45 protein-coding genes, 1 other RNA gene, 1 pseudogene and 1 riboswitch (1 of these 48 running past the window's edge) are annotated in these 57,671 nt (G+C 39.5%); of the genes and pseudogenes, 11 read left to right on the top strand and 36 right to left on the bottom strand.

Features of this window, described 5'->3' with window-relative positions:
* The 16 genes and pseudogenes from QM877_RS06460 to QM877_RS06535 all read right to left on the bottom strand — a co-directional run.
* Positions 1-5,638: Rib/alpha-like domain-containing protein (locus QM877_RS06460; RefSeq protein WP_414317915.1), on the bottom strand; the 5,638-nt coding region annotated here is incomplete at its 3' end.
* 1,072 nt (positions 5,639-6,710) lie between these two features.
* Positions 6,711-7,376: pseudogene (locus QM877_RS06465) on the bottom strand (DNA alkylation repair protein).
* A complete protein-coding gene (locus QM877_RS06470) occupies positions 7,377-8,009 on the bottom strand; it encodes a response regulator (protein WP_414317916.1) in 633 nt (210 codons plus the stop codon). It lies immediately after the preceding pseudogene.
* A gap of 11 nt (positions 8,010-8,020) precedes the next feature.
* A complete protein-coding gene (locus tag QM877_RS06475) occupies positions 8,021-9,019 on the bottom strand; it encodes a sensor histidine kinase (RefSeq protein WP_414317917.1) in 999 nt (332 codons plus the stop codon).
* Positions 9,016-9,714: a cell wall-active antibiotics response protein LiaF gene (liaF, locus tag QM877_RS06480; RefSeq protein ID WP_414317918.1), complete on the bottom strand. Its 699-nt coding sequence runs from the start codon at positions 9,712-9,714 to the stop codon at positions 9,016-9,018. The genes QM877_RS06475 and liaF overlap by 4 nt, the downstream gene beginning before the upstream one ends.
* Positions 9,715-9,808: 94 nt before the next feature.
* On the bottom strand, positions 9,809-10,810 hold the full coding sequence (fni, locus tag QM877_RS06485) for a type 2 isopentenyl-diphosphate Delta-isomerase (protein WP_414317919.1): 1,002 nt from the start codon (positions 10,808-10,810) through the stop codon (positions 9,809-9,811).
* On the bottom strand, positions 10,788-11,801 hold the full coding sequence (locus QM877_RS06490; protein WP_414317920.1) for a phosphomevalonate kinase: 1,014 nt from the start codon (positions 11,799-11,801) through the stop codon (positions 10,788-10,790). The genes fni and QM877_RS06490 overlap by 23 nt, the downstream gene beginning before the upstream one ends.
* Positions 11,788-12,741: a diphosphomevalonate decarboxylase gene (mvaD, locus tag QM877_RS06495; RefSeq protein ID WP_414317921.1), complete on the bottom strand. Its 954-nt coding sequence runs from the start codon at positions 12,739-12,741 to the stop codon at positions 11,788-11,790. Before mvaD ends, QM877_RS06490 begins: the two co-directional genes overlap by 14 nt.
* A complete protein-coding gene (gene mvk, locus QM877_RS06500; protein WP_414276719.1) occupies positions 12,723-13,601 on the bottom strand; it encodes a mevalonate kinase in 879 nt (292 codons plus the stop codon). The genes mvaD and mvk overlap by 19 nt, the downstream gene beginning before the upstream one ends.
* A 209-nt stretch (positions 13,602-13,810) precedes the next feature.
* Entirely contained in the window at positions 13,811-14,500 is a 690-nt protein-coding gene (locus tag QM877_RS06505; protein ID WP_414317922.1) for a response regulator transcription factor, read from the bottom strand.
* Between the two features lie 11 nt (positions 14,501-14,511).
* Positions 14,512-15,936: an NADP-dependent phosphogluconate dehydrogenase gene (gene gndA / locus QM877_RS06510; protein WP_414315370.1), complete on the bottom strand. Its 1,425-nt coding sequence runs from the start codon at positions 15,934-15,936 to the stop codon at positions 14,512-14,514.
* Between the two features lie 76 nt (positions 15,937-16,012).
* Entirely contained in the window at positions 16,013-17,476 is a 1,464-nt protein-coding gene (mapZ, locus tag QM877_RS06515; protein WP_414317923.1) for a cell division site-positioning protein MapZ, read from the bottom strand.
* Positions 17,477-17,488: 12 nt separating this feature from the next.
* A complete protein-coding gene (locus tag QM877_RS06520) occupies positions 17,489-18,646 on the bottom strand; it encodes a THUMP domain-containing class I SAM-dependent RNA methyltransferase (protein ID WP_414317924.1) in 1,158 nt (385 codons plus the stop codon).
* An 81-nt stretch (positions 18,647-18,727) separates the two neighbouring features.
* An RNA gene (gene rnpB / locus QM877_RS06525) (RNase P RNA component class B) lies at positions 18,728-19,108 on the bottom strand.
* Positions 19,109-19,126: 18 nt separating this feature from the next.
* The gene (gpsB, locus tag QM877_RS06530) at positions 19,127-19,456 is read right to left on the bottom strand and encodes a cell division regulator GpsB (protein WP_311522587.1); all 330 of its coding nucleotides are present in this window, start codon (positions 19,454-19,456) and stop codon (positions 19,127-19,129) included.
* Positions 19,457-19,525: 69 nt separating this feature from the next.
* Positions 19,526-20,053 carry an SLOG family protein gene (locus QM877_RS06535; protein ID WP_414317961.1) on the bottom strand — a complete coding sequence of 176 codons (528 nt, stop codon included), beginning with the start codon at positions 20,051-20,053 and terminating at the stop codon, positions 19,526-19,528.
* A 67-nt stretch (positions 20,054-20,120) separates the two neighbouring features.
* Here QM877_RS06535 and recU point away from each other — a divergent pair, with 67 nt between their 5' ends.
* Both recU and pbp1a read left to right on the top strand, forming a co-directional pair.
* Positions 20,121-20,717 carry a Holliday junction resolvase RecU gene (gene recU, locus QM877_RS06540; RefSeq protein WP_414317925.1) on the top strand — a complete coding sequence of 199 codons (597 nt, stop codon included), beginning with the start codon at positions 20,121-20,123 and terminating at the stop codon, positions 20,715-20,717.
* On the top strand, positions 20,714-22,876 hold the full coding sequence (gene pbp1a / locus QM877_RS06545; RefSeq protein ID WP_414317926.1) for a penicillin-binding protein PBP1A: 2,163 nt from the start codon (positions 20,714-20,716) through the stop codon (positions 22,874-22,876). Before recU ends, pbp1a begins: the two co-directional genes overlap by 4 nt.
* Before the next feature lie 350 nt (positions 22,877-23,226).
* Here pbp1a and QM877_RS06550 read toward each other — a convergent pair whose 3' ends face one another.
* Positions 23,227-25,209, bottom strand: coding sequence for a peptide ABC transporter substrate-binding protein (locus tag QM877_RS06550; protein ID WP_414317927.1), 1,983 nt, complete (start codon positions 25,207-25,209; stop codon positions 23,227-23,229).
* A gap of 202 nt (positions 25,210-25,411) precedes the next feature.
* Here QM877_RS06550 and QM877_RS06555 point away from each other — a divergent pair, with 202 nt between their 5' ends.
* Complete coding sequence (locus QM877_RS06555) at positions 25,412-25,894, top strand: S-ribosylhomocysteine lyase (protein WP_000032544.1); 483 nt, start codon at positions 25,412-25,414, stop codon at positions 25,892-25,894.
* A 55-nt stretch (positions 25,895-25,949) separates the two neighbouring features.
* Here QM877_RS06555 and QM877_RS06560 read toward each other — a convergent pair whose 3' ends face one another.
* The 3 genes from QM877_RS06560 to pflB all read right to left on the bottom strand — a co-directional run bounded on the left by QM877_RS06560 (position 25,950) and on the right by pflB (position 32,340).
* Positions 25,950-28,052: an AAA family ATPase gene (locus QM877_RS06560; RefSeq protein ID WP_414317928.1), complete on the bottom strand. Its 2,103-nt coding sequence runs from the start codon at positions 28,050-28,052 to the stop codon at positions 25,950-25,952.
* Positions 28,053-28,499: 447 nt separating this feature from the next.
* Positions 28,500-29,885, bottom strand: a complete 1,386-nt coding sequence (locus QM877_RS06565; protein ID WP_414317929.1) for an IS1182 family transposase — start codon at positions 29,883-29,885, stop codon at positions 28,500-28,502.
* Positions 29,886-30,024: 139 nt separating this feature from the next.
* Positions 30,025-32,340 carry a formate C-acetyltransferase gene (pflB, locus tag QM877_RS06570; RefSeq protein ID WP_315640860.1) on the bottom strand — a complete coding sequence of 772 codons (2,316 nt, stop codon included), beginning with the start codon at positions 32,338-32,340 and terminating at the stop codon, positions 30,025-30,027.
* A gap of 236 nt (positions 32,341-32,576) precedes the next feature.
* On the opposite strand from pflB, the gene dinB reads away from it, so the two are divergent.
* Entirely contained in the window at positions 32,577-33,638 is a 1,062-nt protein-coding gene (gene dinB, locus QM877_RS06575) for a DNA polymerase IV (RefSeq protein ID WP_414317930.1), read from the top strand.
* A 34-nt stretch (positions 33,639-33,672) separates the two neighbouring features.
* On the opposite strand, the gene QM877_RS06580 is transcribed toward dinB, so the two are convergent.
* On the bottom strand, positions 33,673-34,518 hold the full coding sequence (locus QM877_RS06580; RefSeq protein ID WP_414317931.1) for an undecaprenyl-diphosphate phosphatase: 846 nt from the start codon (positions 34,516-34,518) through the stop codon (positions 33,673-33,675).
* Positions 34,519-34,579: 61 nt separating this feature from the next.
* The gene (locus tag QM877_RS06585) at positions 34,580-36,472 is read right to left on the bottom strand and encodes a DUF2207 family protein (protein ID WP_414317932.1); all 1,893 of its coding nucleotides are present in this window, start codon (positions 36,470-36,472) and stop codon (positions 34,580-34,582) included.
* Positions 36,473-36,602: 130 nt separating this feature from the next.
* On the opposite strand from QM877_RS06585, the gene QM877_RS06590 reads away from it, so the two are divergent.
* Together QM877_RS06590 and QM877_RS06595 are read left to right on the top strand one after the other, a co-directional pair.
* Positions 36,603-38,168 (top strand): ABC transporter substrate-binding protein/permease, encoded by a 1,566-nt coding sequence (locus tag QM877_RS06590; protein WP_045763619.1) that lies wholly within the window; start codon positions 36,603-36,605, stop codon positions 38,166-38,168.
* Positions 38,168-38,908: an amino acid ABC transporter ATP-binding protein gene (locus QM877_RS06595; protein WP_000081949.1), complete on the top strand. Its 741-nt coding sequence runs from the start codon at positions 38,168-38,170 to the stop codon at positions 38,906-38,908. Before QM877_RS06590 ends, QM877_RS06595 begins: the two co-directional genes overlap by 1 nt.
* Positions 38,909-39,366: 458 nt before the next feature.
* Here the strand turns inward: QM877_RS06595 and QM877_RS06600 are convergent, their stop codons facing one another.
* The 14 genes from QM877_RS06600 to QM877_RS06665 all read right to left on the bottom strand — a co-directional run bounded on the left by QM877_RS06600 (position 39,367) and on the right by QM877_RS06665 (position 50,816).
* Positions 39,367-39,582, bottom strand: coding sequence for a hypothetical protein (locus QM877_RS06600; RefSeq protein WP_001140700.1), 216 nt, complete (start codon positions 39,580-39,582; stop codon positions 39,367-39,369).
* Positions 39,583-39,687: 105 nt separating this feature from the next.
* A complete protein-coding gene (locus QM877_RS06605) occupies positions 39,688-40,584 on the bottom strand; it encodes an SPFH domain-containing protein (protein WP_414317933.1) in 897 nt (298 codons plus the stop codon).
* Positions 40,585-40,666: 82 nt separating this feature from the next.
* Positions 40,667-41,917, bottom strand: coding sequence for a threonine ammonia-lyase IlvA (ilvA, locus tag QM877_RS06610; RefSeq protein ID WP_414317934.1), 1,251 nt, complete (start codon positions 41,915-41,917; stop codon positions 40,667-40,669).
* A gap of 80 nt (positions 41,918-41,997) precedes the next feature.
* On the bottom strand, positions 41,998-43,020 hold the full coding sequence (gene ilvC / locus QM877_RS06615) for a ketol-acid reductoisomerase (RefSeq protein WP_045763621.1): 1,023 nt from the start codon (positions 43,018-43,020) through the stop codon (positions 41,998-42,000).
* Positions 43,021-43,238: 218 nt separating this feature from the next.
* Entirely contained in the window at positions 43,239-43,715 is a 477-nt protein-coding gene (ilvN, locus tag QM877_RS06620) for an acetolactate synthase small subunit (protein WP_075232057.1), read from the bottom strand.
* Positions 43,708-45,408, bottom strand: coding sequence for an acetolactate synthase large subunit (locus QM877_RS06625; RefSeq protein WP_414317935.1), 1,701 nt, complete (start codon positions 45,406-45,408; stop codon positions 43,708-43,710). The genes ilvN and QM877_RS06625 overlap by 8 nt, the downstream gene beginning before the upstream one ends.
* Before the next feature lie 298 nt (positions 45,409-45,706).
* Positions 45,707-46,171: an IS200/IS605 family transposase gene (tnpA, locus tag QM877_RS06630; protein ID WP_414317936.1), complete on the bottom strand. Its 465-nt coding sequence runs from the start codon at positions 46,169-46,171 to the stop codon at positions 45,707-45,709.
* A 205-nt stretch (positions 46,172-46,376) separates the two neighbouring features.
* The gene (gene rplA, locus QM877_RS06635; protein WP_001085672.1) at positions 46,377-47,066 is read right to left on the bottom strand and encodes a 50S ribosomal protein L1; all 690 of its coding nucleotides are present in this window, start codon (positions 47,064-47,066) and stop codon (positions 46,377-46,379) included.
* A gap of 96 nt (positions 47,067-47,162) precedes the next feature.
* Entirely contained in the window at positions 47,163-47,588 is a 426-nt protein-coding gene (gene rplK / locus QM877_RS06640) for a 50S ribosomal protein L11 (protein WP_001085808.1), read from the bottom strand.
* A 193-nt stretch (positions 47,589-47,781) separates the two neighbouring features.
* A complete protein-coding gene (locus QM877_RS06645; RefSeq protein ID WP_414317937.1) occupies positions 47,782-48,264 on the bottom strand; it encodes a GNAT family N-acetyltransferase in 483 nt (160 codons plus the stop codon).
* A complete protein-coding gene (locus QM877_RS06650) occupies positions 48,239-48,658 on the bottom strand; it encodes a ParB N-terminal domain-containing protein (protein WP_049508946.1) in 420 nt (139 codons plus the stop codon). Before QM877_RS06650 ends, QM877_RS06645 begins: the two co-directional genes overlap by 26 nt.
* Positions 48,659-48,685: 27 nt before the next feature.
* Entirely contained in the window at positions 48,686-49,336 is a 651-nt protein-coding gene (locus QM877_RS06655; protein WP_049508945.1) for a phosphatase PAP2 family protein, read from the bottom strand.
* Entirely contained in the window at positions 49,326-49,889 is a 564-nt protein-coding gene (locus tag QM877_RS06660; protein ID WP_000185852.1) for an ECF transporter S component, read from the bottom strand. Before QM877_RS06660 ends, QM877_RS06655 begins: the two co-directional genes overlap by 11 nt.
* Before the next feature lie 156 nt (positions 49,890-50,045).
* Positions 50,046-50,264, bottom strand: a riboswitch (FMN riboswitch).
* A 48-nt stretch (positions 50,265-50,312) separates the two neighbouring features.
* A complete protein-coding gene (locus QM877_RS06665) occupies positions 50,313-50,816 on the bottom strand; it encodes a tRNA (cytidine(34)-2'-O)-methyltransferase (protein WP_000181353.1) in 504 nt (167 codons plus the stop codon).
* Between the two features lie 393 nt (positions 50,817-51,209).
* On the opposite strand from QM877_RS06665, the gene trkA reads away from it, so the two are divergent.
* From trkA to argF, 5 genes are all read left to right on the top strand, one after another.
* Positions 51,210-52,559, top strand: coding sequence for a Trk system potassium transporter TrkA (gene trkA / locus QM877_RS06670; RefSeq protein WP_414317938.1), 1,350 nt, complete (start codon positions 51,210-51,212; stop codon positions 52,557-52,559).
* A 3-nt stretch (positions 52,560-52,562) separates the two neighbouring features.
* Positions 52,563-54,002, top strand: coding sequence for a TrkH family potassium uptake protein (locus QM877_RS06675; protein WP_414317939.1), 1,440 nt, complete (start codon positions 52,563-52,565; stop codon positions 54,000-54,002).
* Positions 54,003-54,845: 843 nt separating this feature from the next.
* Positions 54,846-55,538: a lysostaphin resistance A-like protein gene (locus QM877_RS06680; RefSeq protein ID WP_414317940.1), complete on the top strand. Its 693-nt coding sequence runs from the start codon at positions 54,846-54,848 to the stop codon at positions 55,536-55,538.
* 359 nt (positions 55,539-55,897) lie between these two features.
* Positions 55,898-57,127 (top strand): arginine deiminase, encoded by a 1,230-nt coding sequence (gene arcA, locus QM877_RS06685; protein WP_049549003.1) that lies wholly within the window; start codon positions 55,898-55,900, stop codon positions 57,125-57,127.
* Between the two features lie 67 nt (positions 57,128-57,194).
* On the top strand, positions 57,195-57,671 hold the beginning of the coding sequence (gene argF / locus QM877_RS06690; RefSeq protein WP_248034733.1) for an ornithine carbamoyltransferase. It continues 537 nt past the right edge of the window; 477 of the gene's 1,014 nt are visible here — the first part of the coding sequence; it begins with the start codon at positions 57,195-57,197; its stop codon lies beyond the right edge, outside the window.

A 57,671-nucleotide genomic window follows, 5' to 3' on the forward strand; every position in this document is an offset into this window, starting at 1 on the left:
GATCTTTCGCTACTGGAGTGTTCTTATCTGCATCTGTAGCTGGTGCACTTGGATCTTTTACAGTTACTTTAACTGGAACTTCTTCCTTAGAACCATCTGGGTATGTTACAACTGCTGTCGCAGGTTTTTCACCTGGTGTAGTTGTATCTACTGGTGTCTTGAACTCTACTGTTGTACCCTTAGGAAGATCCTTGAGGTTGTCAATTGAATCTTCTGCTTTTGGTTTTTCACCTGGTTTAACAGTTTGATCTTTCGCTACTGGAGTGTTCTTATCTGCATCTGTAGCTGGTGCACTTGGTGTTTGAGTTACAAATTCTGACAATGGTTTTGTATCTGTTGAACCATCTGTATATGTTACGACAAGATTTCCTTTGTCATCTTTTGTGACTGATTTAATCTTAGTCTCAGCATCTTTAGCATCTACAGTTTTACCTTTTTTGTCTGCGAAGTTAGCATCATCATTAGTTTGAGCATACTCAATTTGTAGTTTTTCTTTGATTTTAGCTAAGTCGTCGTTTGTTACGTTAGTTGGATCTGCTACTTCAACTTTGTCAGTTGGAGTTGCTATATCGTATTTAGATGTTTGATTTTTGACGATGAATTGAACATATCCTGGTGTCTGAGTTGCATTTGGATTTTTATCTAATGCTCTAAAATCAGTAGTTGATGCTGCATCATTGTTGTCATTAGAAACAACAAAACTTGTCCATTTCTGACCAGCTGGTAGATTTGTAACACCAGTCATCTTGATAGTAGCTGTTTTCTTATCATCAGAGACTGATCCTTCGCCAGTTACCGCACCATTCTCAACTTTACCTGTTGTAAATCCATATTTATTCGCGTTATTCCATGAAACATCTCCAGGTCCACGTAGGTAAAGATCTTTAACTTCTTTTTCATCAGAACCTTTGAATGTTAAATCAGTGTTTTCACCTGTATAAACATAGATTTGTTTCTTATCTTGATTTGAGTATGGAAGTTCTACTGTTGGAGCTACGTTTACAAATTCTGACAATGATTTCTTATCTTGAGAACCATCTGCATAGGTTACTACAAGATTTCCATCAGCATCTTTGTCGATTGATTTAATCTTAGCATCTTTATCAGCTACAGCTGTACCTTTTTTGTCTGCTAAGTTAGCATCATCATTCGTTTTAGAATACTCAAGTTGTACTTTTTCTTTGATTTTAGCTAACTCAGCGTCTGTTACGTTAGCTGGGTCTGCTACAGTAACTTTTTCGCTTGGAGTAGCAATGTCATATTTTTGCGTTTGTGCCTTAAGCATGACACGGAATGCACCTGGGTCAGTTGCAGTTGAGCTACCCACAGCTTTATTCTCAATCAGTGCACCATCTGTATCCGTTGCAGTTGCATAACGCCAGCCTAGAACCATACCTTTTGGATTTTCACCTTTAGTCGCTGCTTCTAAGTCTCCTGGTTTCAAACCATCTGTCGCTGCTGGAGTACCTGAGTATGTAATAACTGCTGGTGCATCTGCTGTTGCTGGAGTTTCAGCATTGATAACATTTGCTTTAAATCCATATTGAGTGTTGATGGTATTCTCTTCACCTGCAACAGAATCAAACGCTTTGTTACCACCTTGTTTTACAGTAGCACTTGCAATTTTTCCGCTATCATCTTTGAATTTGATATCGAATGAGTTTGCTTCTCCACCATATACATAAACTTCTTTAGTATCTTTATTAGAGTAAGGGATCTCTACTGTTGGTGCTACATTTACAAATTTTGATAATGGTTCCTTATCTTGAGAACCATCTTTATAGGTTACAACAAGATTCCCATCTGCATCTTTTTCGATTGATTTAATCTTAGCATCTTTATCAGCTACAGCTGTACCTTTTTTGTCTGCTAAGTTCGCATCATCGTTGTTTTGAGAGTACTCAAGTTGGACTTTTTCTTTGATTTTAGCTAGCTCAGCTTCGGTCACGTTAGCTGGATCTGCTACAGTAACTTTTTCGGTCGGAGTTGCAATGTCATATTTTTGAGTTTGTGCCTTAAGCATGACACGGAATGCACCTGGGTCAGTTGCAGTTGAGCTACCCACAGCTTTATTCTCAATCAGTGCACCATCTGTATCCGTTGCAGTTGCATAACGCCAGCCTAGAACCATACCTTTTGGATTTTCACCTTTAGTCGCTGCTTCTAAGTCTCCTGGTTTCAAACCATCTGTCGCTGCTGGAGTACCTGAGTATGTAATAACTGCTGGTGCATCTGCTGTTGCTGGAGTTTCAGCATTGATAACATTTGCTTTAAATCCATATTGAGTATTGATGGTATTCTCTTCACCTGCAACAGAATCAAACGCTTTGTTACCACCTTGTTTTACAGTAGCACTTGCAATTTTTCCGCTATCATCTTTGAATTTGATATCGAATGAGTTTGCTTCTCCACCATATACATAAACTTCTTTAGTATCTTTATTAGAGTAAGGGATCTCTACTGTTGGTGCTACGTTGTCACGTGCAGGATTTGTTGGGTGAACGAGGTAGGCTGCTGCAATCTTATCTGTTGACTTATCAGGATAAGTGATGGTAAGGTTCCCTTTGTCATCTACACTGTATGTCGCATTTGCTGGAAGACTTGGATTAGCAGTTTTAACTGAGTCGATGATCTTGGTCTTTTCATCTTCACTAACCTTGTTAGGATCTGCAACATCTACTTGTGTACCTGCAACTGGTTCATATTTCTTAGCTGACTCAAGAACAGTAACTTTAAGAGAGCGTGTTACAGTGACGTTTTTCTTACTCTTAACAGCGAAAGTAACAACTGTATCACCTGCTTTTTGTGTCTCAGCAACAGTACCCTTATATGCAGCATCACGTTGTGTATAGGTTTTGCCACCAGCTGTCGTCAAGAAAGCACCTACTGGAAGTACTCCTTCAACAGCAGTTGGATTTTCAGGAACCCAGAATTTTTCGATAGCTGTAGAGGCAGCCGTAACACCAACGTTAACTGGATCTCCTGGGTAGACTGTGATGTGTGAATTGTTAACGCGAAGTTGAGTGTTATCACTACCTCTTGAAACACCACCACCTTCATTAGTCAATGGTGATTTTGTAACTGTAATCGGTGCACTCTTAGCTGACTCTGTTCCACCTGCTGGTGTTGTAGTAGCTGTAATCTCACCTTCTGGAAGGCTGTTTGTAGGGTGAACAGTTGCTACACCTTGGTCGTTAGCTACAGCTTCACCGATCACAACGTCATCTTTGTAAAGTTTAACAGTTGAACCTGCTGGTGCTTTAACTGTTACATCAGCTGGAGTACTTGCTTTACCTGCCAAATCGTTGACAATTTCTGGACCACTAGTTGTTGGTGTTTCTGGTTGTGGTTGTGGTTCTGGTTGTGGTTGTGGTGTTTCTGGTGTTTTGTTTTCGACAACTACAGTAACTTCAACCTCGTTTGACTCTTTACCTTGGCTATCAACAGCTTTATACTTAACTGTATAAGTGCCTGGCGTATTTGTATCAACTGTCTTAGTTGTTGCATTACCATTTACTGAAACAACTTCAGCATGGACCTTATTACCTAGGGTTGCTTGGGCATCATCTTCTTTATCTGCTACGGTCACAAGAGATGCAAGGTTAAGTTGAGCACCTTGAGCAACAGTTTTTTTGTTTCCTTCAACTGCTGATGCAATAGTTGGAGCTTGGTTTTCTACTCCACGAGGTTCCCAACCAGCAACACTTGAGAATCCACCCTCTACCACGTTTGAAATAGCTGATACTTCTGTACCTGCAATCTTATCAGCCATGGTAAGGATGATTGTATCTTGGAACTTACCGTTCTCAACTCTTTTAACAGTTGCTGCTTCTGGTTTTTTTGATGTCCATGCAGATGAGGCATTGTCACGTTTGACTGGAATCTCAACAGTCTCTCCAGCAGTATTTGTATAGCGCATGTAGGCAATTCCTGCATCATGAGGAACCTTAAGAGTAACCTCTTTTTGTCCTGCTACAACTGCAGCTTGGTTAGTCGTCAAGCTTGAAGGTTCAACAGTTGTTACACCAACAGATACTGGTACAGTACGGCGGCTACTTTCTTCACCGTTAACTACTTGGCTTACCTCTACTGTTTGACGTGGTTTGATAGTTGTACCATCACCTTGGTTGTTGTTAAGAGCTGTTGGAAGCTCACCTGTTGTCCAGTTACCACTATTATCAACAGTGACATTGCCGATGTTTTGCTCTTTACCATCGATATAAAGCTTGATAGTTGCACCTGGAACCCCTGTTCCTGAAAGAGTGCTTGAAGTTGAAGCTACTGTCGGAACAAGAACATTGACAGAGGTGTTGGTCAAGTTTGGAGTCACCTTTGGTGCATCAACCTGACTAACCAGTTGCTTGTCATACTGACCTGAAATCGCATACCAGTTGTTTCGTGGTAAGCCTGTTTTAGATTCAACTCCAGCAATATAAGAAATGGTCTGTGATGGGTCTTCAACTACAGTACGGTACTTAATAGTAACCATGCGCGCCTTAGTGCTGTTAGCATAACTAAGGACATAAACCTTTTTAGTGTTGTCCATGACACCGCTAAGACCATTTACGTTGTTGTAGTCTCTCCCAACGGTATTCTTGACACGCCATTCAAGCTTATTTCCAGCATCGATAAACTGCTGACCTTCTGCAGACGACGAACCACCTGGTGTAATATTTCCATCCACCCAGCCATCGCGGGGGCCGTAAGCGCCGTTGTTATATTCTGTCACAACTTTATAAGGATCAGATACATTTTTAGGGATTGTAAAGTAGTAGTATCCTCCCATCAGATCGTACTGAGCCTCGTTAAAGGTTACCGTCCACTCCAAGACTGGACGACCTTGACCAGATGGGTCTGTAGCCACTGTTTTTCCATCGACTACCTCATAGTCTCCCAGCTGTCTGTACTCGATCTTAGCACGTTGAGTTGGAACACCATCGTTTACTGTAGGAGTTCTGTCTTTATAAACGTACTTGATGTCTTTCGCTTCCGAAGAGCGATCTTGAGCACGTTCTTGTCCTGCAGCTCGACGGCTTCTTGACTTAGGTTGAGTGGCTGAAGTTTCTGCTTCCGTTGCTTCAGCTTTAGCCTCTGTTGCTTCAGCTTTAGCCTCTGTTGCTACTGTTGCTGCTTTTTCTTCTTTGGCAGCAAGCTGAGCTACTGCATCTTTGAGACTAGCGACCGCTACATCCACTTGGTCTTGGCTAGCTTCTGCATTTGCCAAAACATTTTGTGCTTGTTCAAGGGCTGTGTTCAAGCGAGAAAGAGAGTCTTCTGTCTTGCCTGCTTTGTCCAAGCCTTTTACTTCTTCGACCAATTGGGTCAAAGCTTCTTTGTTAGCTGTTTTTGCTGAAGTGGCTTCTGAACTTGTAGGATTTTCAGCAACCACTGGTGAAGTTGTTGATACCTCCACTGCTGGTGCCTTATACGTTCCTACTTCGTCACTAGAGCTTGCTTCAGCAGCTGAGTTGGCAGTTTTAGTCTCTACCTCCCCAGTATCAGCTGTGTCGGCCTTAACCGTTGGAGCTACCAAGGCTGCACCAACTGCAAAGACAAGCGAACAACCAAATAAGAAATGTTTTCCTTTTTTGATCATTCGCCAGTTCTTCTGCTCTGCATTTTTACGATTAAAATACATTACATTATCTCCTTTTTTTAAAATAACTGCATGTCTTTTACATACAGTTCAATTATACATCTCTTTTAGAAAATAGTCAATTAAAACAGCTTTTGAACTTTCAAGTATTTTATAAACCAAAAACTACATATATAATGTCTTTTATCACTTAATATAGTTATCTAAAAATTCAGTAAAATAAGATTCTACACACATAGTTTTCTTCACTGGACCTTTTAAGACACAAAATTTCAAAAAAACAGAAAATTTACACTAAGTTTTCAGAATGAAAGAAAAAATATATGAATGGAGTTTTTATCAAAGAACATGAGTAACCCTAAATTTTCTTGAATCTTTTACTACTCAAAAAATCAACCTACACTTTTGATTGACAGACCACTTAAGAAAGATGCTAGTCCAAGTATATATTTTTAATTTACCAGTCAATCAATGAATCTTCTTATGTTCTAAGAAGCTAAGGAAAGAGTTTTTAATAAATCCTATACTATAGGTGATCGCACACTGAAAATTTCTGCTCTTTTTGATTTTATAGGCTCAAAATGGTGTTTTCTTGTAAAAACAATCGATGGCACCGAAGGATGCCATCGATTACACCTGCGAGAGTCAAATATAGTAGATTGAACCTAGAATAGTACGCTACGGATTCTAGAACACTTCTAGAAATATTTTTTAGCAGTCGTAGTGTACTGTTCTAGATTCAATTCACTATAAAAGGACTTATACTCTTCAAAAATCTCTTCAAACCACGTCAGCTTCACCTTGCCGTATATATGTTACTGACTTCGTCAGTTCTATCCACAACCTCAAAACAGTGTTTTGAGCTGACTTCGTCAGTTCTATCTGCAACCTCAAAGCAGTGCTTTGAGCAACCTGCGGCTAGCTTCCTAGTTTGCTCTTTGATTTTCATTGAGTATTAGTCCTCTAACTTACTGGTCTAAATCATTTGTCTCTTGTTGCAGTCTGAAGAACAGCGCTAGGTTTATTTGACAGACATCTTTCTCGAGATGATACTCTCTTAACAAGTTCTACTAGCTACCGCCTATTATGGTTCTTTCTGGTCAGACATGAGTTTTTAGGAATGCTTGAGATACTTGCTTGCTTCTTTGATACTAAGTTCAGCCATTCTTTCCTTGTTTTTTTCGATGAAACTTGCTACCCATTCTGGATTGGTCTTAGAGTAGTCTCTTAGAGCCCAGCCGATGGCTTTATTGATAAAAAATTCTGTCTGGTCCAGATTGTTTAGTAGGATTTTTTCCATCAGTCGGACATTCGTTTTTTCTTTTCTTAACAACTGGTGATCAATAGCGACTCGTCTCAGCCAGATATTGTCTGATAGGCTCCATTGGAGGATGATTTCTCCCAATTCCGACTTGTCATATACCAAACTCCCTACTACTCGATCTAGAATATCTATCGTGTCCCACCAGGATTTTGTCACGATTAACTACTCTAGCTTAGGCAAATCGGTGTCCTTTAGATAAGACTGCATGTTTTTCAAATAATTGGCAGCCACATACTGGTATTCTCTTGGCTCCTTTTTCCAGCAAGTGTCCACAAAATCCCAATCGATGATCTTTGTTTTTTTCTCACTTGGAAAGTATTTTCTATAGAGCGCATTTCTTTCAGGTGCCGCAATACCTAGAAAGGAAAATTGCTGGCGCATATAGGCTTCCATAGGCCCTGCCTTTTTCGGATCTTTTGCCGCTTCTAGCTCCACAAGTAAATCTGCTAAACTCATCTAAAAATCCTCCTGCCCTACCAAGTGATGCTGAAAGGCATAGACTGCTGCCTGAGTGCGGTCACTAACCTGAAGCTTTGATAAAATGTTGGAGACGTGGGTTTTAACTGTCTTAAGGGAAATGAACAATTCATCGGCGATACGCTGATTTTCATAGCCCTTGGCAATCAGTTGAAGGACATCCCGTTCACGCGCAGTCAAATCCTCATGAAGTTCCATATGATTACGGTGGTATTCTACCTTCTGACTCACCTCTTGTTCGATAGCTAGCTCTCCAACTGCCACCTTTTGAACAGCATGGAACAATTCATCTGCACTTGATGTCTTGAGCATATAACCCCTAGCCCCAGCATTTAAGACTGGCATGATTTTTTCATTGTCTAGATAAGAAGACACAATCAAAATTTTAGCCTCTGGCCATTCTTTGAGAATAGCAAGTGTTGCATCAATCCCATTGACTTCAGGCATGACAATATCCATGACAATCACATCTGGACGAAGCTCCAAGGCCATGGAAATTCCTTCTGCACCATTGGTTGCTTCTCCTACAACCTCTACATCATCTTGTAATTCAAAATAGCTTTTCAAACCAAGACGCACCATTTGGTGGTCATCTACCAATAATAGTTTCATCTTACTTCCTCTTATCTATCCAAATCAAGCAAGGGAATGCGGATATCCACTGCCAAACCTTGCTTGGGAGCTGTTAATAATTGTATAGTCCCAGCCATATCTTCCACTCGTTCTTTGATATTTCGCAGACCATAGCTCAGTTCATCAACATCATCCAGCTGAAAACCACGACCATTGTCTGCAACCTTCAACTGTAATTCCGTTTCCGTTTGATAAAGGTAAACATCTAGACAGGAAGCTTGTGCATGACGAAGTGTATTACTAATCAATTCTTGTACAATTCGGAAGACATGCTCCTCAATCTTTTTAGGTAATGCAGTTACCTGATATTTAAAGCTTACCTTCAGCTCACTTTTTTCTTCTAGCTCTTTGAGGAGTAGCTGAATACCCTCCACCAAGCTTTTTTGTTCCAGTTCAATTGGTCGTAGATGCAAAAGAAGAATGCGCAAGTCTCTTTGAGCTGTCTCCAAAATGGCAGTCACACTTTGGAGTTGTGTTTGCATCTTCTCTCTGTCTAATTTGGAAGCTTGTTGACTGAGTCCCGATAAAATCATATGGGCGGCAAAAATTTCTTGGCTGACCGTATCATGCAAGTCACGCGCGATTCGCTTGCGCTCCTTTTCAACAATTTCTTCTTCTTTGACCAAGGCCTGATTGTCTGCTTTTTGAATAGCTTCTGTCAACAAACCGAGCTTTCCTGACAAATTTCTAAAACTTGCGTCTAGGTCAGCATCTCCCAGACTTTCAATATCTTTGCCTGCTAGGAGACGTTTGAGATTTGCTTGGATTCTTCTCTTTGAAATTTCGTCAACCATTGTCCAGAATAGGACTAATAAAAAGGCTAGGGCAAGACTAAACATCAGGGCTAGAAAAAGGACTTTTTCTGTCTTTTCTAGATCCTGAAAAAGAGAAGTCCAATCCAAATCCAAGATCTTAAAAATGCTTCGAAATAGAAAAGCAACAAAGAGAAATGAGGTGAGACCAATTAAAATATAGGGTTGTTTTTTCATCCTCTCACCACCTCAACATCTCCAACCATGGTTGTCAAAAGTACCTTAACACTCTTAGGACTCTTGAGATAATCTCTGGTTTCTTGATGAAATTGCTCATTACGTAAAGCACGTTTAGGTTGGTCAAAAAAGGTTAAGTCTCCATACAGAGAATTGACACTAAGGCTGACTTCTACATCCACTGGTACAATGATTCTAGTCGTACCGACCAGTTTTCTCAAGATGATGACATTATCATGATTGCTCAAAATCACGTGCTCTAGATGAATGGTGTCTTTCCCCATGAGGCGAAAGAGATTGATATCATCAAAACGACAAGTCTGGTAACTCGAAAAATGGTGGAGATTCCCAAACCAGCGATTTTTCTCCCTCTTCACCGTCACTACTTCTTCAAAAAACAGATTGGTGTCTTCTCTTTCCTGATTCATCATAGGGTAAAGTAGGAACAGACTGTATATCAAGGCCACAAAGATGGCTAAAATGACAAAGGGATTGAGCATGATGATAAAGAAAAATAAGATGCTCACCGCCACTAAAATAAAGTTATTTCCCTGTTTTCCAGTATAATATCGAATCAGAAGTAAAAACAAGAGCAAAATAAGTAGAAAACGGGAAAAATGCTCTGATACCATCATAATCAGAGCTCCTGTTAATAAACAAGCTTCAATAAATAGAAAAATTTGAAATTTTCGCATGTAACCGTCCTCTCTATTTTATTGTATCACAAAACCAAAAAGTCACATCAGTCTGAGGAATGATAAAAAGACCGGGACCAAAATCCCGACCTCCTTATAGTTGATCTTTTGCTTCTTTTAATTTTCCATACAGGAGATAGTCGACCTCTTGCAAATCCTCAATTTTTGAACAATTAAGGGCACACATAATCAAGCGTAGGTCTTCCTTCCAACTTTCAACAATAGCGATAACGACATCCACTGGGTAGTTTTCAACTAATTCTAACATGGTACGTGATAGACCAACTGCCTTGGCTCCAAAGACCAGGCATTTGATGATGTCTAGTGGATTGCGCACCCCTCCACTTACCAAAAGCTCCATCTTATCTTTCCAGTCTTGGGCATTGATAAGAGCCTGCATGGTTGATTGACCCCAATCATTGAGGTAGTCCCGTTGACCGCTACGACGATTTTCGATATAGGCAAAGCTAGTTCCCCCGCGGCCAGACAAATCAACTGTACGTATTCCTATCTCGTATGCCTTAGCAATGGTCTTCACATCCATGCCAAAGCCGACTTCTTTTAAAACAAGAGGAACTGAGATTTGATCAGCATAATCTTTCAAATTGTTTTGCCACAATCTAAATTGACGTTCACCTTCTGGCATGAGCAATTCCTGCATAACATTAACATGGACTTGCAATAGAAGGGGATTCATCTCTTGGACCGTTTGTAATCCTAGTTCTACAGGTTTGTCCAAGCCAATATTGGTTCCAAGAAGTAGGTCAGGATGATTTGACTTCACAGCAAAAGAATCATCTGATGGATCCTTAAGTGCCGCACTGTAGGAACCCGTCACAAATAAAATTCCACAGGCCTCTGCCACCTGAGCCAATTTTTGATTGATTTCTCTGCCCTTATCACTACCGCCTGTCATGGCATTTATATAAAAAGGAAAGTCCCATTTGCGCCCTGCAAATTCTGTCGAAAGATCAATCTCATCTATGTCGTATAAGGGTAGTGAGGAGTGGATTAACTCCACCTCATCAAAACTATTATAAGAACTTTTTTGTTCAAGGGCATAGCGGATGTGCTCATCCTTCCGATTCGTCGTCATGTCCTATCCTTTCTTGATACAAGAGCTCAATCCCTAGATCAGCCCAGCGTTTTTTCAGTAATGTGGTCGAATCTTGGTCAAAACTGAGGGCTATCCCACAGTCTCCACCACCAGCACCACTACTTTTTGCAACAGCTTTTAAGTCTCGGCTGGCATCTTTTAATTGTCTGAGCGAAGGTGTGTAAATATCTGAACTCAAGCCTTCTAAAAGTTGGCTGGCTTGTTCTAGCAAGTCAATAATGGTTTCTTCTTGATCTGTCTCCAAAGCCTTTACCAAGTTAGCTACAGTTTCTTTTGAAGCCAGCAAGAAGCTCGCGTTCATATTATTCTTGATTTGCTTGACCATGTGACTAGATACAGCTACTTCCTTGGTCCAACCCACCAAAAAATCAAATTTCAAGGCTGGTTCAACACTAGAAATAGAAAAGCCCCAATCACGTGCCAATACAGTTGGCAAGTCTTCCTTTTCTAGCCATTGTGCCACTTTCTCACGGTCAAACGACTGATAGAGAACTAGATCTTCTGAAACGATACAAGCAATGTCACCCATGGAGCCATTGTCCCCACGTTTGAGAAGGACTGCACTAGCCAGTTTAAACAAGAGTTCTCTGTCGGCTGTCCTTTCATAAAAAGCAAGTATGGCCTTGATAACCAAAACAACCACACTACCACTAGATCCCAGACCAAACTTCTTGCCCTCACGCTCCATTTTCCCACGAATGTCTAGGGAAAAAGGACGCAAGTCAACTCCTTGGGCAGTCAAATACTCCTCCACCAAAGCTACTGTTTCTTGAATCAAGGCATAAGAAGAATCCGGTCGTATGTCCACACTATAGGTAAACATATCTGAGTAGAGTCGATAAACTCCCGAAAACTCAATCTCAGCCGTCATATAGATGGGAATAGCCTTTATTAGCGCCAACTGCCCTGGTTCTAAAATGGCATACTCCCCAGCCCAATAGAGCTTCCCACAAGTCTTAACAATCGTCATCTTGGCTCAAATCCTTTGTTTTTGAAACGATTAAGCGATAACGTTGACCTAATATTTCTGATAGATGTTCCAAGTCTTTTTCTAAACAAAGAACCTTTACATTGGGCCCCGCATCCATAGTAAAGTAGCAGGATTCTCCTTGTTCTCTAAGCTGACGAACGAAATCCATAGCCTCATAACTAGCATCTGTCAGATATGAGAAGGATGGAGTTGCTGTCTTTGTCGTCGCATGCATAGCGAGAGCATTTTTCTCTGTTAATTCCCCAACTTTCTTAAAGTCATTTTCCTTGAGGTAGACCAGCATATCCTTGTAGTCTTGTTCAGACTGACGAATCCACTCATCAAAAGTCGTAGAAGTTTCGACACAGAGTTTCATACCATCCCGACTAGAGATTGGTTTTTTCTGGTCTTCTAAAACCAACATAATCATAGCTAGCTTCAAGTCAGTTTCGACAGGATAGATTTCTCCACTATCCTTGTCCCAAGCTGCTAAGGGGCCATAAAAACTACGAGATGAAGAACCCGATGCAAATTTAGCTTCTAAGGCCAACTCTTTACGATCTAATCCTAATTGGAAATAGGCATTACAGGCTTTGACCAGGGCAGATAAGCCACTGGAACTTGAAGAAAGACCTGCCGCTGTTGGCATATTGTTCTTGGTATCGATACGAACAAAACCTGCTCCTTCAGGACGGTAGCGGTCAATGATTTTACTCATTTTGACATGCTCAGCTTCGTTTTGCAACTGACCATTGATGTAGAAAGCATCCGAGCTTGCATCTGCTGGTAAAGGTGAAAGTGTCGTCTCCGTATACATATTTTCTAAGGTTAGAGAGATACTGCTAGTCGCAGGAACCATCTCTTTTTCTGCTTTCTTACCCCAATATTTGATAATAGCAATATTGGCATAGGAACGTACTGTTACAGGCTTTCGATCCATGTCTGAACAGCTCCTTTCTCTTCTAATCTTTCTGCTAGTTCTTGCGCTTGGCTGACATTAGCAACCAAGGCGATAATGCAGCCTCCTAGACCACCACCACTCATCTTGGCACCTAGAGCACCATGTTCAAGGGCAGTTTCAACCAAGGCATCTGCCTCAGGGCTACTAACTCCGATTTCTTTTAGATTTCCATGAGCTTTGGTTAGAATTTCTCCCAACTTCACGGCATCTTTTGTTTTTATTGCTTCTTCTGCTTCTTGGGTCAACTCTCCTAGCGCATGCAAGAAAGGTAAGGCATCCTTGCCCTTACTCTGCACGACCTGGATAGCTTCACGAGTATGTCCATAAACTCCAGTATCTGCAATGACCAGATAAGCTGACAAATCCATGACTAATTCTTCAAAACCAACATTCTTGATAAAACGGATAGGTTGGTCACTAAGACAGGTCTTAGCATCCAATCCGCTAGGATTCATATGGGCAATCATCTCCGCCCGATTGACCAAAATTTCTAATACATCATGCGGAAGTTCCGCTTGGTAATAATCAAATATCGCTCGAATGGCTGCAATGCTAATGGCTGCTGAAGACCCCATTCCCCGCTTTTCCGGAATAGCCGAGGCAATTTGACAACGGATGCAAGCATCTTTGATATTTAGATACTCGAGAGAAGCATACACAGCCATAGACAAGGTGTCCTCTTCAAAAAGACGCCATGGTGTTGCTGCTGGGACTACCCGACAAGTCACCTCTACCTCTAGAAGAGGCAAAGAGATGGCTGGATAGCCATAAACCACTGCATGCTCTCCTATTAAAATAATTTTACTATGTGCCTGACCGACACCAACTTCTTTTGTCATTTAATCCTACTATCAGATGAAAATCATCTGTTTCTAGATAAAATTTTAGAACTTTATTCCTTTCTATTTTATTATATTTTCACAAAAAAAGCGATTGTTTCCTTTCAGTTTCACAAAGCGAGGGATATATTTATGATTTTAATTAAGAAAAATGATTGTCCTTGTTTAGATAGATATTAAAAAAGCAGTTACAAGACTGCAACTGCTTTTTATTCCTGCATGGTATAACCAACACCACGCACGGTTTTAATGTAGCTCTTTTGACCTTTTACATCAAGTTTGCTACGTAAATAACGGATATAAACATCCACAATATTGGTTTCGGTCGCACTTTCATACTTCCAAACACTTTCCAGCAACTGCTCACGAGTTAAGACCTTCTTGCTTCCCATAAGGGTTGCTAAAAGGTCATATTCACGACGTGTCAGAGCAATCATCTCCTCGCCACGATAGACGGTATGATGTTCTACATCCATACGCAGATTTCGATAGGATGTAGGAACCTTCATTTGACTACAGTGTTGGTCTATAAAATCCCGACCTCGGAAAATTGCTGCAATACGAGCCACCAAATCATCAATAATGACTGGCTTGTAGATGTATGAAACAGCGAAACGCTGGATTGTTTCAAGTTGGTCTTGCAATTCTTCTCGATGGTCCAAGACCATGATTACCGAAGCTGGCTTGGTCCGACTCAAGTTATCCGCAAAATCCTGGGCTGTCATATCCCCTAGATGAGCATTCAGTAAAATCAAGTCATAGTCAGTCTGAAGAGCCATGGAGAGGGCTTTTTGTCCCTCTTCTACCTGATCAACTCGGTATTGCTCTTTTTGGAGTTCCAGACTTAAAAAATGAGCTAGATTTCTTTCTTTCTCAAGTAATAAAATCCGTTTCCCCATGGCTGACCTACTTATTTTTCGTCATACCAAGAGTAGTGGAATGTTCCTTCTTTGTCTTTACGTTGGTAAGTGTGGGCACCAAAGTAGTCACGTTGCGCTTGGATCAAATTAGCTGGAAGGTCAGCTGAACGGTAGCTATCATAGTAAGTAATAGCTGCTGAGAAGGTTGGCACTGGTACACCAGCTTGAACAGCAAGAGCTACGATATCACGAACTGATTGTTGGTACTTAGCTGTTACATCCAAGAAGTACTCATCCAAAAGAAGGTTAGCAAGATCTGCATCACGGTTGTAAGCATCAGTAATCTTTTGCAAGAAACGAGAACGGATGATACATCCATCGCGCCAGATAGATGCGATATCTGCAAATGGCAAGTTCCAGTTATTTTCTTTAGAAGCTACACGCAATTGCGCAAAACCTTGTGCGTAAGAGATGATTTTTGAGAAGTAAAGGGCTTGACGGATTTTTTCAATCAACTCAGCCTTGTCGCCTTCAAATTTGAAAGCAGCTGGTTTTGGAAGAACCTTGCTAGCATGTACACGTTCTTCTTTGTAAGTTGAGATGTAACGGGCAAATACTGACTCAGTGATGAGTGACAATGGCACACCAAGATCAAGAGCTGATTGGCTAGTCCATTTACCAGTTCCCTTGTTTCCTGCAGCATCCAAGATATAGTCTACGATTGGTCCATCTTGACCTTCATCGTCTTTGCGTCCAAGGATGTCAGCAGTGATTTCGATCAAGTAGCTGTCCAATTCACCCTTGTTCCACTCAGTAAAGATTTCAGCCATGTCTTCTGCAGAAAGACCAAGCAAGTGTTGCATAAGATCGTAGCTTTCTGCGATCAATTGCATGTCACCGTACTCAATCCCATTGTGGACCATTTTTACATAGTGACCAGCTCCATCAGGACCGATGTAAGTTACACATGGTTTTCCATCTTCTGGTGCTTTAGCAGAGATTTCTTCAAGAACATCTGCTACCAAGTCATAAGCTTCTTTTTGTCCACCAGGCATGATAGATGGTCCTTCAAGGGCACCTTTTTCACCACCAGAAACACCTGTACCGATAAAGTTGATACCTGAGTTCGCCAATTCTTCATTACGACGGATAGTATCTTTGTAGAAAGTATTCCCTCCATCAATCAAGATATCACCTTTATCCAAGTGTGGAAGAAGGGCTTGGATGGTCGCATCTGTACCAGGTCCTGCTTGAACCATAAGCATGATACGACGTGGTTTTTCAATTGAGTTTACGAAGCTTTCGATATCATAGCTTGGCACGAAGTTTTTATCAGGATGGCAAGCAATTACATCTTCAGTTTTTTCTTTACTACGGTTATAAATAGCAACTGTATAACCACGAGATTCAATATTAAGGGCAAGGTTACGACCCATTACGGCCATACCAACAACACCAAAGTTAGCTTTTGTCATGTGACACTCCTCTTGTTTAATATGTTTTATTTTATCATGTTTATCTGTGAAAAGAAAGAATTTTGTAACAATTTGACTAGTAGTCTAAATCATCCGCATGTCCAGAACCATTCCCTACAAAGTAACCTGTCTTACAATTTAGGGTAAAGAGATAGGTACCATCTGGTTTATAAAGATTATAGTAGCCATTACCATTAACAATATTCACAGGTTCCAAAATATATTGGTTGCCTGTAATGTAGCCACGCGCACGCGAAGTCTCAAGAATGCGTTCAAGGACACCATCTGCAAAAGTCCAAGCAGGATCACTACTATCACTTACAGCTGCTTGATTGTACGGTACTCGACTGACACTTCTTTGTAGGTTCACACCATTGCTTGTTAGTCCACTATTTAGGATATTACTTGCTGAGGCTGTTTCACCTGCTGAAGTTGATGCATTAGCAGAGCTGCTAGCATTGCTTTCAGTTGCAGAACTTGACTCTGCTTGGCTTGATGAACTTGACTGACTACTGCTTGAGCTTGTAGAACTTGAAAGTTGACTTTTACCGAGACTAATAGCCTTAGCTAGCAGTTTATCAATTTCAGTATTCCCAGTCTTAACTTCGGTAAATTTAGCATCTGCCTTTACTTTAGCATTTGTATTTAGAACACCATCTGTAATAGCTGGTGTTTCAAATTGAGCATTAACATCTTGTACCGCTTTGATTTGTGTTTCAAGACTATCGTATTTTGATTTGGCAAGAGTATGCTCACTAGCTCCCTCAAGTTTATCTAAAAGCTCTTTGAGCTGACTCAGCTGACTAAACTGACTATTTTTTAGGGCAGTTTTATTCTCATCAGTATAAAAAGTATCATAAAGACTGTTAAATTGATTGAGAATTGCTTGATTACTTACCAAACCTGCATCAGATGACTGAGACTGAATTTCTTGGGAAGAACGCGTAATCTGACGATAAACATAGTAGCTACCCCCAATAATCAAGACAATAATCGCTAAAAGAGCTGACAAGATGAACCACAGTTTTTTGCGTCGTGGCTCATCTTCTGCTTGAGCAGAACGAGATAAGGATTGATGTTCCTCTTGCAAAGCTTCATCATCCTCTGCAACAAGGGGCTCAGTTTCAGATTCCACTAGGTTTTTATCCATAAGCAAGGTTTCTTCAAGGGGTGGAAGGAAAAATTCTTCCGTTGCTACCCCCTCTTCTTCAGCAGCAATCTCTAAGTCAGGGACTTCTTCTACTGGTTCAACCTCTTCATCAATTGTTTCTTTGGCGTCTTGAAGCAAATCATCTAGACTTCGAAGTTCCTCTTTCTTCGCCTGAATGTTAGTAAATTTATCAGCTTCGATTTCTTCACGGTGTTGTTTAATGTATTTGTCCAAAATCGTATCATCAGGAGTTACTCCTGCTTCGATTTCTTCATTTTTTCGAATAACTTGTCCAACTGTCAGATCCTTAGCTTCTTCAAAATCAAACTGAGGTTCCTGAAAGGTTTTCTCAGGTTCTAACAACTCTTCTTTTTTATCCTTTGGATCCATGGCAACTCCTTTCTAATCTGTCAAATTTCTTTTGACACGTTGACCAAAATATTGATATAAATCAACTTTTAAAGTACCATTGTAGAGTTTTCGTTTTTTGTCCGCCTGACTACCATATTTGCTTTCAAAGGCTTCGTCACTAGTCAGGATAAATTTACTCCACGTCTTGAGAGGCTCAAAAACCTCACCCATTTCAGCATAAAGTTTAGTTACTCCTGCATCAGATGACAGACGTTCCCCATATGGTGGGTTAGAGATAATCACCCCATTGATCTTATCCGTACGCAAATCCTGTACGCGCATCTGTTTAAAGAGAATATCTCCAGATACTCCTGCTGCCTGGGCATTGGCCTTGGCAATTTCTACCATACGACCATCGATATCACAGCCCATAATATCCAGTTCAATCTCTCGATCTATCTGCTTACTTGCCTCAGTTCTGACTTCTTGAATCAAGCGATCACTGACCCAGTTCCATTCTTCAAAGGCAAAGGAACGACGTAAACCAGGCGCCATCTTGCGCGCAATCATAGCCGCCTCAATACAGAAAGTTCCCGAACCACAAGTTGGATCAATCAAAGGCTTATCAGGGTACCAGTTTGACAGTTGCAAAATCGCAGCTGCCATATTTTCTTTGATCGGAGCTCCACCTTTTTCAGTACGGTAACCACGTTTAAAGAGACTTGACCCAGTTGTATCAATCATAACAGTCGCTACATCTTTCAAAATGGAAACTTCAATCTTGAACTCTGGACCATTTTCCATGAGAGGAACGCCCTCTGGTCGTGCATAATGTTTTTGTAATTTCTTAACAACTGCCTTCTTAGAAATCGCCTGCACACTTGGCTCATTGTGTAATTTTGATTTGACACACTTAGCCTTTGCAATTGGGAAACGTGCTCCAAGCGGGAGATAGTTCTCCCAATCTAGAGCAAAAACACCTTGGAAGAGTTCTTCAAATGTTTTTGCAGGAAAAGTTCCCACGACGATTTTGATTCTATCCGCAGCTCTTAGCCACAAGTTTGTTTGGATGATTGCTTTCACATCACCTTGAAAACGGACACGACCGTTTTCAACCTGACAATCGTAACCCAAATCTCTTACTTCACGCCCAACTACAGCTTCCAAACCCGCCGCAGCAGTCGCAATTAAATTAAATGTTGTTTTCATTTCAGTCTTTTATAGACCTTTCTTTATTCACTTTAAAAAATGAGGTTGAGAATATATCTCAGCCCCAACCTATATGCAATTTTCTATAAGCCATGTTTTGTTCCAGAAGTGACTAGGACCACTTCCTTCGATAATCATCTGTCTACCACTAGCAGCTCTAGCTGATAGTAGTCAGAGTACTACGTTCGTTTCCGCGCACTCCATGCCCCGACCAAAATTTGGGTTGCTAGCTTGAGGGGTTTACCGCGTTCCACTCTCTCCGTTTCCAGAGAGACTCCGTCACTGTGGCACTTTCAAGCCTACTCTGACCTATCAAAAGACTTAGCCATTTCAACTGCCGTAACGATTTCTCGTCCCTAGGCTTATGGTTTCGCCTAGCACAAACACTACAGGCATCACAGCCTGTGCTAGCATGGACTTTCCTCATGAAAAGAAATTCTCTTCACGCGATTATCCAAAAATTGCACAACAAAATCATTCTTAGAAATCAGAATTATCCAAGATTTGTTTGCCAAATACTTCTTTTTCAAGACGATTTAAACGTTTCAAAATATCAAAGTTTGTCATAGAAGTCGTACTTCCATGATCTGCTGATTCAGAAGTTGCTGGTGCCACTTGAGGTTTTTTCGCCAATTCTTCTTTGAGCTCCGCGATTTCTGAACGCAATGATTTTACTAATGCTGCATAAGTTTCATAATCCTTGATGACATCATCCAAGAATTCATCAACCTCTGCTTTACTATATCCACGTACTTCTCTCCCAAAATCCTGTTCAAAAATATCTTTTGCTGTAAAAATAATACTTGCCATATCTCTCTCCATTCTCAGTTGCTAGTATTATTATATAAAAAAAGGCAAACAAAAAGCAAGGTCAAAGGCTCAATTTTCGGAAAAATTTTCAGCTACTTCGTTTAATTCCTCAAATGTTAATCTTTTTGTAATATAGTTGTCTTTCTTTTTCATCAGTTCGTAAAAATACCTCAGTTTTGTTTCATTTTCTTCATCATAAAAAAGATAGGCTCCATCTGTATTTTCAAGTAAGAAAAGTTGATAATCTCGTAATTGACCCTTGTGTTCATAGTTTGGATAGGCGTATTTAATAAAATCAACTTGTTTAAATTCACTAAGTTTGACCTGATTCCCCTCATTCCAGTTTTCCCCATGAGTTTCAAAATCAAAGATAGTTGCAAGTTGGAAACCAAAGTCATCTTTCATATCTCTGGCTATCTCTAAAACCCAGTGTTCAAATCCCAGAGTTCCCGTAAATACCAACCATTTCAACCCTTCGTCTGCCATTTTTTCCAAATCTCTACGAATGGCTTTTTTAATAATTTTTAAACGAATATCTTTGTCATTAAACAATCCTAAATCAAAGCTAGAATAGCCTAAAACCAAGGCTGTATGCATTTTTTCACCCTTTCTGTTCACTTTTATGGTATAATAGAGTGATGTTATTGTACCAATAAGGAGAATTATGGTCAACTATCCTCATAAACTTTCATCGAAAAAAAAACAAGAAGTCACCTCACAAACTAAAAATTTCGCAAATCGCGGGATGACCTTTGAAAAGATGATCAATGCTACAAACGATTATTATCTGACACACAGTTTAGCTGTTATCCATAAGAAACCAACTCCTGTTCAGATTGTCCGCGTAGACTATCCGCAGCGTAGTCGGGCTAAGATTGTTGAAGCTTATTTTAGACAGGCATCGACTACCGATTATTCTGGAGTTTATGAAGGGTTTTACATCGATTTCGAAGCTAAGGAAACTAAGCAAAAACATGCCATTCCGATGAAGAACTTCCATCCTCATCAGATTCGGCATATGGAACAAGTCCTTGAACAAAAAGGGATTTGCTTTGTCCTTCTTCATTTTTCTTCTTATCAAGAAACGTATTTATTGCCGGCACTTGACCTCATCCGTTTTTATCATCAGGATATGGGGAAAAAGTCAATGCCGCTTGACTATATCAAAGAATTCGGTTATGTGATTGAGCAGTCTGCTTTTCCACAAATTCCTTACCTTGATACAGTCAAACAACATTTACTAGGTGGTAAAACAATATGAACAAACAAACTATCTTGCGCATCGTTAAATACCTCAGCATTGTTACGATTAGCTTATTTATCGTAGCTTTCCTACTTGGCGGTGGTGTATTTCTTCACTATGCAAACAAGGCTCCTGAACTCTCTGAAAGCAAACTTGTTGCAACTACATCAAGTAAAATTTATGATAGCAAAAATGAACTCATCGCAGATTTAGGTGCTGAACGTCGTGTCAATGCTCAAAGTAGTGACATTCCTACTGATCTTGTCAATGCGATTGTCTCTATCGAGGATCATCGCTTCTTTAACCACAGAGGAATTGATAGCATTCGAATAGCAGGAGCTTTCCTACGTAACCTCAGTAGTAATGGTGGTCTTCAAGGGGGATCAACCTTGACCCAGCAGTTGATTAAGCTGACTTATTTCTCAACATCAACAGCTGATCAAACCCTATCCCGTAAAGTTCAAGAGGCTTGGTTGGCTATCCAGCTAGAGCGAACTGCAACTAAGCAAGAAATATTGACCTATTACGTCAATAAGGTCTACATGTCAAATGGTAACTATGGTATGCAGACAGCTGCGGAAAACTATTATGGTAAGGACCTCAAAGACTTGTCCATCCCACAACTTGCACTCTTAGCAGGTATGCCACAGGCTCCAAACCAATACGATCCCTATTCTCATCCTGAAGCAGCCCTTGAAAGACGAAACCTCGTTTTGTCAGAAATGCAAAAGCTAGGCTACCTTACAGCCGAGCAATATGAAACAGCAATCAATACCCCGATCACAGATGGACTTCAAAGTCTAAAATCTGTTAATAGCTATCCACAGTACATGGATAACTATCTTAAAGAAGTTATTGACCAAGTAGAACAAGAGACAGGTTATAATCTATTAACAACAGGTATGGAAGTCTATACAAACGTTGACCAAGAGGTACAAAAACGCCTTTGGGATGTTTACAATACAGACGAATACGTTAACTATCCAGATGATGAACTTCAAGCTGCTTCTACTATCGTTGATGTTACAAATGGTAAAGTCATCGCTCAACTTGGTTCTAGACACCAATCAAGTAATGTTTCATTCGGTATCAACCAAGCCGTCGAAACAAACCGTGACTGGGGTTCTACTATGAAACCTATCACAGACTACGCTCCTGCACTTGAGTACGGAATCTTCGATTCTACTGCAGCAACGATTAATGATGCTCCTTATAACTATCCTGGAACAGACATTCCTGTCTATAACTGGGATAAGGCCTACTTTGGAAATATCACTCTCCAGTACGCAATTCAACAATCTCGTAACGTACCAGCCGTTAAAACACTTGAAAAAGTTGGATTAGACCATGCTAAGACCTTCTTGAATGGTTTAGGAATTGATTACCCATCAATGGTATACGCAAATGCTATCTCAAGTAATACAGTTGAATCTCATAAACAGTACGGAGCAAGTAGTGAAAAAATGGCTGCTGCCTATGCCGCCTTTGCTAACGGCGGTATTTATCACAAACCAATGTATATCAATAAAGTTGTCTTTAGCGATGGCAGTTCAAAAGAGTTTTCAGATCAAGGTACTCGCGCCATGAAGGAAACAACCGCCTACATGATGACAGAAATGATGAAAACCGTATTAACATACGGAACTGGTCGTGGAGCCTACATGTCATGGCTTCCACAAGCTGGTAAAACTGGTACTTCAAACTATACAGACGATGAAATTGAGAACTACATTAAGAACACTGGCTATGTTGCTCCAGATGAAATGTTCGTAGGATATACCCGTAAGTATTCAATGGCCGTTTGGACTGGTTACTCAAACCGTCTTACTCCAATCGTAGGAGATGGATTTAGAGTCGCTGCAAATATCTACCGCTCAATGATGGGATATCTGTCAGAGGATGATCATCCTGGTGATTGGACAATACCTGAAGGTTTGTATCGTAACGGAGAATACGTCTTTAAGAACGGTGCTCGTAACAGCTGGATTCCACAGTCAACTCAAGCAAGTTCGACAACAGAGAGCTCAAGTTCAAGTACAACTTCAACAACTGAAAGTCCAAGCTCTTCGAATGATAATACGAATGGCACTACCAATCCAAATGCCTCAGTACCAAACACAACTACAAATAGTCAACAACAAAATCCAGCCCCACAAAATACACAAGGGCAGCAATAAAATATAAAAAACTGAGGATTTATTCTCAGTTTTTTGTATGCAGTTTTTTATGGTGGAATCTTAATTTCTACCAGGTCAAACTTTTTAAAAATATGTAGAGAAACAACTGAACAGGTTAAATATCTCAATCGCAACCTTATCCCCAACACAAATCAAATAGTCGGGAAAACTGTTTAAAATTATAGATAAAAGATACCTTATATTTATGTAGTTTATCTATGAACTGGGGCGTGACTTAGAATGTCTGTTCTACTACTTCAATGCAGTGCTTGAACTAATAACCAAAATGTCAAACTGATGTCTCAGGAATGATATCAAAAAGGCCAGACTTTTTGTCCGACCTCTTTTTCTTATTTTACATGTTTTGCAAGATCTTCTTGCGCTTTTTTATTAGATTCTTCTTTTTCTTTCTTCCATTTATCTTGAGCTTTTTGATATTCATCAGCAGTTACTGGCTTATCTTGAAGGTCAAGGTATTTGTACAAGAGGGCTTCACTTGTTCCCTTGTTACCTGAGTAAGCAAATGGAAGTGTGAATGGCACCATCTTAGACAACATTGGACGTCCAGTTTTAGAAGTTGTTGGAATAATCAATGCACTATCTGTCAACCAAGCTTGGGCAGCAGCATATTTATCATAACGTTTTGAGACGTCAGTGTCTTCATTTCCAGCTTCAACAACCATCTTTTCGTAATCTTCCAAACCAACTTGTTTGGCAGCAGCGTTATTTGTGCCTGAATCAAATCCTAGGTAAGTCTTAGTATTTTCACCTACTGATGGTTTGATGATATCAAGGTAAGTAGATGGGTCGATATAGTCCGGAGACCAACCAACGTTATCTGAAAGGTCCCAATCTTCACCGGCAGCCGTTTCAGCAAAGTAAGTAACATTGAGGACTTCATCTTTTTGAAGTTGTTGAATGTCAATGACAACATTGTCAGTTCCTAACGTTGCTTCAAGTGATTGTTTCAATGATTGAACACGTTGAACTTTTGTAGTATTGGTTTGGTCAACTGGCATATCCAAATGAATTGGGAATTGAACACCCTCCGCTTGGAGAGCTGTCTTAGCCTTAGCAAACTCTGCTTTTGCTTTTTCAGGATTGTAAAGACCGTCTTGAGCGTCTTCTAGATTAACATCTTTCCACTCATCACCATAGGTCACTAATTTTTCCTTAACTAAGTCACCAAAGTTTTTACCATCTGCTTGAACAAATGTTGGTGGTACGAACAAGTTACGAAGGAGTTTGCTTGCTCCACTTTCTCCATTAACTTGAGAAGCATAAGCTGTTCTATCAAAACCAAAGGCGATGGCTTGACGGAAGTCTTTGTTAAGAAGAGCTTTCTTAGTTGAAGTCTTTTGCTCGTCTGTAGTCTTAGAAGTATATTTGTAAGACTGACGGTCAATATTCGTACCGACTAAGAAAGTTGTAGAATCTTGTGTTGTATAAACGATGTTATCCTTAAACTCTTTTTCAAGTTCAGAGTAGCTTCCACTTGTTGGGAAGAGAAGGGCCATTGAGAAACCACCATCTTTAAAGGTTTCTGCAAGTTTGTTATTGTCTTGACCATCCCAGAATGAAAGTTTTACTTTATCAATATGAACATTGTCCTTATCCCAGTAGTTTGGATTCTTTTCAAATTCTACTGAAGATTTTGCTACCAATGATTTCAACAAGAAAGGACCATTATAAAGGATACTGCTTGGATCTGTTGCTTTAGCAAAGTCACTTCCTTTAGAAGTAAGGAATTCTTCATTGACTGGTGCAAGAATTCCCATGGTTGTCTTAGAGTTCCAGAAGCTTTCTGGTTTGTTCAAAGTGTATTGAACTGTTTGATCATCTACAGCCTTGATTCCAACATCTGAGAAGTCTTTGACTTCACCTTTTACATAAGCATCCAAACCTTTAATAGATTCTTGAACAAGATAAAGGGCTTCTGACTTATTGTCAGCCGCATACTTAAGACCTGTTACAAAGTCTTGCGCTTTCACTGGTGCATACTCTTCGCCTTCAGAAGTGTACCACTTAGCATCCTTACGGATTGTGTAAGTGTAAGTCAATCCGTCTTTAGACACTGACCAATCTTCTGCCAAAGATGGCACGAAGTTACCGTAGCGGTCATTCTCCATCAAACCGTCAACGACATTACTTGTGATATTAGCAACCGCAGCCTTACCAGTTGTCAGATAGTTAAGACTATCTGGATCTGTTTCATAAACATAAGAAAAAGTTTTCTCACCCTTTGCACTAGAGCCTGAACCTGAACAAGCTGCCAAAACACCAGACGCTAACAGAGTCACCCCTGCTAGGGCCATTACTTTTGAAAATTTCATAATAAACTCCTTTATGACTTTTTATACATTATAATCCCTTTTCAGCCAAGTGTCAATACAATTTTCAGAATTTTTTAAATTGATTTAAAAATATTGTTATGAGAAATTTTTCTAAAAACCAGCTGAGAAAAAGTTCTTTTATTGACAGTTCTCAAACAAATCTTTATGATATAATGAAAGAAGAAAAACGAAAGGAAATACCATGTCAAAAGAAGTTATTGTTGAAAGTTTTGAACTTGATCACACCATTGTCAAAGCACCTTATGTCCGTTTAATTGGGGAAGAAACAGGTCCTAAGGGAGATATCATTTCTAACTTTGATATCCGCTTGGTTCAACCAAATGAAGACTCTATCCCGACTGCTGGCCTTCATACTATTGAGCACCTCTTGGCTAAGCTCATCCGTACTCGCATTGATGGTATGATTGATTGTTCACCATTTGGGTGTCGTACAGGTTTCCATATGATTATGTGGGGACGTCATACTAGCGCAGAAATCGCTGCTGTCATCAAGGATTCACTAAAGGAAATCGCTGAAACCACAACTTGGGAGGATGTCCCAGGAACAACCATTGAGTCTTGTGGTAACTACAAGGATCACAGTCTATTTTCAGCTAAGGAATGGGCAAAATTGATTCTTGAACAAGGAATCTCAGATGATGCCTTTGAACGCCATGTAATTTAACAAAAAAAGAACCAGTTTTTTCAACTGGTTCCTTTTTTATTCTCAAAATCTTGATTTAAGCTTTTTCACGAATGACCAAGACACCATCTTCCATGTCGGCTTCAAGGTGTTTAGCATCAAGATTATCTAAGTGGAAGTCTGTTACTTTGTCACGAATTTGTTGTTCAACTACTCGACGGAGTGGACGAACACCCATGACTTCATCATAACCTTCTTCAGTCATGTATTCTTTGGCTGCATCGCTCACTGCCAAGTCGATTTCTTTCTTAGCAAGTGTCTTATTGACATCAATCAACATCAAATCCACAATCTTAGAAAGATCTTCCTTGCTCAAGTGTGAGAATTCGATCACAGCGTTAAAGCGGTTGAGGAATTCTGGACGGAAGTATGGTTTCAAACGATCCATGAGCTCTGGTTTGTCCGCATCTTCTGTCAAGTTGGCTTCATAACCAAAGCCTGCATTTGAAGTTGCGATAATCACCGTATTCTTGAAGTTTACCGTGTTACCTTGACCGTCTGTTAAACGACCATCATCCAATACTTGAAGAAGAAGAGTAATCACTTGAGGGTCTGCCTTTTCAATCTCGTCAAGAAGGACGATTGAGTATGGATTACGACGAACTCGCTCAGTCAAGGTATTGTTGTTGTCATCGTAACCAACATAACCTGCAGTGGTACCAATTAATTTAGAAACGGCTGTACGATCGCTGTATTCTGACATGTCCAAACGAATGATGGCATCTTTAGTTCCGAACATATCAAGTGCTAATTGTTTAGCCAACTCAGTTTTACCAACACCAGTAGGACCTACAAAGAGGAAGCTACCGATTGGGCGATTTCCTTCGTCAAAGCCTGCACGGTTCCGACGAATCGCTTTGGCAACGGCTTCAACAGCTTTATCTTGACCGATAACCTTAGTTTGCAAACGGTGGCCCATATCTTTCAAACGTTCAATATCAGTTGCACCCATTTGTGAAACAGGAATACCTGTCATACGTTCTACAGACTCAGCTACGTCATTAACAGTCGCTGTCACCTTGTGATCTTCAGTATGGTTGGCAATTTGTTTTTCAAGTTCTTCGATACGAATTTTTGCATTAAGGGCTGCTTCGTAATCTTCTTTAGCAGCTGCAGCTTCTTGTTTAGCTTTTTCTTCTTCAATTTCATGTTCCACAGCATGTACATCTGTCACTGGGTGTTGTGCTGCCAAGTGAGCAGCTGTCACATCGACCAAGTCGATAGCCTTATCTGGCAAGCTACGTTGTGGAATGTATTGAACAGAGTAATCAACGGCCGCTTTCAAAACTTCATCTGGCAAAATAACATTGTGGTGTTGTTGATAAAGATCACGGATCCCTTGGAGAATCTTGAAAGTATCTTCAGCAGATGGTGCATTAACTTTTACTTCGTTGAAACGACGAGCAAGAGCAGCATTTTTCAAAATAGTGTTGCGATATTCATCTTGAGTTGTTGCCCCAATCACTGTCAATTCACCACGTGAAAGAGCTGGTTTCAAAATATCAGCAAGCCCCTTAGATCCTTGACCATCCCCTGTGCTACCTGCACCAAGGATTTGATGAATTTCGTCGAAGAAAAGGATAATATTTCCAGCTTCTTTAACTTCTTTTACCAAGTTCTGAATATTTTCTTCAAAGCTACCACGGTATTGAGTACCAGCTTCAAGTCCAGAAATATCAATAGAAATGATTTCTTTGTTCTTGATTGCTGCTGGAACGTCACCATTCACAATAGCTTGAGCCAATCCTTCAACTACTGCCGTTTTACCAACACCAGCATCCCCAACAAGAACTGGGTTATTCTTTGTACGACGAGAAAGGATTTCAGATGTTTCTTGAATTTCCTTGTTACGTCCAATAACCGGATCTAACTTACCTTCACGAGCTTCTGCTGTTAAGTTACGTCCAAGTTTCGCAAGAATACCATCTTGTTTCATACCTTTCCCTTGAACGTACTGAGTTTGAGCACTCCCTTCGCTAGGAAGTTGACCTGTTTGACGGTAAATCGCGAATTCTTCAGGTGTTACTTCACGACCGTTAATCAAGTAACGACGGTTTTCTGAACTATATCCACGCATACCACCCATCAATTGGTTAAATAAATCATCCATGTTGTTAAAGTTATTAAAGTTGTTATTCATATTTCATACCTCGTTTGTTTTCAAATTTACTTAGTCAAAACGATTTGACTTTCTCTGACTTTTGTTTTAAAAAATTTAGACTAGCTACTTGCTACTCTACGTATAATTTCTGGTTTTTCTTTATCCAATGTAGATTTTGTAATTGGAATTCTAAAAATACTAATGTTAAACATAGGTTGCACCTCTTTTCTAGGTTTTACCCATACTTTGATCTCAAGATAACATAGACAATCACCTTAAAATCAAGGTTTTCTAAGGATTTTCTTATCCTTATGTTCTTAGTATATCACTTTAGTCAGTAATAGTCAATATGTTTGACCAATTTTAACCAACTTTTTTAAATATTTTTTTATACCAAAAAACCAGTCAAAATGACTGGTTTCAGAACGAAGACAAACGTCATTTTTGGCGTTTGTCTTTTTCTCTTTTCAAAAATAGTTTGTCTCATCATCTGATATTCCATTCAAAAATCTGTATTTGAGAAAAATAAAAAGGGATATTTCCTATCCATTTCACTAATTTTTTGATATTTAAACACGCCAAAGTAAGCCCAACCTGATCCTGCATTTTGGACTTTCCTTTCTCTCTAGTGTATCTCAAATTATGGTATTCCTTAGCCGTCCCAAAGAGTCGTTCAATTGTTTCTTTGCGCTTCTTATAGAGCTCTTTCATTTCTCTTTGGTGACGAATCTCCTCACAAAATTCAAGGGCATCTTTCCAGACATGTCTCGTTACTACTTTTTGAAAATTCTTGCTTTGGGTACAAACGGATAAGAGGGGGCAGGAAACACATACTTTAGGATTACTCTTATACTCACGGTAGCCTTCTCGAGTGGTCGTGCGATAGTTTAGTACTTGATTTTCTGGACAGACATAACAATCATGGCTTGCATCATAAACAAAATTACTAGGTCTTAAGTTTCCCTTTACTCCCTTTGGACGAGTATAAGGAAAGACAGGGATGATGTTACGTTCTAATAAATAATGGGCAATAACTGGTGTCTTGTAACCTGAATCCGCAATAATATAGTGTGGGGAGAAAGGCTCTAACTTTGAAAATAGGGCAGGGAAGGCCTGACTATCATGAACATTTCCTGCTTCAACCGTATAAGCTAAGGCCCAACCATGCTTATCACAAGCAACTTGAGCAGAATAGGCAAATACTTCCTTGTATTCGCCCTTGTGAAACCAACCACACTCGGGATCTGTTGTTGAGATCTTCTTTTCCTTGGCCTCACTTTCTTTTGCGGGCTTTAAGGACTTTTTTTCGTGTTTTTTCCTATCTAAATCAATCTCAACTGCCAATTGTTCACTCATAAATTTAGCTTGTTGGTCTACCATTTCCTTACGATACTTGTGACTATTAGCCGCCGCTTTGATATGGGTACCATCCACAAATATTTCAGAAGGATCAATTAAGCCAGCATACAAAGCTTGGCTGAGAACTTGGGAAAAAATCTCAGAAATGAGTTCTTTATCTTGAAAACGACGGCTGTAATTCTTTCCATAGGTAGTAAAATGAGGGACCTTATCATCTAAAGTTAGTCCAAGAAACCAACGATAGGCCACATTTACTTCAATATCTTTCATGGTTTGGCGCATGGAACGAATGCCATAAAAACATTTAATCAAAGGAATTTTGACTAGCATGACGGGATCAAGACTAGGACGACCATTATCTGGGCTATAGGTATTTTCTACCAAATCATAAATAAAGTCAAAATCAACCTTTGAATCTACTTGTCGAAGAAAGTTATCTTCTGGGACCAATTCGTCTATTGTATAGAAACCATATTGCTTACGGTTATAATCAGGTTTTTCTTTGTGAAACATAGGGAACACCTCACAACTTTTCTTACCTCTATTATACGACTTTACACAAAGAAAAGCCCTTAGAAACTGGACTTCCAAGGACTTTGTCTTCAATCTGAACCAGTCAAAATGACTGGTTTTTATTTACTATTTATGAATCTTAGCTCAATGCATCATCCATTGAAAGAACTTCGTGGAAGACACGTTGTGTCAATTCAGTTTTTTGTTCTGGAGTGAGGTACTTAGTATTTACACAGTATCCTGAGATACGTACGATTACGTCTTCACCTGACATGATCTTTTCGTAAACATCGTTCAAGTCCATAACGTTCAAGTTAACGTGTTGTCCACCGTTTTCGAAGTAACCATCAAGGATTGTTACCAAGTTATCAACTTGTTCGTCACGAGTTTTACCAAGAGCACGTGGTGATACTTGAGTTGTCAATGAGATACCATCAGCTGCGTAACCAAAGTCAAGGCTAGCAAGTGAGTTCAAGTTTTGCAACCATCCACCTTTAGCTTTGTTAGATGGGTTAGCACCTGGTGAGAAGAATTCAAGTTTAGACAAGTTCACTGAACCATCTTCGTTGAGGTATACACCTTTGTGGACTGGAGAGTTACCAGTTTGTTTAGAGTAAGCAACGTTAGATGTGATTGTCAAAAGTGATACTGTAGCTTCTGCGTCTTTGTAAAGTTTGTGGCTACGTAGACGAGTTGTGTAAGCTTCGATCAACCATTCTGCCAATTCGTTTGAACGTGGGTCATCTTCACCCCAACGTGGGTATTCACCGATTGTTTCGTAATCGTAGATGTAGCCATTTTCGTCACGGATTGGTTTAACTGTAGCGTACTTGATAGCTGACAATGTGTCAACAGTATTAGCGAATCCACAGATACCAAATCCCATGTTAGCACGTTGTTTAGTTGGCAAGAAGGCCATTTGAACAGCTTCGTAGTTGTACTTGTCAGTCATGTAGTGGATGATGTTCAAAGCATCTACGTAAGTGTCAGTCAACCAGTCAAGAGATTTTTCAAAGTTAGCTTTAACTGATTCGAATTCAAGAACTTCATCACGGATTGGTTCGATGTCAAATACTTTGTAGTCTTTATGAACATCATCGTAACCACCGTTCAAACCAGTAAGAAGAGCTTTAAGAACGTTAACGCGAGCACCGAAGTACTGGATGTTGTGACGTTGTTCTTCATTTTCTGGGTCAAGTGGAGACACACAGCATGAGATACAGCTCATTTCACCATATCCGTCTTTAGCCATTGTTGTTACACCTTCATATTGGATAGAAGAGTGTTTGTGGCTCATGTGCATACAGTAGCGACGGAAGTTGTATGGCAATTTATCAGTCCAAAGAACTGTCAAGTTTGGTTCTGGAGAGTTACCGATGTTGTCAAGAGTGTTCAAGAAACGGTAGTCCATCTTAGTAACACGGTGACGACCGTCGTTACCCATACCAGCCATTGAAGTTGTGATGAAGGTTGGGTCACCTGAGTACAATTGGTCGTAAGCTTTTGTACGAGCAAATTTAACTGTACGAAGTTTCATAACGAAATCATCAACAAATTCTTGGATTTCTGATTCAGTAAATGTACCACGAGCAAGGTCACGTTCTGCAAAGATGTCCAATACGATTGGCACACGTCCAAGAGATGTAGCCGCACCGTTGATAACACGGCAGACAGCCATGAAGGCAATGTTTACCCATTGGATAGCTTCTTTAACGTTCATCGCTGGTTTACGAACATCAACTCCGTAAAGGTCACCTAAGCGTACAACTTGTTGCAATGCTTGATATTGAAGGTTGATTTCTTCACGAAGACGGATTGTTTCTTCATCGATTTCTTCGATTGCGTTCCAGTCGTTAACTTTTTCTTGCATCAAGTAGTCTGCACCGTAAAGAGCAAGACGTGCATAAACACCGATGATACGTCCACGTGAGTATGCATCTGGAAGACCAGTTACAGTGTGAGCGTGACGAGCACGACGGATGTTTGAAGTGTAAGCACGGAAGATACCATCGTTAACAGTTGTTACGTATTTAGTGAAAATTTCGTGAACAGCTGGATCTGGTTCGTATCCATTTTCTTTCAAAGTAGTTTCAGCCATACGGATACCACCTTTTGGCATGAAGTTCAATTTGAAGAGTTCATCGTTTTGGATACCATAAATCAATTCGTTTTCTTTGTCGATAAATCCAGCAGGAATATCAGCAATAGAAGTTGGACGAGTGTCCATTGGGAAACGAGTTTCTTCGTAGTGTGCTTTAGTTTCTTCTACGATTTTTTTGATGTGAAGTGAACGCTCTGTTGGTCCTGCAAGGAAGCTTTCATCTCCATCATAAGGTGTGTAGTTAGCTTGTACAAAGCGTGATACACTTGCTTTTTCTTTCCAGTCAACACCTTTAAAGCCTTCCCAGGCTTTGTCAAAAATGTCCTGTGCTTCAACAACTGTCTTAACAACCATGTTAATTCCTCTTTTTTCTTTCTAGTAACAGTCATCTGTTACATTCATGTATTCAGTATAACACACAGTAAACGATTTCAACAACTAAAAACTCACTTTTTTAACACTTTCTTTTCTAATACAGTTCAAAATATACCACAAACTGTATTATATTTTTGAAAGAGATTATTTGATTTTCATTTTTTCAGAAAAAGAGTATAATAAAATTAAACAAACTAGCACTGAGAGGTTTCTTCATGTTGATTTTTCCACTAATGAATGATTTATCTCGTAAAATCATCCATATTGACATGGATGCCTTTTTTGCTGCTGTTGAAATTCGAGACAATCCCAAACTTAAAGGGAAGCCAGTTGTGATTGGTAGTGACCCTAGAAAAACTGGTGGTCGCGGTGTTGTTTCTACCTGTAGCTATGAAGCACGAGCATTTGGCATCCACTCAGCCATGAGTTCTAAAGAAGCCTATGAACGTTGCCCCCAAGCAGTTTTCATATCTGGAAACTACGAAAAATATATAGTTGTTGGTCAACAGATTCGAGCTATTTTCAAACGTTATACGGATAAGATTGAACCTATGAGTATCGATGAAGCTTTTCTAGACGTGACTGAAAACAAACTCGGTATCAAGTCCGCTGTTAAAATCGCTCGACTAATTCAACAAGATATTTGGAATGAACTTCATTTGACCGCTTCTGCTGGTGTGTCTTATAATAAATTCTTAGCTAAAATAGCCAGCGATTACCAAAAACCTCGAGGTCTGACAGTTATTCTCCCTGATGAAGCTGAAGATTTTCTCAAACAAATGGATATCGCTAAATTCCACGGTGTAGGTAAGAAAACAGTTGAGAAATTGCATCAAATGGGCGTATTCACAGGAGCTGACCTTTTAAAAATTTCTGAAATTAGTCTCATTGACCGTTTTGGTAGACTCGGTTTTGACCTGTATCGCAAGGCTCGTGGCATTGATAATTCTCCCGTCAAATCCAATCGCATTCGTAAGTCTATCGGAAAAGAAAAAACTTATAGTAAAATTCTCAATCTAGAAGAGGATATCAAAAAAGAGCTAACCCTCCTTTCGGAAAGAGTTGCCCTTAGTCTTCAAAAACATGAAAAATCTGGAAAGATTGTTATTTTAAAAATCCGCTATGCTGACTTTTCTACAATGACTAAGCGAAAAAGCTTATCTCAAAAGATCCAAGATGCTGAAACTATTTCACAAATAGCTATCCAACTTTACGAATCTCTGGCAGATAAAGATAAAGACGTTCGCTTATTGGGTGTCACTGTGACTGGATTTTAAAACCTTGAAGGAAGCTTCCCTCAAGGTTTTTTTCTTATACAAATAATCGAATAAAGCTATAAAGTAGCAAGACACTACCAAGAACAATACGGTATTTACCAAACATCGTAAAGTCGTGTTTTTTAACATAGCTGGTCAAGAAACGAATGGCAACCATGCTGACTGCAAAAGCGACTACCATAGCAACTAGAAGTAAGAAAAATTGACCAAAGCTCAATACTTCTCCTGCTTTAATGAATTTAAAAATCTTCAAAGCACTGGCTCCAAACATAACTGGAATTCCTAGGTAGAAGGTAAACTCAGTTACTACTGAACGACTAGTTCCATTTAACAAACCACCAACGATAGTCGCACCGGAACGGCTAGTCCCTGGTAAAAGGGCCAAGACTTGGAAAAGTCCGATATAGAGGGCCGTTTTATAAGGCAACTTGTCTAGCTCTGTGACTGTTGGCTCAATTGCTTGCGCTTTGTTGCGTTTTTCAAGATAAATAAAGGCAACCCCATAAACAATCAACATAATGGCTACTGAAACCATATTATGGAAGTGAGTATCAAACCAATCATCAAACTTAAAGACTAAAAGAAGAGGAAGAGTCGCTACAAAAACTTTGGACCATAACTGCCAAGTTCTACGGATTTCCACTTTATCCTTACCTGGTTTGAAAGGATTAAGTTTGTTAAAGTAGATAACCATTACGGCTAGGATCGCACCCAGTTGAATGACTACGTTAAACATAGACATGAAGGCTTCACTCTGGTCTTTATACTGGACAAATTCTTCTGCTAGGATCAAGTGACCTGTACTTGAAATCGGCAACCATTCCGTAATTCCTTCAACAATACCAAAAAAGATAGATTTTAAAATTTCAATAAGATACATAGATAACTCCTTTTTCTATCCTCCATTATATCATACTTTTATAAGCTGTGTTTAGTTTTCTTTAAAAGGCACCGATACTACCGCCACCGCCACCGCCTGAGAAGCCGCCTCCAGAACTTCCATTACTAGAAGATACTGAGTAAGTACTTGCCGTATTTGCGACACTGGCATAATGGCTCATTTGCGCTGTTGAATGGTAAAACATGCTATGCCAGCCATAGGCTACATAGAGATTGATATCTGGATTTTCAACTTGGATCTGGTGAACCTTCATCAAATGGCTAACCTTGTCAGCATATCCAAACAAAGTTGCATACACCAGTAGGCGATTCCAGACTACAATACTTTCCAACTCTGCCTGATCCAGTCGTGCAATCTCACGCAACATATTTTCAAAGCTCGTCCAAAGATAATAGACTTCAGCTCCTACTTCATTTAGAACACCATCACGATTATCTAGTCGAAGCTTCCAATAATAGAAAACAGTCAAAATTAAACCCAATGAGCCAAGTATTGGCAAGGGGAGGTAAAGATAGCCATGAACGTCCAAACTGTACAAGAACAAACCAAATCCGATGATTAGCGGCAAAATAGTAGAAACACCCATACTCACTTGCAAGATCTTTTCCCCGCTAGTCAAGGGACGATAATAAGCTGGTAGCCCCAAGAAAGAGACTCGGTCCTCCACCCCTTCTTGCATCTCTTTCAATGCTCTTTCAAAAGAATATTTGAGCTTACGGCCTTTTGTTTGAATCCGTTTTTCATCAGTAGCTTTCGCTCCACGGTAAAGGCTCTCAGAGACCTTATAATCTGCAAACAAATCGGAAACAGCAACTTCTTTTTTACCTGAAAAGGCCAGATTTAGGCAGGTCCTCTCAAAGCTTGCCAAGCCATCTTCTTTTACTAACCTTAAAGCAACTACATCTCCTTCTGAAATAATAGAGACATTACCACGGTCGATTACATCTAGTAAGGTAGCCTGAATAAGCTGGTTGAAGGTGAATTTGCCTGCTCCTTTGATTAGAGGGCTTACTTCCTCCAAGGAGGTCGAGTAAACAGCTTCAGATAAAACCATAGGCTCTAATTCCATCGGCGGTTCATAGAGACGATGATTTTTGGCATATTTGACTGAAGGAGTGGTTTTTCTTCTATAAATAAAATAGAAGCAGATACTCAATAACAAGGAGATGGAAAGTATTGAAGGAAACACCCAAGTAACGAGTTGTTTACTCTGCTCTTTATCTCTAACAATCGAGTCTTCTATCTTGTTAAACTCTTCTAAACGATTTCCTTTTAAGCCCTGATCCATAGCGCTAGCAAAATCGGTTCGAGGCCAGTAGGCATGCAACTCGACTCCACGCTGAGACGGAAGATTATCGAAACGAATAGTATAGTCAGGACCAATCTGCTCAATCCTTCCCTCTCTAAAAAGTTGCCCTGTGTGGAAAAAGAGTTTTTCAGCCCCATTATCTCCCCTTACATGAAACTCAAACTTTTCAATAGATTCTGAACTGTCGGTTAAGGGTTGCCAATTTAATTCAGCGATATCATTATATAAGAAAAGAAGATTTTTCAAATGCCAGGTAAGTTCCACTTCAACCCTGTCCCCTTCCTGACCTGGATTATAAACTTTAACAGTATAACCATTCGTTTCTTCTGTCACTTCGCTAGTAAAATTTTCGATTTTATGACCATTTTTAAAGGCCTCAACCTTTGGATCAGGATCAATTTCAAATCCGCTAGGCATCTTGCCTGCACGACCAAGACCCACGATTTGCCCATTAAAATCATCCTCGAACTGGTAAACTATCTTCTGCCTAAATTCCGCTGTATTATCTGCATGAATATACAGTTCTCCATTATAGAATGGAATGCTAAACTCCACGGCAAAAACCAGTTTGGGAACAATTATCAGACAAGTAAATATAAGTACTATTAACCATCTTTTTTTCATAATATAGCCTCTTTTGACCTTTTTCTCATTATATCATTTTTTTCCAAGTAAGGGTTTACTAGGATTGAAAAACTTGATAATTTTCGATACAATAGAGAGAAGCAATTTTAGACTAGAAATAGGAGAAAACATGAAAAAATTATGCTTAACTATCCTTGCTAGCCTGGCCCTTACTTTAGGACTAGTTAGCCAGGTCCAAGCCGATGAATATTTACGCATCGGTATGGAGGCAGCCTACGCACCCTTTAACTGGACTCAAGATGACGACAGTAACGGCGCTGTCAAAATCGATGGAACCAACCAATATGCTAATGGTTACGACGTCCAAATAGCTAAAAAGATTGCTAAGGACCTAGGCAAAGAGCCCTTGGTTGTTAAAACCAAGTGGGAAGGACTTGTTCCAGCCCTTACTTCTGGTAAGATTGATATGATCATTGCAGGTATGAGCCCAACTGCTGAACGCAAACAAGAAATTGCATTTTCAAGCAGCTACTATACTAGCGAACCAGTACTTTTGGTTAAAAAGGATTCTGCCTATGCAAATGCCAAATCACTAGAGGACTTTAGCGGAGCAAAAATCACTTCTCAACAAGGTGTTTACCTTTATGACTTAATTTCACAAATCTCAGGCGCTCAGAAGGAAACTGCCATGGGAGATTTCGCCCAAATGCGTCAAGCTCTTGAAGCTGGTGTCATTGATGCCTACGTTTCTGAACGTCCTGAAGCCCTAACTGCCGAATCAGCAAACGCTAAGTTCAAAATGATTCAGCCTGAACCTGGTTTTAAAACTGGTGAAGAAGATACATCTATCGCAATTGGACTTCGTAAAGATGATGACCGTATCAGCCAAATCAACGCCAGTATTGAAACCATTTCTAAAGATGAACAAGTTGCGCTCATGGATCGTATGATTAAAGAGCAACCAGCAGAATCTACAACGACAGAAGAAAGCAACAGTAATTTCTTTGGTCAAGTCGCTAAAATTCTGACTGAAAACTGGCAACAACTCTTGCGTGGTGCTGGTATTACCCTTCTCATTTCAATTATCGGTACCATCGTTGGTCTCGCTATCGGTCTTGCTATCGGTGTCTTCCGCACGGCACCTCTATCTGAAAACCAATTTATCTTTGGCATCCAAAAACTAATCGGTTGGATTCTCAATATCTATATCGAAATTTTCCGTGGAACACCTATGATTGTACAATCTATGGTTATCTACTATGGAACTGCTCAAGCTTTCGGGATCAACCTAGACCGTACGCTAGCTGCCATCTTTATCGTTTCGATCAACACTGGTGCTTACATGACTGAAATTGTTCGTGGTGGTATCCTAGCTGTTGATAAGGGACAATTTGAAGCAGCAACTGCACTTGGTATGACTCATAACCAGACCATGCGTAAGATTGTTTTGCCTCAAGTTGTTCGAAATATTCTACCAGCAACTGGTAATGAGTTCGTCATCAACATCAAGGATACTTCTGTATTGAACGTTATCTCTGTTGTAGAACTTTACTTCTCAGGAAATACAGTAGCAACACAAACCTACCAGTACTTCCAAACCTTTACCATCATCGCAGTTATCTACTTTGTCCTCACCTTCACAGTAACGCGTATCCTACGCTTCATCGAAAAACGTATGGATATGGATACCTACACGACAGGTGCTAACCAAATGCAAACGGAGGATTTGAAATAATGAGTCAACCAATCCTTGAAATCAAACACCTCAAAAAATCCTACGGGCAAAACGAGGTCCTAAAAGACATCTCTCTCACTATTCACAAAGGTGAAGTGATTTCTATCATCGGTAGTTCCGGTAGTGGTAAATCAACCTTCCTACGTTCTATCAACCTTCTCGAAACACCAACTGAAGGTGAGATCCTTTATCACGGTGAAAACGTCCTTGAAAAAGGGTATAACCTCACTCACTATCGTGAAAAACTAGGCATGGTTTTCCAATCCTTTAACCTCTTTGAAAATCTCAACGTTCTTGAAAATACGATTGTTGCACAGACAACTGTCCTCAAACGTGAACGATCAGAAGCAGAGAAAATTGCTAAAGAAAACCTTGAAAAAGTTGGAATGGGAGAGCGCTACTGGCAAGCTAAACCAAAACAACTTTCTGGTGGTCAAAAGCAACGTGTAGCCATTGCTCGCGCGCTTTCTATGAATCCTGATGCCATTCTCTTTGACGAGCCTACTTCAGCCCTTGACCCTGAAATGGTCGGTGAAGTTCTAAAAATCATGCAAGAATTAGCTCAAGAAGGCTTGACAATGATCGTTGTAACCCACGAAATGGAATTTGCTCGTGACGTATCACACCGTGTCATCTTTATGGACAAAGGTGTGATTGCAGAAGAAGGCAAACCTGAAGATTTATTTACAAATCCTAAAGAGGAACGTACAAGAGAATTTTTACAACGCTATTTAGGATAAGACAAAAGCGGTTAGATAAACCTCTTAAACCAAGAGTTGTTTTCCTATCCAATCCCCAATCAACATTGAGTCAAAGGCTCATGAACATAAAAATCAAGGTCGGAGTTTTTTATCCCGACCTCTTTTTATATACTTTAAAAATCAGCTTTATCCCTTCTTCTGTTTCCTGAGCAAGTATTGCTTGTAGCTATATTCCTAATCTTTTATTTGATTTTCATGAGTGATACTCAATGAAAATCAAAGAGCAAACTAGGAAGCGAGCCGCAGGCTGTACTTGAGTACGGCAAGGCGAAGCTGACGTGGTTTGAATTTGATTTTCGAAGAGTATGAGATCACTCAGCTCACTGTCAACCTAGCTCATCCTAACAAATAGATTTGTTGATTAGGTCATAGCATGGCTATTTCTCCATTCCATAAATAAAAGCAGACCCTAATTAGAGTCTGCTTGTATCCAAAGATTAATCTTCAAATTTTTCATGATTTTTTTCATAGAAATCAATTAATCCAAGGGCTGTTTCAAAGGAAATATTTTTAACTTTTGCACGTCCTTGAGCTAGAGCAATGATAGACATTTCACGTGCATTCGTTTCTTTAGAAATACGATAACCAGTGATCTTCTTATCACGAACCCAGCTAACAACTGATTCTACTTTTTCAAAGTTAGTCTTAGCCATGTTTTTCTCCTATTTTATTCTTTACGATATTTAATTGTATACGTTTTTATGGCATTTGTCAATAAAAAAACATATATCCAATCAAATAAGACGTTAAGATTTAGTTTACTTGGCTTTTAAAGCCGATAATATATGGGTTCGTATATCTTCAACTCCGTTAGGATTTGCTGGTAAGAAAATTGTATTATTACCTTGTTTTTCTGCAAAATTATTCAATGTATCTAAATACTGGTTAGTTAACAAGATTGACATGATTTGCTCTTCAGTTAATTCAACATTGGCTCCTTTTAACTCTTTAATAGAATCAGCAAGTCCATCAACAATTGCTTTTCGTTGCTCTGCGATCCCCACACCATGTAGGCGATCCTTTTCTGCCTCTGCTTCGGCCGCTGTTACGATCTTAATTTTATCTGCTTCGGCCAATTCTTGTGCTGCTACTCTCTTACGTTGAGCAGCATTGATTTCATTCATCGATTGCTTGACTTCCGCATCCGGCTCTACTTTGGTAATGAGCGTTTTGACGATAATGTACCCATACGTTGACATTTCTTCCGCTACTTGTTTTTGAACTTCTAATGCAATTTCATCCTTTTTCTCAAACAATTCATCCAAAGTTAACTTAGGAACTGATGAGCGCAATGCGTCTTCAATATAAGATTTGATTTGAGCCTCAGGTCTCATTAGTTTATAGTAAGCATCTGTAACATTTTGTTCATTTACTCGGTACTGTGTCGCAACATTCATCGTCACAAATACGTTATCTTGAGTCTTGGTTTCCACAACGATTTCACTTTGCAAGAGACGCAGTTGTACACGAGCTGCAATTTTATCAATCCCAAATGGTGCTCTTAGGTGAATACCACTATTGCTCAATTTTTGATACTTACCAAATCGTTCAACGATAGCTACTGATTGTTGTCGAACAACATAGATTGAGCTCATTAATATAGCTCCTACAATAAGCATTAGAATAATTAGAACAAGTATAACTTTTAAAACCATGGGAATCTCCCCCTTTCTTCACTTACATTATAGCACTAGCAAATAGGTTAGGCAAATAATATGATAAAAATTTTATAGCATATTAAACAAGCATATTATATAGGGTCTCATTCCCATTCAAGTTAATATAAGATGGGTCAAATTTTTCCATTCGATGAATCAATCCCGCATAATCATGTTTATCAGCAAGTGCAATCCCTATTAGTACTGGACCAGTTCCCTTGCTAGCTCGTTTGATATATTCAAAACGAGTAATATCATCATGAGGTCCTAAGATATCATTTACAAACTCTCGAAGTGCTCCCGGACGTTGTGGGAAATTCACTACAAAGTAATGCTTGATACCATCATAAATCAAGGCACGTTCTTCCATCTCTGGCATACGGTTGATGTCATTATTCCCTCCAGAAATGATACAACAAATGGTCTTGCCCTTAATATAATCGGATAATACTTCTAGAGCTGCAACACTAGCAGCACCCGCAGGTTCTGCTACGATACCTTGTTTAGAATAAAGATCAATTAAGGTCTCAGAAATCAAACCTTCATCCACTCCGATAAGAGTTTCTACATGTTTGCGTGTTGCTTCATAGGTCAACTGTCCTACCTTTTGCACAGCAATTCCATCCGCAAACTTGTCAATTTCTTTAAGTTTAACCGGTCCTCCAGCTTCAAAGGCAGCCTTCATAGAACGAGCACCTTCAGCCTCTACTCCAATGACCTCAATCTGAGGATTTGTCTCTTTAATATAAGTAGAAACACCTGAAATGAGACCTCCGCCTCCAACAGGTACCAAGACAGTATCAAATTCAATAGATTCTTTACGAGCTTCTTCTAAAATTTCATAGGCTACCGTACCCTGACCAGCTTGAACATAGGGATCATCAAAGGGGTCAATAAAAGTACGATTTTCAGCTACGGTAAAGTTTTGAGCAGCCTTGGCTGAAGCATCAAAAGTATCCCCTACTAATTTGATAGTAACAAAATCTCCTCCAAAGAAACGAACCTGACCAATTTTCTGTTGAGGTGTCGTAATTGGCATAAAGATTGTTGCAGGAATCTTCATCTCATTACATGTGTAGGCAACTCCTTGAGCGTGATTTCCCGCTGAAGCACACACTACACCACGTTCACGTTCCTCTTTTGTCAATTGGGAAATTGCGTAATAAGCCCCACGAATTTTAAAAGAACGGACACGTTGAGCATTTTCCTTTTTAAGATAAATTTTCGCTCCGTATTTTTCGGATAAATAATGATCGTAGTCAAGTGGCGTATTGGCTACTACACCACTCAAAACCTTGTGGGCTTTCACCACATCTTTTGCACTTAGCATAATCTCCTCCTAGATGAGTTTTCAAGATAAAAAACGAGTTAGGTTCCCCCCAACTCGCCTTCTGTTTATATTCTTAAAAATTAGTTGTAGATCTTGAATGCATCATCGTCGTTTTTACCGACAAATGGCATTGCTTTACGCAATTCTGCACCAACTTTTTCAATTTCAAGGTTAGCTGCTTGTTCACGGTAGGCAGTCAATTTTGGACGTCCAGCTTTGTAGTCATTTACAAAGTCGTTGGCGAATTTACCATTTTGAATGTCCGCAAGAACTGCTTTCATGTTTTCTTTGACTTGTTCAGTGATTACACGTGGTCCTGAAACATAGTCACCATATTCAGCAGTGTTTGAAATTGATTGACGCATTTTCTTGAATCCACCTTCATAGATCAAGTCAACGATCAATTTCATTTCGTGAAGAACTTCAAAGTAAGCCAATTCTGGAGCATAACCAGCTTCAGTCAAGACTTCAAAACCAGCTTCGATAAGAGCAGTCAAACCACCACAAAGAACTGCTTGTTCACCAAACAAATCTTCTTCAGTTTCTTCTTTGTATGTTGTTTCAAGAAGACCTACACGCGCTGCACCAACACCTTTACACCAGTCCATAGCGATGTCTTTAGCATTTCCTGTTGCATCTTGGTATACAGCGTAAAGTGCTGGAACACCAAATCCTTCTTCGTAAGTACGACGTACCAAGTGTCCTGGTCCTTTAGGAGCACACATAAAGACATCAACATCTGCAGGAACTTTGATGAATTCGAAGTGAATGTTAAAACCATGTGCAAATCCAACAGCATTTCCAGCTTCCAAGTTTGGAGCAATTTCTGCTTCGTACAATTCTTGTTGGATTTCATCTGGTGCCAAGATCATGATAACATCAGCCAATTTAGTTGCTTCTGCTACTGTGTAAGTGTCAAAACCATCTTCTTTTGCTTTATCGAAAGATTTACCTGGACGTACACCGATGATCACATCGCGACCTGAATCACGCAAGTTTTGAGCGTGCGCATGTCCTTGTGAACCATAACCAATAACGGCGATTTTTTTACCGTCAAGTGCTGCTACTTTTACATCTTTTTCGTATTCCATTTGAACTGCCATAGTTTTTTCTCTCTTTTCTATTTTTATTGCCTGTTAGGCTAGTTTAACAAATTTAAGTTGGATTCTTTTACTCAATGAAAATCAAAGAGCAAACTAGGAAGCTAGCTGCAGGTTGCTCAAAGCACTGCTTTGAGGTTGTAAATAAGACTGACGAAGTCAGTAACATATACCTACGGCAAAGCGACGCTAACGTAGTTTGAAGAGATTTACGAAGAGTATTAGTCGCGGGTAAATCCAGTTGCACCCGTACGAGCGATATTCTTGATACCGTAAGGTCGAATGACTCGAATCAAGGCTTCACTCTTCTCTGCATTCCCAGTCATCTGAATGGTAATGGACCCTGGAGCTACATCGACTACCGTTGCACGGAAAGGTTGGATAATAGCCAAAATTTCTGCACGCTTTTCAGCAGGCGCTGAAACCTTTATAAGAATTACTTCTCGTTCTAAGTGGGGCTGATCCGTGATATCACGAATGCGAATCACATCAATCTGACGATTCAGTTGTTTGATGATTTGCTCAACTTCATCATGTGATGCAACATCGATGATAATGGTAATTCGTGATACATTAGGATTTTCCGTTGCCCCCACAGAAATGCTTTCAATATTGACTTGACGTCTCGATAAGACTCCTGTGAAGCGATTGAGAACACCTGAACGGTTTTGAAGTTTGGCTGTTAACATTCTACGCATTAAACTTCACCCCCAACATCTCATGATTACTCTTACCAGCTGGTACCATCGGTAAAACATGTTCTTTCCGAGAAATGTCTACTTCAATAAACATTGGTTCATCTTCCATGATGACTTCCAAATCCTTCTCAAGAGTTTCAGGATTATCAAACTTATAATTCTTAATTCCATAGGCTTGAGCCATCAATTGGAAATCTGGAAGGCTATCAAAGACCGACTCTGAAGTTCGACCATCATAGAAGGCTTCTTGCCACTGGCGAACCATCCCGAGTGAATGGTTATTAAGCATGATGACCTTGATTGGAATCTTGTAAATATTTAAGATTGCCAATTCCTGATTAGTCATCTGGAAACCGCCATCTCCGACAAAGAGAACAACTTCTTTATCTGGATTAGCAATCTTAGCACCAATAGCTGCTGGAACTCCGAATCCCATGGTTCCTAGACCACCTGATGTTACGAGTTGTCGCTCGTTTTGGTAAGGATAGTATTGAGCCGTCCACATTTGGTGTTGTCCAACGTCTGTTACAACAATGGCATCGCCATTGGTCAACTCACCGACGCGTTCAATAACTGCTTGAGGTTGAACCACACGTTCTTTCTTATCATAAGAACGAACACGATTCTTATCTTTGGTAACTTTTTCAATCCATTTTTCAGTATTGTTACGAACGATTGGCTCAGCTAGTAACTGCTGCAAAGCCTTTTTCGCATCACCAACAACTGGAATGTCAACTGCGATAATCTTACCAATCTCTGCAGGATCGATATCAATATGCGCTACTTTTGCATTCTTAGCAAAGGTCTTAGGATTTCCAGTCAAACGGTCATCAAAGCGGCAACCAATAGAAATCATAAAATCAGCTTCAGTCATTGCGATATTTGCTGCAAAGGAACCATGCATTCCGCCCATTCCCAAAAACAGTGGATGGCTAGTTGCAATTGTTCCCTGTCCCAAAAGACTTGTCACAACTGGAATTTGATAACGCTCTGCAAATTCATTTAACTCTGCTGCAGCCTCAGCGTAACTAATCCCACCCCCAGCTAGCAAGACTGGTTTTTTAGCCTTAGACAATTGCTTCAAGATTTTCTTGATTTGCATATCATTTGGCTCAAGTGTTGGCTGATAACTTGGTAAATCTATCTCTGGAGAGTAAATGAAGTCTGTCTCAAGCGCAGAAACATCTTTTGGTAGGTCAATGACGACTGGCCCTGGACGACCTGTAGTCGCAATATGCACAGCTTCTGTAATAATTCGCGGAATATCCGCAGTTTCTCGAACCTGATAATTGTACTTAGTGATTGGCATGGTGATACCAACGATATCAGCTTCTTGAAAAGCATCCTTACCGATTCCCGCTCTTGCAACTTGTCCTGTGAAGGCCAAAAGGGGAACACTATCGCTCATAGCATCTGCGATCCCTGTAATGGCATTTGTAGCTCCTGGTCCGCTTGTGACGACTGCAACACCCAGTTTTCCTGTTGACTTAGCATAACCTTCAGCTTCGTGAAGACAGCCCTGCTCATGGCGACCTAGAATATGGCGGATTCCCTTAAAATTATAAATAGCATCATATAAAGGAAGTACTGCTCCACCAGGATAGCCAAAAATCGTGTCGATTCCTAAGTCGCGAAGTGTTTCCAAAACAAGATCCGATCCCGTCTTAGGTGAGTCTAAAATGATTTTCTCCATCGTTCCCCTTTCTCTTCTCTATAAAAATAGCTTGTTACTATCATACCATTTTTTCAAAAATTTTCAAGAGAAAAGAGCAAATTTTCTGAATTTTCTATCTAGATACTTTACAATATCAAATAGATTAGAAAGTTTATACGTATTTTTATTTTTTGAATCATGACCACCCGTCAAACGGGTGGTTTGTACCAGGGCTATAAGCCCAGATAACTAGCCAGCGCCTAAAGACGCTGGCTTTCACTTTGTTCAAGCCTTATTGCATTTGACTCGTCACAAGCCTCTCAAAGAGGCATATGTACTACTTGCCACTATCCCTAAAGGGATCTTCATATTCTTTTACACTCAACTTATCTAAAGCAATATCTTTTCGCTCTTGTTCCTGAATGTATTTCTTTATTGTGGCTTCATTGAGGCCAACTGTACTCACATAATATCCCTCTGCCCAAAAATGTCGATTTCCAAACTTATATTTCAGATTTGCGTGTTTATCGAACATCATTAGAGCGCTTTTACCTTTTAAATATCCCATGAAACTTGAAATACTAATTCTAGGTGGAATACTTACCAACATATGAACATGATCTAGCATTAAATGGCCCTCGATAATCTCAACACCTTTATAACTACATAATCTATGAAATATTTCTCCCAAACTACTTCGATATTGATTATAGATCACTTTTCGTCTATACTTAGGGCTGAACACAATGTGATATTTACACATCCATTTTGTGTGTGATAAACTATGTGCTTTTTGAGCCATATTTTTTTCCTTTCGCTTTACAATTGGCTTGAACACCTTAATTGTATCGCGTTTGGAGTTTTTTGGTATAACCTTCGATGCGCACCCGCATAGCGGGTGGTTTTTTCGTCTCGCACCTAACGGAGCGAGACGGACTGAAAATCACATAATAGAAAAAAGGTTGAGACAAACTTGTCTTCAACCTTTCATGTTAAATTATTACTAATTAAAGTGAGTTAACGTCAACCTTGATACCAACACCTTGAGTAGTTGTGATTGTCAAGCTTGTTACGTAAGTTCCTTTAGCAGTAGCTGGTTTAGCTTTTTGGATTGTTTCGTTGAATGCTTTGAAGTTTTCAACCAACTTGTCAGCTTCAAATGAAACTTTACCGATGATGGCTTGTACGATACCTGCACGGTCTGCACGGTAAGTGATTTTACCACCTTTAGACTCTTCAACTGCTTTAGCAACATCCATTGTTACAGTACCAGTTTTAGGGTTTGGCATCAAGTTACGAGGTCCAAGGACACGTCCAAGACGTCCAACAAGAGCCATCATGTCAGGTGTAGCAATAACTACGTCGAAGTCCAACCAACCGTCGTTGATTTTAGCAACAAGGTCGTCTTCACCAACGAAGTCTGCACCAGCAGCTTTTGCTTCTTCAGCTTTTGCGCCACGTGCAAATACAAGAACGCGAGCTGTTTTACCAGTACCGTTTGGCAATACCATTGCTCCACGGATTTGTTGGTCAGCTTTTTTAACGTCGATGTTCAAGTTGTAAGCAACTTCTACAGTTGCGTCAAATTTTGCGAAGTTAGTTTCTTTTGCAAGAGCTACAGCTTCTTCTACGCTGTATGCTTTTGTGCTGTCGATCTTCTCAAGAGCAGCACGAAGTTGTTTGCTTTTTTTAGCCATTTTCTATTCTCCTTGTAAGTGGTTCAATCGATTTTCATCTCCCACGTCACTTCTCGAAATGATGAAGTCTTGCGGGTTATATAGGGATGTTATTGATTAGTCAACAACAGTGAATCCCATAGAACGAGCAGTACCTTCGATCATACGCATTGCAGACTCAATGTTTGCAGCGTTCAAATCTGGCATCTTAGTTTCTGCAATTTCTTGTACTTGTGCACGAGTAACTGTAGCAACTTTAGTTTTGTTAGGTGTACCTGATCCTTTTTCAACACCTGCAGCTTTTTTCAAAAGAACAGCAGCTGGTGGTGTTTTTGTAACGAAAGTAAATGATTTGTCTTCGTATACTGAGATAACAACTGGAATGATCATACCAGCTTGGTCAGCAGTACGAGCGTTGAACTCTTTTGTGAATCCCATGATGTTGATACCAGCTTGACCAAGAGCAGGTCCAACCGGTGGAGCTGGTGTAGCTTTACCAGCAGGGATTTGCAATTTTACAAGTTTTTCGACTTTTTTAGCCATTTTTAAATCCTCCTTTGTGGTTTTGGCGGTAATTTAGAGATTTTTACCTCCCACAAGTATGCTTTACACATACCCATCTATTATACACTATTTTTTAAAAAATGCAAGAGAAATTTTTATTTTTGATATTTCTTTCTGTTACAATTTTTTGGTGAAATCAATCTTCAGAATCTTCTACCACGACGGAGGGAATTCATTCAATCAAAGTCAGTACAAAACTCACTCCATTTTCAGTAGTACCACTTTCCACAAATCCAAGAGACTCAAAACATCTTCTAGAGATACGGTTGAAAGTGTAGATTTCTTGAACTTTCAATTGTTTCCAACCCTTTTGCCGAGCTAGATCAATCAAAGCCTTCAAAACCTTGCGTCCAAGTCCTTGATGTTGATAAGTTGGATTGCCAATCACAATAGGAAGATTTCCCTGAGATAAGGTTACATCCCCAATTGGAAGCCACTCTCCCTTTTCTCGAAACTCAATCCAGAACAAATCCCCGTGTCTTTCTAAATAGGAATACATGGCATTTAATTTTTCTGAACTATAAGGTATTCTAATACCGTCTACAAGTTCCACCAAATCCACATCTTGATACCAGGCCAAAGCTGCATCATGATGATCTGCTAAAAAATAGGGAACTAGACGCAAGGAATCATCTATCTGAATGATTTTTGTCATCATTTTCTAATCCAAATATTAGCTCCGCTGCTTGATTAAACCCATCACACCAGTTATACCATTTTGCTTCATACTCATCTTGAGGTAAGATATGATTTTTTAAATCCAGAACAGAGCATATCCTTCTTTTCTCACAAGCTTGCGCATAGAGTTGATAGAGTTCATCACCTCCATCTCTATCCCACTCAGCAGAAATCGTATTCTGGCCTATCAATAAAGCCTGATAAGCCCTGTGATGCCCGTCTGTAATCAACAAATAATCTCCAAATGTAAGAACACTGATTGGATTGATATTGTGCTTTTCTACCGATTGATAAAGCATCTGGATATCTTGTAATTTCTTTTCTGATAAGTATAGTTGACTCGGATGAAGATCTTTTATGTTGACTTCCATTTCTTCCTCCTCAAGAAGGGTTAATGCCTACTTCTGCTTTCCTTTGAAGCGCCATTGAAAACGCAGTTTATCGTAGAAAGGAAACTCCATAAACAAAACTCCTAGGCCTACACAAAGGCTGGCAATCACATCTGACGGGTAGTGAACTCCCAGATAAATTCTTGATACCAATACACTGACGATGTATAAACTTAGCAAGATTTGAACGATTTTTCTCCAGACTGTATTCTTAATCCTTTGACTTAAAATCACAATCAAAGTTCCAACCATAATCGTTACTGCCAGAGAATGTCCGCTTGGAAAAGAAAAACCTTTTTCTTCTACCAAGTGTAGAATTTCTGGTCGTGGTCGTTGGTAGATATTTTTAAAAGTTACAATTAAGATTCCAGCTAAAGTCAAATTCCCCAGCATGAGATAACTTTCCATCTTCCATTGCTTACGATAAAATATAAAAGCTACAATTAAAACCCAGCTAATAATGACTGGGATATCAATTAAGTGCGTAATTGCCCGAAAAAGAAGCGTTAAGGTCTCAGGTAAATCACCTCTAATGGCAGTCTGAATCGGCTGATCAAAACTGACCAGCATTTCTGGATAAAACTTGACAATATAGCCAATAATCATAAAAAGTAAAAGGGCAAAAGAGCCCTTCATCATAAATGTTTGTTTATCTTTCATAGTATTTTAAAGTTGGTTTCAAAAGGACAAACAACAACCAGAAAGAGATGGCAAAGATAATACCTTCAATCAGATTAAAAGGCAAAACCATAGTCATCAGGTAGTTGCTCAATCCTAAGATTTTCTCAATATCAAAATTAGCAAACTTAGCGTACAAAGGAACAGCATAAACATAGTTTAGAACTAGCATAGCTAGAGTTAAACCAAGCGTACCAGCTAGTGAAGCTAGGACGAAACGCATGGTTGTTCGCTCTTTTTTCCAAATCAAACCAAAAGCAAGTACAAAGACTCCCAAGGCAACAATATTCATCGGTAAACCAATATAGGTACTAACCCCTTGATTGTTCAGAAGGATTTTCAACAAGGACCGAAGGAAAAGTACTCCAAAAGCTGCTGGTAAATCCAAGACCACCAAGCCCACAAGGACCGGTAAAATACTGAACTCAATCCTCAAGAAGGATGCCGCAGGTAGAAGCGGAAAGTCAAAGTACATCAACACAAATGAAAGTGCTGATAGAATTGCAATGGTCGAAAGTCGACGTGTGTTTGTCATAACAGGTTCCTCCAATTTTCTATAAAATCAGAAGAAGTTGGAAAGGATTCCTCTATCTATCCTTTATTTTTATATTCCAAAAGTTCCCCCTCACTCTTTTTAGCAAGCGGTTGCAATTTATCTATAAAAAATCAATTAGAATAGACAAAGCCATTCTTTCGTCTTCTCCCATCCAGACTATACTGTCGGTTGTGGAATCTCACCACATCAGCTTGCGCTCGCGGACTTATTTGGCTAAGATATTTTAGATTTATCTAGACGTCGCAGTCGAAGATAATACTTAAAGTATATCGAGACAAGACAACGAAGAGAAAGCTAAAATAGCTAGTCAAATTCACCGCCGGTCGGGAATCTCACCCAGCCCTGAAGACCCCTTTATGATAACAAAAAAAGCTTGCAAGCGCAAGCATTTTATCTAAGTGTTTATTTCAACTTATCTGTTTCGTAAGTGTGAACCAGTTCGAGACCCGCAAAGTTTTGTTGACGAAGTGCCTCATAAACAATCATACAAACTGTATTTGAAACATTGAGACTACGAACATGCTCATCATTCATGGGAATGCGGAGAGCTTTTTCTGGATGCTCACGCATAAATTCCTCAGGCAAGCCCTTATCTTCTCTCCCAAAAAGAAAATAATGATCTCCTTCTGTCGTGAAATCTGCATCTGAATAGACTTTTTCTGCAAACTTGGAAATCAAGTAGAGCTGACCATCCATTTTTTCCATAAAATCAGCCAAACTATCATAAAAATGAATCTCAAGTTTGTCCCAATAATCTAGACCTGCTCGCTTCATCTTACGGTCATCGATAGGAAAGCCCATCGGTTTAATAATATGAAGGGGCGCATTCGTTGCTGCGCAGGTACGAGCAATATTACCCGTATTTTGTGGAATCTGGGGTTCAAATAATACAATGTGATTTGTCATGCCTTGTTTCCTCTCACTAGTGCAAAAAAATAGCCACACTGCCCGGAGTCAAGCTCAGCAAACAGCGTGGTTAAGGCGTCGTTAACTTACCTCACAACAGGTTTGAAGTAAATCAGCGAAACTACTGTTTTAGTATATCACTTTCAGCTTGATTGTCAATAGAAATGACTTGATTTTTTCAATTTTTTTACAAACATATTTACATTAGCTAAAAATGCTTATGTATTCATTAGAATTACACGAAAATAGCTGATTTATATCTTAAATTTTTAACAAGTAAGATTATCAGTGGGACAATTTTCTACCCCTATAATGAAAAGAGTCGGTTGCCGAGTGCATTTTATTCTAAAAAAGAGTATGATAGATACATATTGAAAAAGTAGGTTATTTAATATGAAGATTATTCTTGTCGGAGGGGGGAAAGTTGGATCTGCCCTTTGTCGTTCACTTGTCGCTGACAATCATGATGTTGTTCTAATTGAACAGAACGAAACGGTTCTTAATTATATGACAAGCCGTTTTGATATTATTGGAATTGCTGGTAATGGGGCTGACTTTGCCATGCTAGAAGCTGCCAATGTTCAAGACTGCGATATTTTCATCGCTATGACTCAATATGACGAGGTCAATATGGTCTCTGCTGTCTTAGCTAAAAAAATGGGTGCCAAGGAAACCATCGTCCGTGTTCGCAATCCTGAGTATTCCAACCCTTACTTTAAAGAAAAAAATATTCTCGGATTTTCTCTTATTGTCAATCCAGAACTCCTTGCAGCTCGGGCTATCGCTAATATCATCGACTTCCCAAATGCTCTTTCTGTTGAGCGTTTTGCAGGTGGTTTGGTTAGTTTGATGGAATTCAAGGTTCGAATTGATAGTAATATTTGTCAGATGTCTATTGTTGATTTCCGTAAAAAGTTTGGTAATGTTATCGTTTGTGCCATTGAGCGCGATCATAAGCTCATGATTCCAAGTGGGGATATGGTCCTCCAAGATAAGGATCGGATTTTTGTTACAGGTAACCGTGTAGACATGATGCTTTTTCATAACTATGTCAAATCTCGTGTCGTTAAAAGTTTACTCATTATTGGAGCTGGAAAAATCGCTTACTACCTTGTTGGTATTTTGAAAGATAGCCGTATTGATACCAAGGTCATTGAGCTTAATCCAGATCGTGCAGCATTTTTCAGTCAAAAATATCCAAAACTCTATATTGTGCAAGGTGATGGAACCGCAAAAGATATCCTCCTAGAAGAAAGCGCCCAACACTACGATGCTGTCGCAACTCTCACTGGCGTTGACGAAGAAAACATTATTACATCTATGTTCTTAGATAGTGTTGGTGTTCAGAAAAACATCACCAAGGTCAATCGAACTAGCCTTTTAGAGATTATCCATGCACCTGAGTTTTCTAGTATTATCACACCCAAAACCATCGCTGTAGATACTATCATGCACTTTATCCACGGTCGTGCCAATGCCCAATATTCAGATCTTCAAGCGATGCACCACCTTGCAAATGGACATATTGAGACTCTTCAATTTCTCATCAAGGAAGCCAATAAAATGACTGGCAAACCCTTGTCTCAATTGAAACTCAAAAAAGATATTTTAATTGCTGCTATTATCCGCAACGGAAAAACAATCTTCCCAACAGGTGAAGATAGCCTTCAAGTCGGTGATAAGTTAGTTGTCATCACACTACTATCAAATATCACCAAGATTTATGATCTGTTAGAGAGGTAAGCTATGAATAGAAGTATGGTACGATTTCTTCTTGCAAAGCTACTCTTGATCGAAGCTGGTCTACTTTTAGTTCCAGTTAGCATTGCTCTTTATTATCGAGAATCGAGTCAAGTTTTTACAGCTCTTTTCTCTACCATCGGAATCCTTGTTGTTCTAGGTCTTCTCGGCATCATCAGCAAGCCTAAAAAACAGCGAATCTATGCAAAAGAAGGGGTCTTAATTGTAGCTCTCTGTTGGATCCTCTGGTCATTCTTTGGTGCCCTTCCCTTTGTCTTTTCAGGGCAAATTCCCGATATGATAGATGCCTTCTTTGAGATTAGTTCTGGCTTCACAACAACGGGAGCAACCATTTTAAATGATGTTTCTGTCTTAAGTCGTTCTCTTCTATTTTGGAGGAGTTTTACCCACCTCATCGGAGGGATGGGGGTACTGGTTTTTGCCCTAGCTATTATGGACAATGCTAAAAATAGTCACCTAGAAGTTATGAAGGCTGAGGTTCCAGGACCAGTATTTGGCAAGGTTGTATCTAAGCTAAAAAATACAGCTCAAATCCTTTATATCCTCTACCTGGCTATGTTTGCCCTCTTTGTAATTATTTATTACCTTGCTGGGATGCCACTCTACGATAGTTTTGTTATCGCTATGGGTACTGCTGGTACTGGTGGCTTTACTGTTTATAATGACGGAATTGCCCACTATCACAGTTCTCTCATCACCTATCTGACAAGTGTCGGGGTTTTGATGTTTGGTGTCAATTTCAATCTCTACTACTACCTCATGCTCCGTCGTATCAAGGAATTCTTTTTTGATGAAGAACTCCGAGCATATCTCTTGATTGTGGCTATATCTACTGGTCTAATCACACTCAACACGCTTCATCTCTATAGCGGAGTTTCTCAAAGCTTTGAGATGGCCTTCTTCCAAGTATCTAACATCATTACCACTACTGGTTTTGGATATGGAGATATCACGAACTGGCCTTTGTTTTCTCAATACATCTTGCTAATGCTGATGGCAATCGGTGGTTCTGCTGGTTCTACCGCTGGTGGTCTCAAGATCATCCGTGGAGTCATCCTGTCTAAAATTGCTAAAAATCAAGTCTTGTCTACCATATCACCTCACCGTGTGTTAACCCTTCAGGTTAATCAAACGGTTATTGATAAGGATACCCAGCACAAGATCCTGAAGTATTTTGTGGTTTATATCATGATTCTACTCAGTTTGATTTTCATCGTCAGTTTAGATACCAATAATTTAATGGTTGTCACGAGTGCTGTTTTCAGTTGCTTTAACAATATCGGTCCTATTTTAGGAACAACTGCAAGTTTCTCAATTTTTAGTCCATTTTCAAAACTTCTACTATCCTTTGCTATGATTGCAGGACGTCTTGAAATCTATCCAATCATACTACTCTTTATGAAGCGCACTTGGTCTAAACGTTAGAACACCTATCTCCTCTCTTCAAGGAACCCTTGAAGGGGGATTTTTTAGTTTCAAAAGACAAGACAGCTCTAAAAATCGACAATTGGGAATTTAAGGACTTTTCTAACCTATCTTTTAGCTATAATAAGAAAAAAATATAGGGGATACTTTATGGAAAAAGTCATAAAATCAATTCGACTACTTTTATTCTTTGCCTTAATCCAACTGGCACTTTGTAGTTGTATCTTTTGGTCTGGAACCTCTCTGGTCCTTAAACAATCCTGTTTTTATTTTCTACTGGCTTTATTGGGCTTATCTGGGTCTTGTGCCTTTATGCATTATTTATCTAGTCACAACTTAAAAAGAGATAGACTGATTGACAGGGGTCGCTTTATCTTTTTATTTTATAGTATGATGATTGTGGTCAACCTCTGCGGGGTTGGGCTGGTTCTATCAGAGACTATCGTTACTGTCAACTTACTTCAAAAAGAAGCTGTAGAACTCATCCTCCCCTCCTTCTTTTTTCTCTTTGGAGTTGATCTCGTTACCTTTCTCCCCTTGAAAAAATGGAGAAGGTTACAAAAAAATTCCAGTAGCAAGGAAGTGAGATTTTCCGTCATCATCATTTCTATTTTAATCTTCCTACGTAATCCAATCACCATTTTATCGATTGCTTTTTATATTGGCCTTGGTGCTCTATTTCTCAGTTTTTTATTCCCAAAAAATTTGAGACAGGAGGTATCATTCTACGGTCATTTGATTCGGGATATTCTATTTGTCGTCTGTACTTTCCTCTTATGGTAACAAATAGAATCCTCCCAGCAATTGTGTTATAATTAGATAAAAATTTTAGGAGACATATCAATGAACTTTTTTAAAGATTTTCGTAAACGACTCGCGTGGTTTGGGATTTTGTTAGTAGCTATCTTTCTCTCTCAGACTCCTATGCTAACTCTAGCTATACTAACTAAAATTCAGTTTAATCCAATCTGGTCACCAATTCTTGTGTCCCTTATTTCGATTCTTGTGATCGCTATCTTTTTATACGGAGCCCATAAGAGCAAGTTACTAGTATTTAAGCCTAAACTCTTAACGATTAATGATCTTCCTCGTATTGTTTTGAGTTATTTGACAATCTTTGTTGGAAATCTTGTAGGTGGCATCTGGTTACAACTCATAAAACAAACAACAACTTCTAATCAGCAAGTAATTAACAACCTTATTTCTGAAAGCTCTCTGATTAGCAGTTTCTTCCTCATCGTTTTAATCGCACCTATTTGTGAAGAAATCATCTGTCGCGGGATTATTCCTACCAAACTCTTCCAAGGCTACGAAAAGTTTGGCTATGTTATTGGTTGGTTGATCTTCCTCCTTGCGCACAGACCTTCTAATTTCCCTTCCTTCTTGATTTATGGCTGGATGTCAGCCGTCCTCACTTGGACTGCTTATCGTACCAGACGTTTGGAAATGTCTATCTCGGTCCATATGATACTTAATAGTATCAGCTTCATCTTACTGGCACTCTTCATAATTTTTATGAAAAATTTCGGTATCTAATACCCAACTATCCATTCCCTAAGACTAGAATGTTTCGTTCCAGTCTAAGGGATTTTTATTTGAAAAAACAGTAAAAAAGCGCAAAAAATTCACCTTTTTCTACTATCTCAAAAGTTTTTTAAAAAAATTTTAAAAATATTTTTATGCATAAATTTTATAGAATATAAAAATAAGTTAACTTAACATGTATATTTGTGAATATTCTTATAAAAAAAATGTAAGAAATCCTTTAAAATAGCCATTTCAAAGCCTTTTAGTCCTTATCATATCCCTTGTAATGCATATTAATTTGTGATACCATTAACTTGTAAGCGATACCAATATCATTTGGTACACACGAGAAAAAAAGGAGGATACACATGTCTTCACATCCAATTCATGTTTTCTCAGAAATTGGGAAACTGAAAAAAGTTATGTTGCACCGTCCGGGTCAAGAATTAGAAAACTTGATGCCAGATCACCTTGAGAGGTTGCTCTTTGATGACATCCCATTTTTAGCAGATGCCCAAAGTGAACACGACGCCTTTGCTCAAGCACTCCGTGACGAAGGAATCGAAGTGCTCTATCTTGAACAATTGGCTGCTGAATCATTAACTTCTCCAGAAATACGCGACCAGTTCATCGAAGAATATCTCAACGAAGCAAATATTCGTGGTCGACAAACTAAAAATGCCATCCGAAAACTGCTTCATGATATTGACGACAATCTTGAACTGATCAAAAAAACAATGGCAGGTGTTCAAAAAGTTGAATTGCCTGACATCCCTGAAGAAGGCAAAGGATTAACTGACTTGGTTGAATCTGACTATCCGTTTGCCATCGATCCAATGCCAAACCTTTACTTCACCCGCGACCCATTTGCGACTATCGGGAATGCAGTATCACTTAATCACATGTACGCCGATACACGCAATCGCGAAACACTTTATGGTAAGTACATCTTCAAGCATCACCCAATTTATGGTGGCAAAGTAGAGCTCATCTATAACCGTGAAGAAACTACTCGGATTGAAGGTGGAGATGAACTTGTTCTTTCAAAAGATGTCCTAGCAGTTGGGATCTCTCAACGGACTGATGCCGCTTCTATCGAAAAACTTTTGGTTAATATCTTCAAAAAGAATGTTGGCTTCAAGAAAGTTTTGGCTTTTGAATTTTCAAACAGCCGTAAGTTCATGCACTTGGATACTGTCTTCACCATGGTAGACTATGACAAATTTACAATCCACCCAGAAATCCAAGGCAATCTTCGCGTCTATTCCGTCACTTACGAAAATGAAGAACTCAAGATTGTTGAAGAAAAAGGAGATTTGGCAGAACTTCTTGCTCAAAACCTTGGTTTAGAAAAAGTTACACTCATTCCTTGTGGTGATGGTAATATTGTTGCAGCTGCTCGTGAACAATGGAATGATGGCTCTAACACACTCGCTATCGCACCAGGTGTCGTAGTCGTTTATGAACGCAACACTGTGACCAATAAGAAACTTGAAGAATATGGACTTCGTCTCATTAAGATTCGCGGCAGGGAGTTGGTACGCGGTCGTGGTGGACCTCGTTGTATGTCAATGCCGTTTGAACGCGAAGACATTTAGATTCTTCCTATTTCTGCCTAGCATCTGCTAGCAGAATCATGCTTGTTAGAAAAGGATATATAGAATGATACATTCAGTATTTCAAGGAAGAAGTTTTCTAGCTGAAAAAGATTTTACTCGTGCAGAGCTCGAATATTTGATTGGACTTTCAGCTCACTTGAAGGATCTTAAAAAACGAAACATCGAACACCGCTATCTAGCTGGTAAAAATATTGCTCTTTTATTTGAAAAAACTTCTACCCGTACACGCGCAGCATTCACAACTGCTGCAATCGATCTTGGTGCACATCCAGAATACCTGGGGGCAAACGATATTCAACTAGGTAAAAAAGAAACTACGGAAGATACCGCAAAAGTTTTGGGACGTATGTTTGATGGTATTGAATTCCGTGGTTTTAGTCAAGATATGGTTGAAGAATTAGCTGAATTCTCTGGTGTTCCTGTTTGGAATGGCTTGACGGATAAATGGCACCCAACTCAAATGCTTGCAGACTACTTGACAGTACTAGAAAATTTCGGACATCTTGAAGGTTTGACATTGGTT

This window comes from Streptococcus infantis, assembly GCF_047463655.1.
GTDB classification, from domain to species: Bacteria; Bacillota; Bacilli; order Lactobacillales; family Streptococcaceae; genus Streptococcus; species Streptococcus infantis_Z.

Excerpts from the sequence above, each read along its gene's own strand:
- QM877_RS06470 (WP_414317916.1), bottom strand. The coding sequence starts at position 8,009 with ATGAAACTATTATTGGTAGATGACCACCAAATGGTGCGTCTTGGTTTG.
- QM877_RS06475 (WP_414317917.1), bottom strand. The coding sequence starts at position 9,019 with ATGAAAAAACAACCCTATATTTTAATTGGTCTCACCTCATTTCTCTTT.
- liaF (WP_414317918.1), bottom strand. The coding sequence starts at position 9,714 with ATGCGAAAATTTCAAATTTTTCTATTTATTGAAGCTTGTTTATTAACA.
- fni (WP_414317919.1), bottom strand. The coding sequence starts at position 10,810 with ATGACGACGAATCGGAAGGATGAGCACATCCGCTATGCCCTTGAACAA.
- QM877_RS06490 (WP_414317920.1), bottom strand. The coding sequence starts at position 11,801 with ATGACGATTGTTAAGACTTGTGGGAAGCTCTATTGGGCTGGGGAGTAT.
- mvaD (WP_414317921.1), bottom strand. The coding sequence starts at position 12,741 with ATGGATCGAAAGCCTGTAACAGTACGTTCCTATGCCAATATTGCTATT.
- mvk (WP_414276719.1), bottom strand. The coding sequence starts at position 13,601 with ATGACAAAAGAAGTTGGTGTCGGTCAGGCACATAGTAAAATTATTTTA.
- QM877_RS06505 (WP_414317922.1), bottom strand. The coding sequence starts at position 14,500 with ATGGGGAAACGGATTTTATTACTTGAGAAAGAAAGAAATCTAGCTCAT.
- gndA (WP_414315370.1), bottom strand. The coding sequence starts at position 15,936 with ATGACAAAAGCTAACTTTGGTGTTGTTGGTATGGCCGTAATGGGTCGT.
- mapZ (WP_414317923.1), bottom strand. The coding sequence starts at position 17,476 with ATGGATCCAAAGGATAAAAAAGAAGAGTTGTTAGAACCTGAGAAAACC.
- QM877_RS06520 (WP_414317924.1), bottom strand. The coding sequence starts at position 18,646 with ATGAAAACAACATTTAATTTAATTGCGACTGCTGCGGCGGGTTTGGAA.
- gpsB (WP_311522587.1), bottom strand. The coding sequence starts at position 19,456 with ATGGCAAGTATTATTTTTACAGCAAAAGATATTTTTGAACAGGATTTT.
- QM877_RS06535 (WP_414317961.1), bottom strand. The coding sequence starts at position 20,053 with ATGCATACAGCCTTGGTTTTAGGCTATTCTAGCTTTGATTTAGGATTG.
- recU (WP_414317925.1), top strand. The coding sequence starts at position 20,121 with ATGGTCAACTATCCTCATAAACTTTCATCGAAAAAAAAACAAGAAGTC.
- pbp1a (WP_414317926.1), top strand. The coding sequence starts at position 20,714 with ATGAACAAACAAACTATCTTGCGCATCGTTAAATACCTCAGCATTGTT.
- QM877_RS06550 (WP_414317927.1), bottom strand. The coding sequence starts at position 25,209 with ATGAAATTTTCAAAAGTAATGGCCCTAGCAGGGGTGACTCTGTTAGCG.
- QM877_RS06555 (WP_000032544.1), top strand. The coding sequence starts at position 25,412 with ATGTCAAAAGAAGTTATTGTTGAAAGTTTTGAACTTGATCACACCATT.
- QM877_RS06560 (WP_414317928.1), bottom strand. The coding sequence starts at position 28,052 with ATGAATAACAACTTTAATAACTTTAACAACATGGATGATTTATTTAAC.
- QM877_RS06565 (WP_414317929.1), bottom strand. The coding sequence starts at position 29,885 with ATGTTTCACAAAGAAAAACCTGATTATAACCGTAAGCAATATGGTTTC.
- pflB (WP_315640860.1), bottom strand. The coding sequence starts at position 32,340 with ATGGTTGTTAAGACAGTTGTTGAAGCACAGGACATTTTTGACAAAGCC.
- dinB (WP_414317930.1), top strand. The coding sequence starts at position 32,577 with ATGTTGATTTTTCCACTAATGAATGATTTATCTCGTAAAATCATCCAT.
- QM877_RS06580 (WP_414317931.1), bottom strand. The coding sequence starts at position 34,518 with ATGTATCTTATTGAAATTTTAAAATCTATCTTTTTTGGTATTGTTGAA.
- QM877_RS06585 (WP_414317932.1), bottom strand. The coding sequence starts at position 36,472 with ATGAAAAAAAGATGGTTAATAGTACTTATATTTACTTGTCTGATAATT.
- QM877_RS06590 (WP_045763619.1), top strand. The coding sequence starts at position 36,603 with ATGAAAAAATTATGCTTAACTATCCTTGCTAGCCTGGCCCTTACTTTA.
- QM877_RS06595 (WP_000081949.1), top strand. The coding sequence starts at position 38,168 with ATGAGTCAACCAATCCTTGAAATCAAACACCTCAAAAAATCCTACGGG.
- QM877_RS06600 (WP_001140700.1), bottom strand. The coding sequence starts at position 39,582 with ATGGCTAAGACTAACTTTGAAAAAGTAGAATCAGTTGTTAGCTGGGTT.
- QM877_RS06605 (WP_414317933.1), bottom strand. The coding sequence starts at position 40,584 with ATGGTTTTAAAAGTTATACTTGTTCTAATTATTCTAATGCTTATTGTA.
- ilvA (WP_414317934.1), bottom strand. The coding sequence starts at position 41,917 with ATGCTAAGTGCAAAAGATGTGGTGAAAGCCCACAAGGTTTTGAGTGGT.
- ilvC (WP_045763621.1), bottom strand. The coding sequence starts at position 43,020 with ATGGCAGTTCAAATGGAATACGAAAAAGATGTAAAAGTAGCAGCACTT.
- ilvN (WP_075232057.1), bottom strand. The coding sequence starts at position 43,715 with ATGCGTAGAATGTTAACAGCCAAACTTCAAAACCGTTCAGGTGTTCTC.
- QM877_RS06625 (WP_414317935.1), bottom strand. The coding sequence starts at position 45,408 with ATGGAGAAAATCATTTTAGACTCACCTAAGACGGGATCGGATCTTGTT.
- tnpA (WP_414317936.1), bottom strand. The coding sequence starts at position 46,171 with ATGGCTCAAAAAGCACATAGTTTATCACACACAAAATGGATGTGTAAA.
- rplA (WP_001085672.1), bottom strand. The coding sequence starts at position 47,066 with ATGGCTAAAAAAAGCAAACAACTTCGTGCTGCTCTTGAGAAGATCGAC.
- rplK (WP_001085808.1), bottom strand. The coding sequence starts at position 47,588 with ATGGCTAAAAAAGTCGAAAAACTTGTAAAATTGCAAATCCCTGCTGGT.
- QM877_RS06645 (WP_414317937.1), bottom strand. The coding sequence starts at position 48,264 with ATGACAAAAATCATTCAGATAGATGATTCCTTGCGTCTAGTTCCCTAT.
- QM877_RS06650 (WP_049508946.1), bottom strand. The coding sequence starts at position 48,658 with ATGGAAGTCAACATAAAAGATCTTCATCCGAGTCAACTATACTTATCA.
- QM877_RS06655 (WP_049508945.1), bottom strand. The coding sequence starts at position 49,336 with ATGAAAGATAAACAAACATTTATGATGAAGGGCTCTTTTGCCCTTTTA.
- QM877_RS06660 (WP_000185852.1), bottom strand. The coding sequence starts at position 49,889 with ATGACAAACACACGTCGACTTTCGACCATTGCAATTCTATCAGCACTT.
- QM877_RS06665 (WP_000181353.1), bottom strand. The coding sequence starts at position 50,816 with ATGACAAATCACATTGTATTATTTGAACCCCAGATTCCACAAAATACG.
- trkA (WP_414317938.1), top strand. The coding sequence starts at position 51,210 with ATGAAGATTATTCTTGTCGGAGGGGGGAAAGTTGGATCTGCCCTTTGT.
- QM877_RS06675 (WP_414317939.1), top strand. The coding sequence starts at position 52,563 with ATGAATAGAAGTATGGTACGATTTCTTCTTGCAAAGCTACTCTTGATC.
- QM877_RS06680 (WP_414317940.1), top strand. The coding sequence starts at position 54,846 with ATGAACTTTTTTAAAGATTTTCGTAAACGACTCGCGTGGTTTGGGATT.
- arcA (WP_049549003.1), top strand. The coding sequence starts at position 55,898 with ATGTCTTCACATCCAATTCATGTTTTCTCAGAAATTGGGAAACTGAAA.